Source organism: Candidatus Marithrix sp. Canyon 246 (genome assembly GCF_001723685.1).
Taxonomy (GTDB): Bacteria; Pseudomonadota; Gammaproteobacteria; order Beggiatoales; family Beggiatoaceae; genus Marithrix.
On the sequence record NZ_MCBX01000003.1, the window covers coordinates 1 to 57,671 of the forward strand.

General features: G+C 34.4%; 64 protein-coding genes (1 of these 64 running past the window's edge). 18 read left to right on the forward strand and 46 right to left on the reverse strand.

The features are described 5' to 3' along the window. Positions 1-221 precede the first annotated feature (221 nt). Genes rfbC through BHU68_RS02455 form a run of 4 tightly spaced genes read left to right on the forward strand, consistent with a single transcriptional unit; the run spans position 222 to position 3,639 of the window. Positions 222-755 (forward strand): dTDP-4-dehydrorhamnose 3,5-epimerase, encoded by a 534-nt coding sequence (rfbC, locus tag BHU68_RS02440; RefSeq protein ID WP_069471677.1) that lies wholly within the window; start codon positions 222-224, stop codon positions 753-755. Continuing rightward, complete coding sequence (gene rfbD, locus BHU68_RS02445) at positions 745-1,638, forward strand: dTDP-4-dehydrorhamnose reductase (protein ID WP_069471676.1); 894 nt, start codon at positions 745-747, stop codon at positions 1,636-1,638. Before rfbC ends, rfbD begins: the two co-directional genes overlap by 11 nt. Beyond that, positions 1,622-1,879, forward strand: coding sequence for a DUF4212 domain-containing protein (locus tag BHU68_RS02450; RefSeq protein WP_069471675.1), 258 nt, complete (start codon positions 1,622-1,624; stop codon positions 1,877-1,879). Before rfbD ends, BHU68_RS02450 begins: the two co-directional genes overlap by 17 nt. 2 nt (positions 1,880-1,881) lie before the next feature. After that, positions 1,882-3,639: a sodium:solute symporter family protein gene (locus tag BHU68_RS02455; RefSeq protein WP_069471674.1), complete on the forward strand. Its 1,758-nt coding sequence runs from the start codon at positions 1,882-1,884 to the stop codon at positions 3,637-3,639. 47 nt (positions 3,640-3,686) lie between these two features. On the opposite strand, the gene BHU68_RS02460 is transcribed toward BHU68_RS02455, so the two are convergent. The 9 genes from BHU68_RS02460 to BHU68_RS02500 all read right to left on the reverse strand — a co-directional run bounded on the left by BHU68_RS02460 (position 3,687) and on the right by BHU68_RS02500 (position 11,629). Continuing rightward, entirely contained in the window at positions 3,687-4,478 is a 792-nt protein-coding gene (locus BHU68_RS02460; protein WP_069471673.1) for a caspase family protein, read from the reverse strand. A gap of 64 nt (positions 4,479-4,542) precedes the next feature. Beyond that, the gene (locus BHU68_RS02465) at positions 4,543-6,084 is read right to left on the reverse strand and encodes a YeeE/YedE thiosulfate transporter family protein (RefSeq protein ID WP_069471672.1); all 1,542 of its coding nucleotides are present in this window, start codon (positions 6,082-6,084) and stop codon (positions 4,543-4,545) included. Beyond that, on the reverse strand, positions 6,081-7,160 hold the full coding sequence (gene pheA, locus BHU68_RS02470) for a prephenate dehydratase (RefSeq protein ID WP_069471671.1): 1,080 nt from the start codon (positions 7,158-7,160) through the stop codon (positions 6,081-6,083). Before pheA ends, BHU68_RS02465 begins: the two co-directional genes overlap by 4 nt. Before the next feature lie 11 nt (positions 7,161-7,171). Further along, the gene (rsmI, locus tag BHU68_RS02475; protein ID WP_102135604.1) at positions 7,172-8,005 is read right to left on the reverse strand and encodes a 16S rRNA (cytidine(1402)-2'-O)-methyltransferase; all 834 of its coding nucleotides are present in this window, start codon (positions 8,003-8,005) and stop codon (positions 7,172-7,174) included. A 302-nt stretch (positions 8,006-8,307) separates the two neighbouring features. Next, a complete protein-coding gene (locus BHU68_RS02480; protein ID WP_069471669.1) occupies positions 8,308-9,219 on the reverse strand; it encodes an MBL fold metallo-hydrolase in 912 nt (303 codons plus the stop codon). Next, a complete protein-coding gene (locus BHU68_RS02485; RefSeq protein WP_069471668.1) occupies positions 9,216-9,620 on the reverse strand; it encodes a response regulator in 405 nt (134 codons plus the stop codon). Before BHU68_RS02485 ends, BHU68_RS02480 begins: the two co-directional genes overlap by 4 nt. After that, the gene (locus tag BHU68_RS02490) at positions 9,610-10,113 is read right to left on the reverse strand and encodes an SPOR domain-containing protein (RefSeq protein WP_069471667.1); all 504 of its coding nucleotides are present in this window, start codon (positions 10,111-10,113) and stop codon (positions 9,610-9,612) included. Before BHU68_RS02490 ends, BHU68_RS02485 begins: the two co-directional genes overlap by 11 nt. After that, complete coding sequence (locus BHU68_RS02495) at positions 10,110-10,847, reverse strand: type III pantothenate kinase (protein ID WP_069471666.1); 738 nt, start codon at positions 10,845-10,847, stop codon at positions 10,110-10,112. Before BHU68_RS02495 ends, BHU68_RS02490 begins: the two co-directional genes overlap by 4 nt. Further along, positions 10,844-11,629 (reverse strand): biotin--[acetyl-CoA-carboxylase] ligase, encoded by a 786-nt coding sequence (locus BHU68_RS02500; RefSeq protein ID WP_069471665.1) that lies wholly within the window; start codon positions 11,627-11,629, stop codon positions 10,844-10,846. The genes BHU68_RS02495 and BHU68_RS02500 overlap by 4 nt, the downstream gene beginning before the upstream one ends. 644 nt (positions 11,630-12,273) lie before the next feature. On the opposite strand from BHU68_RS02500, the gene BHU68_RS17065 reads away from it, so the two are divergent. From BHU68_RS17065 to BHU68_RS02525, 4 genes are all read left to right on the forward strand, one after another. After that, positions 12,274-12,471, forward strand: coding sequence for a hypothetical protein (locus BHU68_RS17065; protein ID WP_171899506.1), 198 nt, complete (start codon positions 12,274-12,276; stop codon positions 12,469-12,471). A gap of 92 nt (positions 12,472-12,563) precedes the next feature. After that, positions 12,564-12,866, forward strand: a complete 303-nt coding sequence (locus BHU68_RS02510; RefSeq protein WP_069471663.1) for a hypothetical protein — start codon at positions 12,564-12,566, stop codon at positions 12,864-12,866. Positions 12,867-12,908: 42 nt separating this feature from the next. After that, positions 12,909-13,139 (forward strand): hypothetical protein, encoded by a 231-nt coding sequence (locus tag BHU68_RS02515; protein ID WP_069471662.1) that lies wholly within the window; start codon positions 12,909-12,911, stop codon positions 13,137-13,139. A gap of 383 nt (positions 13,140-13,522) precedes the next feature. Next, entirely contained in the window at positions 13,523-14,812 is a 1,290-nt protein-coding gene (locus tag BHU68_RS02525; protein ID WP_069471660.1) for an autotransporter domain-containing protein, read from the forward strand. Between the two features lies 1 nt (position 14,813). Here BHU68_RS02525 and BHU68_RS17070 read toward each other — a convergent pair whose 3' ends face one another. The 3 genes from BHU68_RS17070 to metF are packed head-to-tail and all read right to left on the reverse strand — an operon-like array spanning position 14,814 to position 17,277. Next, complete coding sequence (locus tag BHU68_RS17070; RefSeq protein ID WP_171899504.1) at positions 14,814-14,957, reverse strand: hypothetical protein; 144 nt, start codon at positions 14,955-14,957, stop codon at positions 14,814-14,816. Positions 14,958-14,999: 42 nt separating this feature from the next. Further along, positions 15,000-16,418: a sigma-54-dependent transcriptional regulator gene (locus BHU68_RS02530; protein WP_069471659.1), complete on the reverse strand. Its 1,419-nt coding sequence runs from the start codon at positions 16,416-16,418 to the stop codon at positions 15,000-15,002. Positions 16,419-16,431: 13 nt separating this feature from the next. After that, positions 16,432-17,277, reverse strand: coding sequence for a methylenetetrahydrofolate reductase [NAD(P)H] (gene metF, locus BHU68_RS02535; RefSeq protein ID WP_069471658.1), 846 nt, complete (start codon positions 17,275-17,277; stop codon positions 16,432-16,434). Positions 17,278-17,294: 17 nt separating this feature from the next. Here metF and BHU68_RS02540 point away from each other — a divergent pair, with 17 nt between their 5' ends. Genes BHU68_RS02540 through BHU68_RS02555 form a run of 4 tightly spaced genes read left to right on the forward strand, consistent with a single transcriptional unit; the run spans position 17,295 to position 19,902 of the window. Continuing rightward, the gene (locus BHU68_RS02540; protein WP_069471657.1) at positions 17,295-18,482 is read left to right on the forward strand and encodes an FHA domain-containing protein; all 1,188 of its coding nucleotides are present in this window, start codon (positions 17,295-17,297) and stop codon (positions 18,480-18,482) included. A gap of 22 nt (positions 18,483-18,504) precedes the next feature. Beyond that, positions 18,505-18,915 carry a HEPN domain-containing protein gene (locus BHU68_RS02545; protein WP_069471656.1) on the forward strand — a complete coding sequence of 137 codons (411 nt, stop codon included), beginning with the start codon at positions 18,505-18,507 and terminating at the stop codon, positions 18,913-18,915. Next, entirely contained in the window at positions 18,912-19,502 is a 591-nt protein-coding gene (locus tag BHU68_RS02550; protein ID WP_069471655.1) for a hypothetical protein, read from the forward strand. The genes BHU68_RS02545 and BHU68_RS02550 overlap by 4 nt, the downstream gene beginning before the upstream one ends. Next, positions 19,492-19,902, forward strand: coding sequence for a hypothetical protein (locus BHU68_RS02555; RefSeq protein WP_069471654.1), 411 nt, complete (start codon positions 19,492-19,494; stop codon positions 19,900-19,902). Before BHU68_RS02550 ends, BHU68_RS02555 begins: the two co-directional genes overlap by 11 nt. A gap of 67 nt (positions 19,903-19,969) precedes the next feature. Here BHU68_RS02555 and pelG read toward each other — a convergent pair whose 3' ends face one another. The 5 genes from pelG to BHU68_RS02575 form a co-directional block, all read right to left on the reverse strand. Next, entirely contained in the window at positions 19,970-21,328 is a 1,359-nt protein-coding gene (pelG, locus tag BHU68_RS02560; protein ID WP_069471653.1) for an exopolysaccharide Pel transporter PelG, read from the reverse strand. A gap of 10 nt (positions 21,329-21,338) precedes the next feature. Then, entirely contained in the window at positions 21,339-22,346 is a 1,008-nt protein-coding gene (galE, locus tag BHU68_RS02565; RefSeq protein WP_069471652.1) for a UDP-glucose 4-epimerase GalE, read from the reverse strand. Between the two features lie 58 nt (positions 22,347-22,404). After that, positions 22,405-23,637 carry an OmpA family protein gene (locus tag BHU68_RS02570; RefSeq protein WP_069471651.1) on the reverse strand — a complete coding sequence of 411 codons (1,233 nt, stop codon included), beginning with the start codon at positions 23,635-23,637 and terminating at the stop codon, positions 22,405-22,407. A gap of 184 nt (positions 23,638-23,821) precedes the next feature. Continuing rightward, positions 23,822-23,974, reverse strand: a complete 153-nt coding sequence (locus BHU68_RS17075; RefSeq protein ID WP_171899503.1) for an RICIN domain-containing protein — start codon at positions 23,972-23,974, stop codon at positions 23,822-23,824. Between the two features lie 169 nt (positions 23,975-24,143). Further along, on the reverse strand, positions 24,144-24,383 hold the full coding sequence (locus tag BHU68_RS02575; protein ID WP_069471650.1) for a hypothetical protein: 240 nt from the start codon (positions 24,381-24,383) through the stop codon (positions 24,144-24,146). Between the two features lie 100 nt (positions 24,384-24,483). Between BHU68_RS02575 and mfd the strand changes: the two genes are divergently transcribed. Continuing rightward, positions 24,484-27,696 carry a transcription-repair coupling factor gene (mfd, locus tag BHU68_RS02580; RefSeq protein WP_069471649.1) on the forward strand — a complete coding sequence of 1,071 codons (3,213 nt, stop codon included), beginning with the start codon at positions 24,484-24,486 and terminating at the stop codon, positions 27,694-27,696. A gap of 35 nt (positions 27,697-27,731) precedes the next feature. Here mfd and BHU68_RS02585 read toward each other — a convergent pair whose 3' ends face one another. After that, the gene (locus BHU68_RS02585) at positions 27,732-28,034 is read right to left on the reverse strand and encodes a BrnA antitoxin family protein (protein ID WP_069471648.1); all 303 of its coding nucleotides are present in this window, start codon (positions 28,032-28,034) and stop codon (positions 27,732-27,734) included. Then, a complete protein-coding gene (locus BHU68_RS02590) occupies positions 28,018-28,293 on the reverse strand; it encodes a BrnT family toxin (RefSeq protein WP_069471647.1) in 276 nt (91 codons plus the stop codon). Before BHU68_RS02590 ends, BHU68_RS02585 begins: the two co-directional genes overlap by 17 nt. Positions 28,294-28,373: 80 nt before the next feature. Here BHU68_RS02590 and BHU68_RS17825 point away from each other — a divergent pair, with 80 nt between their 5' ends. Continuing rightward, a complete protein-coding gene (locus tag BHU68_RS17825) occupies positions 28,374-28,490 on the forward strand; it encodes a hypothetical protein (protein WP_253181151.1) in 117 nt (38 codons plus the stop codon). Between the two features lie 131 nt (positions 28,491-28,621). Here BHU68_RS17825 and BHU68_RS02595 read toward each other — a convergent pair whose 3' ends face one another. The 14 genes from BHU68_RS02595 to BHU68_RS02650 all read right to left on the reverse strand — a co-directional run bounded on the left by BHU68_RS02595 (position 28,622) and on the right by BHU68_RS02650 (position 40,586). Further along, entirely contained in the window at positions 28,622-28,882 is a 261-nt protein-coding gene (locus tag BHU68_RS02595; RefSeq protein ID WP_069471646.1) for a hypothetical protein, read from the reverse strand. 151 nt (positions 28,883-29,033) lie between these two features. Next, a complete protein-coding gene (locus tag BHU68_RS02600; protein ID WP_069471645.1) occupies positions 29,034-29,327 on the reverse strand; it encodes a hypothetical protein in 294 nt (97 codons plus the stop codon). 154 nt (positions 29,328-29,481) lie between these two features. Next, a complete protein-coding gene (locus BHU68_RS17985) occupies positions 29,482-29,607 on the reverse strand; it encodes a hypothetical protein (RefSeq protein ID WP_256359174.1) in 126 nt (41 codons plus the stop codon). Continuing rightward, positions 29,608-30,120 carry a hypothetical protein gene (locus BHU68_RS02605; RefSeq protein ID WP_069471644.1) on the reverse strand — a complete coding sequence of 171 codons (513 nt, stop codon included), beginning with the start codon at positions 30,118-30,120 and terminating at the stop codon, positions 29,608-29,610. Continuing rightward, positions 30,104-31,153 carry an AAA family ATPase gene (locus tag BHU68_RS02610; RefSeq protein WP_069473082.1) on the reverse strand — a complete coding sequence of 350 codons (1,050 nt, stop codon included), beginning with the start codon at positions 31,151-31,153 and terminating at the stop codon, positions 30,104-30,106. The genes BHU68_RS02605 and BHU68_RS02610 overlap by 17 nt, the downstream gene beginning before the upstream one ends. A 19-nt stretch (positions 31,154-31,172) precedes the next feature. After that, on the reverse strand, positions 31,173-33,869 hold the full coding sequence (locus tag BHU68_RS02615; RefSeq protein WP_216092688.1) for a type ISP restriction/modification enzyme: 2,697 nt from the start codon (positions 33,867-33,869) through the stop codon (positions 31,173-31,175). A gap of 219 nt (positions 33,870-34,088) precedes the next feature. After that, entirely contained in the window at positions 34,089-34,250 is a 162-nt protein-coding gene (locus tag BHU68_RS17485; RefSeq protein WP_216092689.1) for a hypothetical protein, read from the reverse strand. Next, positions 34,243-34,710, reverse strand: a complete 468-nt coding sequence (locus BHU68_RS02620) for a type II toxin-antitoxin system VapC family toxin (RefSeq protein WP_069470585.1) — start codon at positions 34,708-34,710, stop codon at positions 34,243-34,245. The genes BHU68_RS17485 and BHU68_RS02620 overlap by 8 nt, the downstream gene beginning before the upstream one ends. Then, entirely contained in the window at positions 34,698-34,925 is a 228-nt protein-coding gene (locus tag BHU68_RS02625) for a DUF2281 domain-containing protein (protein WP_069470584.1), read from the reverse strand. Before BHU68_RS02625 ends, BHU68_RS02620 begins: the two co-directional genes overlap by 13 nt. A gap of 13 nt (positions 34,926-34,938) precedes the next feature. Then, complete coding sequence (purD, locus tag BHU68_RS02630) at positions 34,939-36,219, reverse strand: phosphoribosylamine--glycine ligase (protein WP_069470583.1); 1,281 nt, start codon at positions 36,217-36,219, stop codon at positions 34,939-34,941. A 138-nt stretch (positions 36,220-36,357) separates the two neighbouring features. Beyond that, positions 36,358-38,634: an efflux RND transporter permease subunit gene (locus BHU68_RS02635; RefSeq protein WP_069470582.1), complete on the reverse strand. Its 2,277-nt coding sequence runs from the start codon at positions 38,632-38,634 to the stop codon at positions 36,358-36,360. 1 nt (position 38,635) lies between these two features. Further along, positions 38,636-39,316: an MBL fold metallo-hydrolase gene (locus BHU68_RS02640; protein ID WP_069470581.1), complete on the reverse strand. Its 681-nt coding sequence runs from the start codon at positions 39,314-39,316 to the stop codon at positions 38,636-38,638. A gap of 3 nt (positions 39,317-39,319) precedes the next feature. Continuing rightward, positions 39,320-40,228, reverse strand: a complete 909-nt coding sequence (locus tag BHU68_RS02645) for a hypothetical protein (protein WP_069470580.1) — start codon at positions 40,226-40,228, stop codon at positions 39,320-39,322. 49 nt (positions 40,229-40,277) lie between these two features. After that, the gene (locus tag BHU68_RS02650) at positions 40,278-40,586 is read right to left on the reverse strand and encodes a hypothetical protein (RefSeq protein ID WP_069470579.1); all 309 of its coding nucleotides are present in this window, start codon (positions 40,584-40,586) and stop codon (positions 40,278-40,280) included. A 101-nt stretch (positions 40,587-40,687) separates the two neighbouring features. On the opposite strand from BHU68_RS02650, the gene bioA reads away from it, so the two are divergent. Next, entirely contained in the window at positions 40,688-41,926 is a 1,239-nt protein-coding gene (bioA, locus tag BHU68_RS02655; protein WP_069470578.1) for an adenosylmethionine--8-amino-7-oxononanoate transaminase, read from the forward strand. Here the strand turns inward: bioA and queF are convergent. The 9 genes from queF to BHU68_RS02700 are packed head-to-tail and all read right to left on the reverse strand — an operon-like array spanning position 41,904 to position 49,186. After that, a complete protein-coding gene (queF, locus tag BHU68_RS02660) occupies positions 41,904-42,272 on the reverse strand; it encodes a preQ(1) synthase (RefSeq protein ID WP_069470577.1) in 369 nt (122 codons plus the stop codon). The genes bioA and queF overlap by 23 nt on opposite strands. 44 nt (positions 42,273-42,316) lie before the next feature. Further along, complete coding sequence (gene hpf / locus BHU68_RS02665) at positions 42,317-42,643, reverse strand: ribosome hibernation-promoting factor, HPF/YfiA family (protein ID WP_069470576.1); 327 nt, start codon at positions 42,641-42,643, stop codon at positions 42,317-42,319. Positions 42,644-42,670: 27 nt separating this feature from the next. Then, a complete protein-coding gene (locus BHU68_RS02670; RefSeq protein WP_069470575.1) occupies positions 42,671-44,119 on the reverse strand; it encodes an RNA polymerase factor sigma-54 in 1,449 nt (482 codons plus the stop codon). 30 nt (positions 44,120-44,149) lie between these two features. Next, positions 44,150-44,875: an LPS export ABC transporter ATP-binding protein gene (gene lptB, locus BHU68_RS02675; protein WP_069470574.1), complete on the reverse strand. Its 726-nt coding sequence runs from the start codon at positions 44,873-44,875 to the stop codon at positions 44,150-44,152. Continuing rightward, a complete protein-coding gene (lptA, locus tag BHU68_RS02680) occupies positions 44,875-45,390 on the reverse strand; it encodes a lipopolysaccharide transport periplasmic protein LptA (RefSeq protein WP_069470573.1) in 516 nt (171 codons plus the stop codon). Before lptA ends, lptB begins: the two co-directional genes overlap by 1 nt. Further along, entirely contained in the window at positions 45,377-45,934 is a 558-nt protein-coding gene (gene lptC, locus BHU68_RS02685; RefSeq protein WP_069470572.1) for an LPS export ABC transporter periplasmic protein LptC, read from the reverse strand. The genes lptA and lptC overlap by 14 nt, the downstream gene beginning before the upstream one ends. Next, positions 45,934-46,464, reverse strand: a complete 531-nt coding sequence (gene kdsC, locus BHU68_RS02690) for a 3-deoxy-manno-octulosonate-8-phosphatase KdsC (protein WP_069470571.1) — start codon at positions 46,462-46,464, stop codon at positions 45,934-45,936. The genes lptC and kdsC overlap by 1 nt, the downstream gene beginning before the upstream one ends. A 3-nt stretch (positions 46,465-46,467) precedes the next feature. Further along, the gene (locus BHU68_RS02695; RefSeq protein ID WP_069470570.1) at positions 46,468-47,439 is read right to left on the reverse strand and encodes a KpsF/GutQ family sugar-phosphate isomerase; all 972 of its coding nucleotides are present in this window, start codon (positions 47,437-47,439) and stop codon (positions 46,468-46,470) included. 1 nt (position 47,440) lies between these two features. Further along, positions 47,441-49,186: a tetratricopeptide repeat protein gene (locus BHU68_RS02700; protein WP_069470569.1), complete on the reverse strand. Its 1,746-nt coding sequence runs from the start codon at positions 49,184-49,186 to the stop codon at positions 47,441-47,443. 90 nt (positions 49,187-49,276) lie between these two features. On the opposite strand from BHU68_RS02700, the gene guaB reads away from it, so the two are divergent. Next, positions 49,277-50,746 (forward strand): IMP dehydrogenase, encoded by a 1,470-nt coding sequence (gene guaB / locus BHU68_RS02705; RefSeq protein ID WP_069470568.1) that lies wholly within the window; start codon positions 49,277-49,279, stop codon positions 50,744-50,746. 26 nt (positions 50,747-50,772) lie between these two features. Here the strand turns inward: guaB and BHU68_RS02710 are convergent, their stop codons facing one another. From BHU68_RS02710 to BHU68_RS02725, 4 genes are read right to left on the reverse strand one after another with little or no spacing between them, the layout of a single operon-like run. Then, complete coding sequence (locus tag BHU68_RS02710) at positions 50,773-52,158, reverse strand: mannose-1-phosphate guanylyltransferase/mannose-6-phosphate isomerase (RefSeq protein WP_069470567.1); 1,386 nt, start codon at positions 52,156-52,158, stop codon at positions 50,773-50,775. Beyond that, positions 52,152-52,889 (reverse strand): 3-deoxy-manno-octulosonate cytidylyltransferase, encoded by a 738-nt coding sequence (gene kdsB / locus BHU68_RS02715; protein ID WP_171899486.1) that lies wholly within the window; start codon positions 52,887-52,889, stop codon positions 52,152-52,154. Before kdsB ends, BHU68_RS02710 begins: the two co-directional genes overlap by 7 nt. Beyond that, on the reverse strand, positions 52,886-53,545 hold the full coding sequence (murU, locus tag BHU68_RS02720; RefSeq protein WP_069470566.1) for an N-acetylmuramate alpha-1-phosphate uridylyltransferase MurU: 660 nt from the start codon (positions 53,543-53,545) through the stop codon (positions 52,886-52,888). The genes kdsB and murU overlap by 4 nt, the downstream gene beginning before the upstream one ends. A gap of 10 nt (positions 53,546-53,555) precedes the next feature. Beyond that, the gene (locus BHU68_RS02725; protein ID WP_069470565.1) at positions 53,556-54,527 is read right to left on the reverse strand and encodes an aminoglycoside phosphotransferase family protein; all 972 of its coding nucleotides are present in this window, start codon (positions 54,525-54,527) and stop codon (positions 53,556-53,558) included. A gap of 157 nt (positions 54,528-54,684) precedes the next feature. Between BHU68_RS02725 and rpoH the strand changes: the two genes are divergently transcribed. Beyond that, positions 54,685-55,542: an RNA polymerase sigma factor RpoH gene (gene rpoH, locus BHU68_RS02730; protein ID WP_069470564.1), complete on the forward strand. Its 858-nt coding sequence runs from the start codon at positions 54,685-54,687 to the stop codon at positions 55,540-55,542. 1 nt (position 55,543) lies between these two features. Then, positions 55,544-57,671, forward strand: the 5' portion of a protein-coding gene (locus BHU68_RS02735; protein WP_069470563.1) for a heavy metal translocating P-type ATPase. It continues 215 nt past the right edge of the window; 2,128 of the gene's 2,343 nt are visible here — the first part of the coding sequence; its start codon is at positions 55,544-55,546; its stop codon lies off the right edge, out of view.

Here is a 57,671-nt window from a genome sequence, read left to right on the forward strand (position 1 = left end):
GGAGTAGTAACTTTGATGTTGGGCTTTCTATTGTCAGCCCAACCTACACATATGAAATTACATAAAACCCATCAACCGGTAAATTTGGGGCTGAGCTGTTGGATGTTAATAAACCAGTTAAAGAATTAGTAGAACTTGGTGTTAGATAAATTTTAGCATATAGTTGGTATTTTTGGCATTTTTATTGTTATTATTGTAGTTATCACAATAAGGATAACTAAATGAAAGTAACAGAAACAAAGATAGCCGGTGTTTTAATTATCGAACCCAAAGTATTTGGTGATTCGCGCGGATTTTTTTTAGAAACTTTTAATGCTGATCGTTATGCAGAATATGGAATAGAATCTAATTTTGTACAAGATAATTATTCTCGTTCCACTAAAGGGGTTTTACGCGGTTTACATTTTCAAAAAAACCATCCACAAGGTAAATTAGTCTCTGTAACTAGTGGAATTGTATTTGATGTAGCGGTGGATATTCGTCAACATTCGTCAACATTTGGACAATGGGTTGGTATTAATTTATCTGCTGATGATCATAAACAGTTCTATATTCCACCCGGATTAGCACATGGATTTTGTGTGTTATCTGAATCTGCCGATTTTCAATATAAATGTACTGATTATTATCATCCAGAAGATGAAGCTAGTATTCGTTGGAATGATCCAGATATTGGTATTGAATGGAATATTTCTGAACCCATACTTTCTAAAAAAGATGCTAATGCCCCGTTTTTAAAAGATTATGCAAAATAAAATATTATTAATTGGTGCCAATGGGCAAGTTGCTTGGGAATTATTACCTTGTTTACAGACGCTTGGAGATGTAGTAGTTGCAAGCAGAAACAGTACTAATTATATTGATTTAGCTAAAGCTGATTCGATTCGTGCCATAATTCGTAAACTGCAACCAAATATTATTGTCAATGCTGCCGCTTATACTGCGGTTGATCAAGCAGAACAAGAAACAGAATTAGCAGCGGCTATTAATGGTACAGCTCCGGGAATTTTAGCTGAAGAAGCTAAGCGCATCCAAGCATTATTAATACATTATTCAACCGATTACGTTTTTAACGGCAACAATACTACAGCTTATACAGAAACTGATCCCGTTGATCCTTTAGGTGTTTATGGAACCACTAAGCTTGCTGGAGAACAGGCAATTCAAGCAGTAGCTGGTAAATATTTGATATTTCGCACTGCTTGGGTATATGGTTTACACGGTAAGAATTTCTTATTAACTATGCAGCGTCTTGCCAAACAGCGCGATGAATTAAAAATAGTTGCGGATCAAATAGGTGCGCCAACTTGGAGTCGCTTAATTGCTGAAGCCACTGCACAAGTTATCGCACAAATAAAATCACCTTTATATGAAATTGAAACCATATCAGGAATTTACAATTTAACTTGTGGCGGCACAACTAATTGGTATGAATTTGCTAAAGCAATTTTAGCATCAAGCAATACTAATCTGTTACCAATTAACACTGCTGATTATCCAACTCCAGCTAAACGCCCAGCCTATTCAGTATTATCTAATCAAAAATTAATAAACACTTTTGGTATCCAACTTCCTGATTGGAATCAATCATTATCAGTGTGTTTAAATGGAGAAATATTAAATGACTCAAAAGAATAAGCAAGCCTATTGGAAAGAGAACCTCAGACTAATTGCGATTTGTCTTGCGATCTGGTTCATTGTTTCTTATGGATTCGGCATCTTATTGGTTGAACCGCTAAATACCATTTCAATTGGCGGTTATAAACTCGGCTTTTGGTTTGCACAGCAGGGTTCCATTATCGTCTTCCTTTTCATCATTGTATTTTATACGGTCATGATGAATAAACTAGATCGTAAATACAAAATAAAGGAAGGATAAATATGGATTTACAATTTTTAACTTATAGTATTGTAGGGCTAAGCTTTGCACTTTATATTGGTATCGCAATTTGGGCACGCGCTTCTAACACCAGTGAATTTTATATAGCAGGTGGTAATGTTCATCCGGTTGCTAACGGTATGGCAACTGCGGCGGATTGGATGTCAGCGGCTTCTTTTATCTCTATGGCGGGGCTGATTGCCTTTAATGGTTACGGGGCTTCGGTATTTTTAATGGGCTGGACGGGAGGTTATGTACTGCTAGCTCTGTTAATTGCGCCTTATATGCGTAAATTTGGTAAATATACTGTACCAGAATTTATCGGTGAACGTTTTTATTCTAAAACTGCACGTATTGTCGCGGTTATTTGTTTGATTTTTGCTTCTATTACCTATGTAATCGGACAAATGAAAGGTATTGGTGTGGCTTTTTCACGATTCTTAGAAACCAGCTACGAAATGGGCTTGTTTATCGGAATGGGAATTGTGTTTATTTATGCAGTATTAGGTGGAATGAAAGGTATAACTTACACACAGATTGCACAATACGTTATTCTGATATTTGCTTACACGATGACTGCGATATTCATTTCTCTACAATTGACGGGCAATCCTATTCCTCAATTAGGTTTGGGTAGTGCAATGGCTGATGGAACTTATTTACTCGATAAACTAGATCAAGTCATTGTTGATCTAGGGTTTATGCAATACACGACCCAAACTATGGGTAATACACTGAATATGTTCATGTTTACCTTGTCACTTATGATAGGTACAGCAGGTTTGCCACATGTAATTATCCGTTTCTTCACTGTACCTACAGTAGCTGATGCCCGCGCTACCGCAGGTTGGGCGTTGCTATTTATTGCGGTATTATACACAACCGCCCCTGCTGTTGGTGCAATGGCGCGTTTGAATCTTATGAATACGATTCAAACAGGCGAAGTTGGTACTGAAGACGGTAACTTGGTTTATGAAGAACGCCCTCAATGGTTCAAAAACTGGGAAATAACGGGTCTTCTAAAATTTGAAGATAAAAACGATGATGGTCGTATTCAATATTATAATGATCAAAATGAAGAGTTTGCGGCAAAAGCTGAAGCTGAATATGGTTGGAAAGGCAACGAAATGGTGAAAGTTGATCGTGACATCATCGTACTTGCCAATCCTGAAATAGCAAACTTACCAAATTGGGTTATCGCATTGATTGTAGCTGGTGGTTTAGCAGCAGCCTTGTCAACAGCGGCAGGTTTATTATTAGCCATTGCTTCGGCGATTTCGCATGACTTGTTACGGGGTGTTTTTACGCCAAATATGTCTGAAAAATCGGAATTAATGGCTGGACGTTTAGCTATGGGAGGTGCAATTGCGGTAGCAGGTTATCTAGGTTTACATCCACCCGGCTTTGCAGCAGGAACGGTAGCAATTGCCTTTGGTTTAGCAGCATCTTCTATATTTCCAGCTTTAATGATGGGTATTTTTATGAAAAACATCAATCGCACGGCTGCGATTACTGGAATGATTGCTGGTTTGACTATTACCTTATTGTACGTATTTCAGCATAAAGGCTTGTTTTTCATACCGGGAACAGCATTCTTAGGCGATATGGAAGCTAATTGGTTCTTAGGAATTTCACCGAATGCCTTTGGTTCTGTAGGGGCGATTGTCAACTTTGCAGTGGCTATTTTGGTATCTAAGATTACAGCTCCCACACCAGATCATATTAAGCGTATGGTTGATGATATTCGCGTGCCAAGCTAACTAAAAAGACCTGTCAGGTTTTAAAAACCTGACAGGTCTGATAGTTTTTATCTAATCTCAATCTTATATTGAGGTTGTTGTATCACATTTTCGGGTAACTTAAAAGTTGCAGTAGCATATTTCATAATAGTATGCCAGTTTGCTGGACGGAATGATGAAAGTTGTCTCTTCAAGCTATTTAAAAATTGATTGGTAAACAAACCACCAGATTTAGAATCACTCCAAGATAATTGTCCCGGTTCAGCTCCAGAAGCAACAATATAACCTCTAGTTTTCAGAAACAGATTTTGATAATTTGATTTTGAAGGAGTCCCCCTATCAGTTGGTGGGAAAATGTTAGAATCAGGAAAATCATTACAAGTATCTGCTATTGCTAAAAAAAAGCGTGGATTTTTTTGCTTCAGCTTACTAACAACAAAATTTAATTCAAGATTTTCATCATTTAATATCATAGATGGCCATTGAGTACCTGTCTGAGGATTTTTACCATGACCAGCATAATAAAAAATAACCGTATCATTTCTCCTTACTGGAAGATTATTTATGATTGTTCTTACGTTTTGATTATTTAAATCACTTCCTATAACTGAATGCTTTGCTAATACCATTCCTGTATTAATGGCAATATCTTGTACTAAGTTATTAATATGCTTAAAATCTACTTTAGTACTTTTGCCAATCTTGTTATCATTAATATCAGCAAGTATAACAGCATGAAGTGTTGGAAGTATTGCAGGCAGTATTATCCTATTTCTTTGAGGTATAGTAGCTGTGTTACTAACACATGATAATAAAAATAATGAATTGAATAATAAGATTAAAATGTTTTTTGTTTTCATAATGTTAAACTAGTGTAACTGACAGACCTGACAGGTTTTTAAAACCTGTCAGGTCTAAAAATTGTTAAGCAGGAACCGGTAGGGGAACATTTACACCATTAGCTGTACCACCTTCTTTTTGAGCCTTTGCATCTAACTCATTTTGAACTTCTTCAGTGTTTTTATGTATTAGCGATTTAGTATCTGCGCCAGTGTTTTTAACACCCAATTTAATCATCCAAATTAAACCAGCAAGCAATACTACCCACCAAAGTAACAGCACCAATTTTTGCCCAATAATGCTATCAGGAAATATCAACTCATATATCTTATAAGTTTCAATCATCAGCGTTGATTGCAAAAATTCTTTATGTGCTTCATAATTCAAAGTAAATGGTAAATAACCAACTGCAAATCCGATAAATCCAACCAAAGTATTTACATAACCCATTCCTAGACGCATATATGATCGAATTTCACAACCAATCAACATGACTGCACCTAAACCAAGAAGTGTACCACCAATAAGATTACCAGCAGTGGTTTGAAACTTTATATGCCCTGAAAAAGCTGGTGCTACATCAAACACTATCCATGCAAACACAATAAAAACCAACATTACCACCCAATGAGCCATGATTCCAATCATAGGTAAATAACTGCGCATTAATGTACGAGTTATACGAGGCACTCCCATTTTCGCATATACAGAATCATTATTTTTCATAACCTTACCTGATTCCAATGCTACTAAAGCGCATTCAGTGCCAAAGCCACTTTTAGCTAAAGCTATACCGCCGATAATTCCAGCAGATAAAGTAATAATAAAATAAATCCAACCTTTATGATCAATGGATTTACCAAAAGCTGCCAATTCTCCATTTTTTAAATGTTGTAAACTTTCTGGATTAAATAATCCGCCGTAGATAGCAACAGCTAAAAACCAAAATAGAAATACCACACCAATCCAATACAGAGGATTACTAGTTCCAGTCTTATTAGACTTATATGTCATTGACTCACCGGGATCATTACCACACACATAAGAGCGAGTTTCTTGATGTTTAAAGTAAGAAGCAACACCAAGACGACTTAATACATAAAAACCAATAGCACCACCTACAGCCATAAAAAATACAGTAATAAATGAATGAATATTCATTAAAGGAATACCACCCATTAAATGATTAAGGGTACAGCCACCAGCAAGGCGGGTTCCATAACTAAATATCATACCTCCAAGAAAAGCAATAAGCAAAACTTTGGGTGGATAATATACCCAAGAGCGGCTTTCTTTTTCCATACGTGCAACTAGCCAACCACCAACAATCATTCCAACAATTGCCCAACCAACACCGGGAACAAAAGCACCACCAGTAGCAGCTATGGAATCTATTGCCTTACCATAAAGCTCAAAATCAGGTATATTAAATAAATGATAAAAGCTTACTTCCATAGCACGAAACATTTTTCCTAGATCAGTAGTTACAGTAATTGGCTTTAATATAGCGGTTTTATCAGCCATTACTTTTTCAATCCATAGCCCAATCATATATATAATTTGAGCAACACCAAAAACTACACCAGCCCAAAAAAATGACCACTGCTTACTAAAAATATTTTTCATAATTTATTTAATATATAACGTGGATAAGAACCTAATACCATCATAAAAGAACTATGCTCTTTTAAATGTCTGAGTGATTTTATCACTAATTCATCTTCAATATGCCCTTCAATATCTATAAAAAATATATATTCCCATAAAGCTTGTCGCGAAGGGCGAGATTCAATTCTAGTCATACTGACATTATTATCAGCAAACGCCTGTAATAAGCTATACAAAGCACCGGGCTTATTATCTGTAGAAATTAATAATGAAGTTTTATCATTGCCTGTTGCTGGTACTTCTTGTGGTCCTAATACCACAAATCTAGTTGTGTTATTATCAATATCTTCAATACATGAAGCTACAACTTGTAATTGATAAATATCTGCCGCTGATTTGCCAGCAATCGCAGCGGCATCAGACTCATTTGCCGCTAATCTAGCTGCTTCAGCATTACTATTCACAGCAATACATTCAATTGAGGCGAAATTTTTAGCTAACCAATTACGACATTGGGCTAAACTTTGCTTATGAGCATAAATACGTTTAATTTCACTACTATTTGACAAAAAACAGTGATGAATAGCTAATTCAATTTCACCACAAATTTTTAATGATGTACCTCTAATAAAATTATCTAAACTTTGATTAACTGCACCCTCAGTAGAATTTTCTATTGGTACCACACCATATTGGGCAGTACCAGCTTCAACAGCGCGAAATACATCATCAATAGTGTGTTGTGCAACCGTTGCTACTTTGGAACCAAAATGCTTCTCTACAGCAGCTTGTGAATAAGTGCCTTCTGGACCTAAATATGCGATAGATAAAGGTTTTTGCAATGCCAAACAACTTGACATGATCTGCTGAAACAAACCAGTTAAAGTCTCATCAGACAATGGACCCTTATTGCGAGCAATTACATTTGTTAAAACTTCTGCTTCACGCTCAGGTCTATAAAAAATAGGGTTATCTTCTTCAGCATACTTAGCTGCTGCTACCTGTTTAGCTAAATGGGCACGCTCTGTTATCAGAGCTTGGATTTGTTCATCTAAATTATCAATTTTTGAACGAATTTTTTGTAAATCAAGCATTATCTATTCTATTATGAAATTCCAAAATTATAAATCACGTTTTTACTAACACCAGTAATTTCGCTAGTTAATTTAGCGGCTTTTTTTAATGGTAATTCTTGGCGTAAGATATTAAAAACACGTTCAGTTTCAGGGGTTAAAATTTTATTATTTATTGGCGATGCACCAGCAACCACTATTACAAATTCACCTTTTTGACGTTCTACTTTTGCTTGTAACCAATTTAACAATCCAATGAAATTATCTCTATAAATAGTTTCAAACTGTTTAGTTAATTCTTTTGCTAATACAGCTTGACGCTGTTCGCCAAAAATATCAGCCATATCAGTAATAGAATCAATAATACGATGTGGTGCTTCATAAAAAACTAAAGTTCTTGATTCATCTACTAAATTTTCTAAACTGTGCTTACGAGCAGTAGTTTTGGCTGGTAAAAAACCTTCAAATAAAAAACTATTAGCCGGAAAACCTGAAACTGATAATGCACTTATAATAGCACTAGCTCCGGGAATTGGAACTACTGTAATATTTTCAACATGAGCTTGTTGTAAAAAATAATAACCCGGATCGCTAATTAGCGGCGTACCTGCATCACTAATTACCGCGATATTTTCACCATTTTTTACACGTATTAATAATTTTTCAGTAACTTGCCGCTCATTATGTTCATGTAAAGAATGTAAGCTGGTTCTAATACCAAAATGGTTTAGTAAATGACGACTATGGCGAGTATCTTCAGCAACAATTAAATCAACTTGATCTAAAATTGTTCGCGCTCTAGGGGTTAAATCTTGCAAATTACCAATTGGTGTAGCAACTACATAAATAATACCAGTATTAATAATTAATCCTTTGTGATAAAATCAAAATTTGTGAACTATGGTAAGAAGTAATATGTTTATTTATCTATTATCTGCTTGTTCTACTCCAACAACAAATCAGTTTGGAATTTTAGGAAAGGCAATTAAAAATGGTTTTATTGCAGCCGCTAATGATCTGCTTCAAAGATAAATGATGTATTACCAATTCTGGGTTTCGAGTAATAAAAGAAATATATTGTGAAGCAAAAGCACAATAAGTTTTTTATCCATTTTCCGGTTAAGGGGTATTGCATTTTTTAAGATATTCACTATTGAAAAAAATATAATTATAAACTATCAATATCAACAATCAAACCTTCTCGCGCCATGTTCGATACTATTGGTGAATTATGTTGACGAAGAATATTTATTGTATCAAGATGAATTTCTTCTGCTTTATCATCATCATAATTTGGATCTAAGTGAAATAAATATAAATTTTTTACATTTGCTTCCATTGCAAAATGCACTGTATCAACATAACAAGAATGTCCCCAGCCTTTTTTTATTTTATAATCTTCGGGTGTATATTGTGCGTCATGAATTAACAAATCAGCATTTTTTACATGCTCTAAAGCTATTTGTCTTTCTTCTGCTTTTATAGTGTTCATAATTTCTGATTCAGAAGCATTAAATTCATTTTGACGCGCATCTATTGCTTGATCCAAAAATCCCAGTTCATGATCAGATACATATACAATGGTTTTATCATGTACTGTAATACGATAGCCTAAAGTTATACCCGGATGATGAACATTAAAAGTTTCTACTTTAAATGGTCCAAATTCAAATTCAGCTTTATGAGCTATTAAGTAATTAATATCTGCTAGCCATGTTTCAACTTCTATTGGAAAATATGGGTCTATCATTTGTCCAGAAATACGTTTTTTTATTTCTTCTTGACTATTACCCGGACCATAAATATTAAGTTTCCATCCCGGTATAAATACTGGTACAAAAAACGGTAAACCTGAAATATGATCCCAATGATAATGAGTTAAAAGAATGGTAACATCTTTTATTTTATCTTGTTTTATTAATGAATTACCTAGCGGTATAATACCTGTTCCTCCATCCAAAATTAAAATATGATCATCAACTCTTAACTCAACACAAACCGTATTTCCGCCAATACGCATGTGACTACCAAATGGTGCTGGATAAGAACCCCGCACTCCCCAAAATTTCAAATAATTCAAACTGTTGCCGCCTTTAAAGTTGGTTTGCTTGTTATATATTTACGTAATAATTTATTAATTTCATTAAAACGCAAAGGTTTAATAATAAAATCTATGACACCAAGTTGCTTTGCAATTGAACGATCTTGAAAGTAATCCTTTGATGTCATAATGATAACTGGTGTCATCTTATGATCCGGTAAATCACGTAATTTTTTTAATAATGTAAATCCATCCATGCCGGGCATTATAATATCTAAAATTATTAAATCAGGTTTATGTTTTTTTAAGTAAGTAAAAGCTTCGGCAGATAAATTAAATGAAGTTACATTTACTGGTAATTTATCCGTACTAGCTTTATATAATAATATTGAACTAGGGCTGTCATCTATGACTACAATTTTTAAGTGATTATTTTTCATAGCATAATACATGTTTTATATTTTTTAATGATTCTTCGCTAGGTAGTTTTACAGTAAGCCAATAATTAGTTTTATAACGTTCTTGTTGTTTAAAATTATGAAAACCTTTTGCTTTTAATTCTTTAATACGTCTGTTTATATATTTAGTTTGACTAAAAAAACCTAAAGATATTGCATATTTAAATTTACCAGTTGTAATTATCATAAAATGATCAATACCTTTTTGTTTCAGTTTATATTTAGCTCTTATAGCAGCTTTTCTATTCTTAAAAGGTGGTAAATAAATCCATGTTGAAATTAGCTGTTGTGTTTGTTCTATCTTAACTTTTTGATTGTTAAACTGGTTTTCTATCTGTTTTAGCTGGTTTAAATCTTTATAAGGTCCTATTTTAAAACAAGTTGTTGTTTGTGTTTCAGCTGAAATTTTGTGGTTTTTTGGATATATAAAAAATATTAAATTAACTAAAATTAACAGTAAAGCTAAACTTCTCATAATCTATGATTTATAATTACACGCAATCCTTGTAAAACTAGATCAGGGATGTATGTATATGGTCTGGTTAATAAAGACGTTAAAGCTGGAGCATTGCCACCAGTAATTATTAGTTTTATCGGTTGCAAATTGGAGATTACATATTCTATTAAACCGATTACTGCATATAAGCTACCTAGATTTATAGCTCTATGCGTATCATATGCCAATAACATATTTTTGTTAGTTGAAACTATTTCAGCATTCAATTGTTTTAAAGCATAAGTATTATCTAATAATGACTCTTGCATAGTGTTTATGCCCGGTATAATCAATCCTCCTTGATGCTTGCCATTGACTGATAATACGTCGATTGTGATAGCGGTTCCACAATCAACAATACAGATTGGATCAGATTTAAATATATCATAAGCGGCAATTAAGACTAACCAGCGATCAACACCTAATTGTTCAGGTTTATGATAAGCATTGATGACCCCGCATTCCTTGTATGTACTACCAATAAAGTGTATTTGACATTTCCAGTTTTTAGTTATCCATTCAGTAATAATGGGTCCAGCGACATTAGAAATCCAAACGCTTTCAACAGGAATTTCCATTTGTAGCCATATAGATGTCAATATTGTCTTAAAATTGTCATGCTTATATAATTGGGATTGTTGAGCTGTAATTTGGTCTGATTTTAGAATAGCCCATTTTATGGCACTATTACCTATATCTATTAATAATTTCATAAACGTAAACTGACTTCACCACATACATATTTGTGTTTACCAACTTGTAAAGCACCTTGTTCATCAATGCCATTGGCTTTGGCGGTGATTAATTTATATTCTCCGTCTGCAATAGGTATTTTAACAGTTACTATTTTGCCATAACTAAGATCAAAGCGATGCCAATCTTGTTTATATGGTTCTAATCCTGTTTTTGGATAAGTCATTAAGGTTTGTAAACAGTGATCAATTAAGGCTGCGGCTAAATCATTGCGTGATACATTCTGCCCTAATATAGTCTCTAAATCTATCCAAGCTTGATCAATAGATTTAATTTTAGGCATGTTGACATTTAAACCAATACCGATTACTACTTCACAACGCGAAGAAATAAAACGACTTTCCAATAACAAACCTGCTAATTTATGAGCTTGCCATAACAGATCATTAGGCCATTTAATTGCGACATCAGTAGCTCCAAAACTATGTAATACACGCACTATTGTCACAGTTAAAGCTATATTTAATCCAGTTAAAGAGAAATTGAGTTTAGCATATGAATGCTTAATAGATAAATAAATTCCACCAGCGTAATGAGAAATCCACTGCCTACCTAAACGTCCACGCCCTGCGGTTTGATATTCTGCTAAACAAGCAATTGGATAATCTGCTTGATTTAAGACATAAGTATTAGTAGAATCAATGGTATCAATTACTTTTAAATATAATAAGTCTTGTTGAGATTGTTTGGACAGTTGAGATATGATTTTATTATGATTTAGAATATGGGTCGGAAATTGCATATATTTTCAAAAATTGATTATTTTAGTAAGTAGGATATTATCTCATGTTTAAGACCTCAATTCATAAAAGTGCTGCTTTGATATTTGCAGCAATTAGCTCTATTTCATTCCAAACCACTGCCCTTGCCGGGAACAACGCCACAGTAGTACAGAACGGACGTGTTAATAATAGTCACATAATCCAGCGTGGTTATCGCAATAATGCTAGACTGAATCAGAGAGGTTGTGATAATAATGGCCGAATCGGTCAATCTGGCAGCTACAACAATGCAGGGGTTAATCAGAGCAGCAGAAGATGCAGAAGTAGAAGTAGAAGAACAAGATGTTATTAACTCGATGACCAAGTTTTTTCTTGACTTTTAAATCCATATATGATATTTATATGGTGTTGAAAAAAATTGTCTATAGATAAAAATTGGTTGTAAAATTGCATATTTTCCAAAAAATGATTATTCGAGGCACTACATATTTCGATTAATCATAGTACCCATAATTCAAATTCATTTAAATAGTAAATAGGATATTATATCATGTTTAAGACCTCAATTCATAAAAGTGCTGCTTTGATATTTGCAATTAGCTCTATCTCTTTCCAAACCAGTGTCTTTGCAGGGAACAACGCAACTGTAGTACAGGGTGGAGGTGTGAATACTAGTCACATCTACCAAGATGGTTATTACAATCGTGGCACCAATGTTCAGTTTGGTCATGACAACTATTCTAGTCTGGATCAGACTGGTGTGCATAATAATGCCGAAGTCGGACAAGATGGCACATACAATGATGCTAGGGTACGTCAGAGAGAAGTAAGCAGATGCAGAAGAAGACCACATTGTTATTAAGATAACATTTAAGCGCGGCGACTGGTTTTTACCATGCCGTCTTTAGGACCAATGAAATTTCACTAGACTTTAGTTTTTAATAAGGATACAAGATGAAAAGATTAGTTATTTTAATAACGGTAAGCAGTACTCTTCTCGCATACAATGTACACGCTCAACAAAATTATCAGTTTAAAGATGGACGTTTTCCTACAGTAAGTATTGACGCAGACGTGCAGGCTGATAAGACTAACGAGAAGTCTATTAGACAGGATTCCGACATCAATATCTTCGGTGGTATACAAGCCGGATCAAGGAATTCCTATAACATACAGCAAAGCGGTGAAGTTAATTCTACCCGGATACGTCAACGTCAGTCTTCTCAAGCTCGTAGAGATAGATATAGAGATAGATAAGCAACTATATTTTGCTTAGGTTTATAAGGAGGAATGTATAAGATGAAAAGGTTTATTATTCTAGTCGTTGCAACTAGCACTCTTGTTGCTTGCAATAGTCAACAGTCAAGCGAAACAGAAAGCAGCACAGAAGTTTACCAAAATCGTAACTCAACTGCAACTATCACTCAGGATGGTGTTGAGTCCGAAACCATAGTTGAGCGCGATGCTAACAGTCAAACCATTATTCGGCAAAGCGGTGGTAACAGCACCGTGATTAAACAGTCAAACTAGTAAGATGAAAGGGTTTGTTATTCTAGTTGCTGCGGCTAGCAATATTGTTTTCGCAACAGAAACCTACCGTCATGGTAACTCAAGCGCAACGATCACTCAGGACGGTCCGTTGTCCGAATTCTGGATTGAACGCGACTTTGACAGTCAAACCATTATTCGGCGTAGCCGTGGTAACAGTGCCGTTATTAGACAGTCAAGAAGAAGAAGAAGAAGAAGGTACACCACTCCTCCACCGGATACTAGGAGCAGATGTATGGAATTAGATGTTTCAGAAGAGTTCCGTAGATTATTCTTGGACAGATTCAATCAAAAATATTGTAAGTGAATTGGATAGAAAAGTGCATGTTATAAACTCATTAATTTAAACAAATAAAATTAAAAAAATGAGTAAGTTATTTATATATTGCATTTTATGGTTCTCTTGCACTGCGTGGGGAGAAAATCAAGCCATCAATCAATCAGAACAAAACAATGTTTTTGGCGTGATTCAATTAGGCCCTTTTGCGGCTGTAGATCTTATTCAAAAAGGTGATTATAACCGGACTGCTGTTGTTCAATTTGGTATAAATCCTGTAGGAACAATCACGCAGCAAGGTAATTATAATCGCGCAGTCGTATTTCAAATCTCAGATACATCTACTCTCAACATCTTCCAAGATGGCGTTTTCAATATTACGTCTATATCTCAAAATTCTGCTTCGCCGGTAGGCAACTTGTCACAATCTTCATTGAATACTCTTGTCAACAATTTCCTCTTCGCACCAGAGACGCTTGCATCGCAAACTGAGTTGACACAGATTAAAACACTTAGTTTCAACACTAGTCTTCTTTCTCGCTTGGATCATCCTTTATCTAAACGATTCACTGTATTTGGAGGTCGCAATCTTGCAGAAGGACAGCATTCCGATAGATTAGGTGCTATTGGCTTTGATTACAATATAACCACAAGCATGATAGGTGGTGAAATGCAGCTAGCACCCAATCTGCGTTTAGGTCTTGCCTTGCAACGTTCCAAAACTGATGGTGATGTAAACTATGGTCTGGCAAATATTGATATCCATTCAACTCAGTTTAGTATTTTCGGCTCTGTCAACATAGAACAACTGTTCATGGACTTTGCTGCTGCATATGGAAATAATGACTATAAAATTAATCGACCGGGATTCGATTCTCCTGTAAGCTCGAACCATGAAGGTTATGATGTTTCCTTGTCAACTCGTGCTGGATACCTATTTAAACATAAATTTTTGAAGTTCGGTCCAGTATTTGAATTGAATTACATTAAAACCAATATAGATAACTATCAGGAACTAGGCAATGTTCTGCTCACACAAATTGTGGATGAACAAATCAATGAATTCTTGATAGGTGAAGTAGGAGTTCAACTACGCTATGGATCCCATAATTTTTCTACATTCACTAATTTGACTTTAGAACACGATTTCACAATAGAAGAATTTAGGGTGATCGACAGCTCCTACTCGATGTCACCTGACAAGAAGGTTTTTATACCCGTTTCTGATTTTAAGCACAGAAACTCGGTTCGATTGCAAAGCGGGCTTGATGTGGAAATAGATTTTGGATTAGAACTATCATTCTTAGTAGATTTTCGGTTTAACAACGATGATACAGATGCTTGGATGGTGGGGGCTAATGTGAATTATCCTTTTTAATTTATAGGCAATTTTTAATGCTGCCGCACAGTTTACGATTAAAAGTATAAGCTAGTATTTGTTTAAATTGTTTATCATCAAAGGCACTGAAAAGATGAGATTTACGCATCTCTACTTGAATATTAATATCTGGAATATTTTTCATTATTTAGCAAAAACCATCTATAAATATAGATGGTTTTAAAATTTAACGACTATTTGCAACAGAATTGCCGCTTTTACTCAAACGTTGCATTTTGCTATACAAAGTTGTGCGATTAATTCCTAAAATACGAGCCGCTTGACTTAAATTACTTTGGCTTATTTTTAGTGCTGCATTGATATAACGGCGTTCCCATTCTAATAAAATTTCATCTAATGAAAATCCACCTTTATTTAATTGATTTAGAATTGTTTGTTCAGAATCACCATCATATAATGTATCATTACTAGGTGCCTGTTCTAATTCATTGTCTAATTGTGCTTTGGTGACTAATTGATTAGGATATTTGACGCCTAAACGAATTACAATATTGCGTAACTCACGAATATTACCCGGAAAACCGTAATTTTTCCAAGTTTCTCTTGCATCTGTATCTAATTGAAATAAAGTTCCCATATCAGAATAAAATTTCTGAAAATGTTTTAATAACAAGAAACTATCTTCTTCACGATCACATAAAGGTGGAACTTTAACTGTTAATACACTCAGACGGTGATACAAATCGCCACGAAATTGCCCTTTTTTAGCTTCTTCGCGTAAATTACGATTAGTTGAAGCAATAATTCGCGCATTAGATTTTCTTACTTGAGTTTCACCTAAACGATAATATTCACCATTTTCTAATACACGTAATAATTTAGATTGTAATTGTAAGGGCATTTCCCCAATTTCATCTAATATTAAACTACCATTAGTCGCTTCTTCAAAAAAACCTGAACGCGCTGAATTAGCACCAGTAAATGCACCTTTAGCATGTCCAAATAATTGTGCTTCTAATAACTCAGATGTAAAAGCCGCACAGTTTACGATTAAACAAGCCTCATTAGCACGTTGACTTTGCTTATGCAGACATTGTGCTATTAACTCTTTACCTGTACCAGAATCACCTTCAACTAATACTGAAAATGGTGAATTAGCAAATTGTTGCATTTGTGAACGCAAGGTTTGAATTGCCATGCTGTCACCAATAAGACCACAATCTTTTTGATTTTCTTGAGGTTTATGTTGTTCAGCACCTAAAATCATCAACTGATGATTTAGTCGCGTTTTCAGCAAATCTATATCACAAGGTTTAGGAATAAAATCGACTGCACCTAATGTCAAAGCATGTCGAACATTATCTTGTGTATCTTGCCCTGATAAAATCAGAATTTTAATTAATGGATTAAAATTTAATAATTCTGACACTAAGGCAAAGCCTTCTTCAGGGCTATGTGGATTAGGTGGTAATCCTAAATCAATTAAAGCGACATTAGGTAATACAGGTAAAGTATAAAGCAAACGCTTTACTTCCTCACGAGTAGCAACTAATTCAACATTAAAATTATCTTGTAATACAAAGGCAAGAGATTCACCAATCAGTGGATCATCATCGACTAGTAATAAACTTGGCAATTGAGCCATTATCTGGTTCCTTTTATAAACTCAAACGTTTTATGACTTCTAAGGTATAATCTGCTTTATTTAAAGTGTAAAAATGCAAACCGGGCGCACCCTCTGCTAATAAACGTTCACATAATCTTGTGATGACATCTAAGCCAAAATCTTGTAATGATTTTGTATCATCTCGTAAATCTTCAAGACGCTTACGTAGCCAGCGTGGAACTTCTGCTCCGCAAATATCAGAAAATCTAATTAATTGTTCATAATTAGTAATTGGCATGATTCCGGGTATAATAGGAATATCAACACCGCGTTGAGTGCAATTATTAATTAAATTAAAATAAGCATCAGGATTATAAAAATATTGTGTAATCGCACTATCAGCTCCAGCTTGTACTTTTTGTACAAAAAAATCTAAATCTGCTTTCACACTACGCGATTGTGGATGAAATTCTGGATAAGCGGCAACTTCTATATGAAAATACGAGCCAGTTTTAGCACGAATAAATTCCACTAATTCATTAGCATGTTGAAACTCACCAATACTACCAGCCCAACCAGAAGGTGCATCTCCTCGTAATGCGACAATTTGTCGAATACCATTTGCTTGATAACCTTCTAATAATTTCAGTATATTGTCATGGGTACTACCAATACATGATAAATGTGGTGCAGCGTCAAAGTCAGATTGTTGTTGAATTTCTTTAACTGTCTCAAAGGTTTTTTCTTGAGTTGAACCACCCGCGCCAAAAGTGACTGAAAAAAAAGCAGGTTTTAAGACTTCTAATTGTTTGCGCGTCTCACGCAATTTTACCATACCTTTATCAGTGCGCGGTGGAAAAAATTCACAACTTATTGTTAAATTTGATTGTATGCTCATAAAATACCTTTCTATATATGTATGATAAAAAAAATAAATTTATAAATCTAAGTGGCGATTTTGAAATTATAATTGGAAGTGCTAAGGCTTGTCATATTTGTTTTACCGCAATTGAAGTACCAGAAATTGCTAAAAAACATGCCGTGTTAAAACGTGTCAGAGATCGTTTATTTATTCAAGACCTTGGTTCAGATGCTGGTACATTGCTTGATGGTATTAGTTTATTGCCAAAAATTTGGGAAGAAATTATACAAACTGGTCATAATAAAATTAGTTTAGGACAAACTCAGATTGGTATCAATCCAAATTTATTTCGAGGACGTGAGCGCGTTGGCATAGAAACTACTGCCTTATATTATGAATTGGCTGGTCGTATGCTTTGTAATGGTATTTATTTACGAGCTAAGCCGGGTACAATGACTGCAATTATGGGACCAGCAGGTTGTGGTAAAAGTACCTTATTGGATTTAGTTAGCGGTTATCGTCGTCCAAATAGCGGTCAAGTATTTGTAACTCGCGATGAAGAGCAAATTAATATACATGAAGATTATTCTCAAATAAGAGCATGGTTAGGTTTTTTGCCACAAGATGATATGATGATTCCTGAATTAACTGTATATCAGAGTTTAAGTTATTGTTTAAAATTACAATTTATGGGATTGAATGCTAAAATCCGCGACCATATTATTTGTAATACTTGTTCTCAGTTAGGTTTTGAAAAACCGCGATTACATAAATTTTTAAATACAGTCATAGGTTCAGCCGAATCAGGAATTCGCGGCTTAAGTGGTGGCGAAAGAAAAAGGGCGAATTTGGCACATGAATTAATATCAATGCCATTAATTTTATTACTGGATGAACCTACTTCTGGATTATCATCTGTGGATGCAGAAAAAATTATAAGCTTATTAAAAAACTTAACACGACAAGATCAATTAAGCACAATTATCACAATACATCAGCCTAGTCGTGATACTTTTGAAAGTTTTGATAATTTATTATTAATGAATCACGATGGAACAGTGGCTTATTATGGAGCATGTCAAGATGCTACACATTTTTTTGAAAAAATAACTGGCACTTCGATTGTGGGTTGTAATCCTGCTGAATATTTATTGACTATATTGGATAATCCTACTTATAACAAAAAAATTACTGATTCATTTCAGGCTGATCAATTTAAAAATTATCCGAAATTCCCTTAATAACTAATAATATTTTTTAAATATGCCTAACTCTATAAATGCTAGCGACTTAAAAATACTTGCTAAAGCAAGATTAGATGACGCTATTATTCTTTATAAGCAACAAAGATATGAAGGCGCAATCTATTTATGTGGTTACGCAGTTGAACTTGCTCTTAAATATAAAATATGCCAAAAATTAGGTTGGAATAAATATCTGCCAGCTAGATTTGACAATGATAGAACTTTTTATACGCACAAACTCGAAGATCTGAAATTTTTATCAGGAATGCAAGATATTTTTGATGATCAGAACACACCATTATGGGCTTATTGGTCAACAATGACTAGCTGGAATGAACAATTACGCTATAATATAGCCCATAAATCAAAGAACGATGCAAGAGCATCATTACGTGCTTCAATACGATTGTATAAGGAGTTAATTAAATGAAGAATGAATTAACTAAACTAATAACAAAGTTAAAACAAGAAATATCTAGCAAATATCCTATAAATCTTTTAATGTTAATTGAAAAGGAAAGCTATTCAAATTTTAGATTGTTGATTTCATCAGATACGCTCAAGAGCGATTTAGCAACGGTTAGCATGATTGCTAAAGAAATCTCGAAAATATTAACCAAAGATGAGCTTAAAATATTGGCTGGTGTAGATATTGTGGAATCTAACAGTAATTTTTTTATAGAACTGCAAAATTATTTAGAAAATAATGGCAATCCCATAGAATTTTATAATATAGAGTTTGATGATTTAAAAATCAATCGTGCTTTGGTTATCATTTCTCCAGTTGATAATTCAAGAAATTACGTTAGGCAAGCTGAATTAAAAGAGTTAGAACAATTATTGCAAAATAATATCAGACAACAATTACTACTGATGTTCATAGTCATAGAATTAAAGCAATCGCTAAAAGAAAATTTATCCACTCTTAGTTCTGAACAACAGTTGCAAGTTTATCATAAATCGTTACAAAATAAACGTGAAACGATATATCACAAAGGTTCTATCAATGGAAAATAAAATTTTACAAAGCTTAAAAACTGAACTTTCATCAAGCAACTTAGAAGAACTATTAACTAACCTATTAAAAGAAACCGATATAGAAAAACAATACAATCGCAATGATTCTCAAAAATTAATAGAAGTTTATCAAAAATTACTAGAACATCACGAATTTAAAGTGGGTGATTTAGTGAAATGGAAACAAGGATTAACAAATAAAATACTTCCTGAGATTAACCAACCAGCTATTGTAATTAAATTATTGAAAGAACCATTAATAGATAGACTTGATGAAGAAGCAGGAAGTCGTTATTACCGCGAACCATTAGATATTATTTTAGGATTGTTTGATGATAAGGATGAATTTTTAATGTTTTACTATGATAAAAGACGATTTGAACCTTATTATAATATATAAACGTCTTATAAAGCATTAACTCGTAGGTTGGGCTGACGATAAGAAGCCCAACTAAACATGTTTTAATCTAAAAATTATCCGAAATCCCCTTAATAACAACATTTTCCCAATGCCCCAACAGGCTATCTATATAATAAGACGATATAAGGAAGCTCATCATAGAAGCTATAAAAAATGCAAGCCCATCGTATGGTAATTCTAATTGAATAATTAGTATGCTAAAGCCGCCGCTAAAGATAAAAAACCAAATACATAACCAAGTTAATAACTTATATTGGTTCATATATTGTAAAATTAGTAAATTTAATAGAAATATTCCTAAAAATAATGTTGACATTAGCAATAGATAAAACGAATACTCATTTTGCCAAGGCAGACGAATCATTCCTACTGAAATACTAAATAATATCATTAAAATAATCGCACCATATACCAAAACTAGACTATAAAAGATTTTACGATAGCCAAGAATTAAATTATATTTACCTTCATCCAAACGGGAAAATGGAAAATTATAAAATAGTGCATCCGTAAATTGCGCATATGGAACTTTGATTAATTCTTGTAATCGTCGCATAGTCAGAAATTGACTGAATGAAAAAATCGTAAAGGCAACGAAAAATGGATAATCATAATCAGAATAGCGAAATAAAGGATCTAATTGGTAACTAGTTTGTGGCATAAACCAATAGACTATTTTATCAATCCACAGCGCCAGATTAAAAAATATAAAGAATGACATTTTTGATAATGCGCCCGGATTTCTGCCTAGAAATGTAAAAGATATATTTACTTTACCGCGATAAAAACCCTTAACTATATATCCATACTGAATAAATGCAATTGCACCAAAACCTAACATCAGCGCGATAAATATACCTTCTAAACCAAATACTCTCATGGTTATCAGGTTTAGAGCAAAGGAAAAAATTACGCCCAATGAAAAAGTAATAAAAGCCACTCGCCCTAATTTTAAAATTGCCATTACATTATTAGTAATCCAAACTGCACTTAAACTAACAGTCATTGCGGCAAAAATTACCGCAAAACCAATGCTTTTATGAGAAAAAGACACACATAATAAAAAAGTTAGGATAAAAATTATCGGCAAACTAAATAATAATGCCCCGCTGAGATTAGCTAATACAGGGCGATAATTATCCACAAAGATTTGATCGGAAAGATAGCCAGCTAACAATCCATTGATTGGCGCACTATAAAACATGGACAAAAATATGGTATAAGTCAAAGGCACATAAAATTGTATTAAAATGTCTTGTTGTTGCAAGCCTACCAGCCAACCAATGACAATCAAAAAGATAACAGTCAGCCACCATGAACCTACACTTTCTGCTATCTTAATGCTTTCATCAATGATATATTCAGTGATGGTTTTGCGCTTTTCGGTTTTACGCTTTTGAAACATATTTTAGTGTTTAATATCCGTTAGGATTGTCAGACTGCCAACGCCAAGCGTCATTACACATTTCTTCAATTCCTCTTGTTGCTTCCCAACCAATGTCTTGCTTGGCTTTAGCAGGGTTGGCATAACAAATCGCAATATCGCCTGAACGACGAGCTACAATTTTATAAGCAACTGTTTTATCAGAAGCTTTTTCAAAAGCCTTTACCATATCCAATACACTATAACCATTACCAGTACCAAGGTTATAAATTACCACACCCGGATTAGTAGTTAATTTTTCTAAGGCTTTAACATGCCCTAAAGCCAAATCAACCACATGGATATAATCGCGAACACCAGTACCATCAGGAGTTGGATAATCATCACCAAAGACAGATAAACTTTCCAATTTACCAATAGCAACTTGAGACACATAAGGCATTAAATTATTAGGAATATCATTTGGATCCTCTCCAATACGCCCACTAACATGCGCTCCAACTGGATTAAAATAACGTAATAAAGCTACATTCCAAGAATTATCAGATACATGTATATCACTTAATATATCTTCAACAAATAGTTTACTTCTACCATAAGGATTAGTAGCAGACAATGGAAAATCTTCAGTAATTGGTACAGTTGCAGGATCACCATAAACTGTAGCAGAGGAACTAAATACTATATTTTTGACACCATTTGCTGCCATGACTTCACATAACACCAAAGTACCATTAATATTATTATCATAATAACTCAATGGAATACTGACAGATTCACCTACCGCTTTTAGCCCAGCGAAATGAACTACAGAATCAATAGCAGCATCCTTAAAAACAGCATCTAATGCCGCTTTATCTCGTAAATCTACCTTATGAAAACTTAAACTTTTACCGGTTAATTCTTGAACTCGACGTAAAGATTCTTCCTTACTATTTGACAGATTATCGACAACGACAACCTCATGCCCTTCATTGAGTAATTCGATACAAGTATGACTACCAATATAACCTGCGCCACCAGTTACTAATATTTTCATGGAATAATTTTCTTTTGTTGTTAAGTAATAATTGAGTATATCAAAATGTGTTCCAATTTTATTTAGAAGAAGCTAATTTCACACAATCCTCGATTTTATTTTTTCTAGTTCGATTATCACTAATCGGGCAACTTGCTAATTTAAATCCAACTCTACGATCAATCGCATCTTGAGCATCATCAGTGCCTGAACCTACAAGATTTTCTGCCCAAGCCTTACCATAAGTTATTGAATGAATGTTTGAAAAATTAGCTTGTAATTTTTGTTGAATTGCTACAGCACGATCTAAAGATAACTGACAATTATATGGTAATTTTCCAGTATGACTACTGTGCCCAACAATGTCTAAACAAAGATTCTTCTGCTCAAAATATTTACCAATTTGACGTAACCATAAGGGATATTCGGCTGCCAATGTGTCATCAAAACTAGTTTTGCTGACTGAAAAAATAAACTTTACATTTAAAATACCATTTTTTTCAAAATTGAAGCTAACTATTTTTTCAAAAACTGTTTCCGCAGCATTTAAATCTTTTAAAATAATATTGGTTCTATATAAACCAATATAGGCTTTTATCATGCTCATTTGATCAAAAGATTGCTGCTCAGTGGCGATAGTAAATAAATCTAATGCTGTATCATAATCTTTATTGCCATAAGCCTCTTCAGCCTTATTTATTATAGCTTGTATTTCTAATACATTATTATAGTTTGCTGGTACTTTTGCATTAACTTTTATTGTCACTACATCTTCTGTGATACTTTGAATATTGGGGAGAACTATAGGGCTATCTATTATTGGAGTATAATCCAATGTTTGATTGGAAATCCAAACATCAGATTTCGCAATAACTTTACCCTTATTTTTCTCTATCACAGATGATATAATATGATAGTAATTCCCATTTGTTTTATATGGTTCATACATAATAACACCATGTATCACATAATCAGCTTGATATATATTCTTTGGAGTTAAACGCTCAATGCTGAATTGATTACCAAAAACCTTCTGCGTTTCCGCAACAAAAATCTTTTCAATTTGTTGACTTACCTTGAGAACTTCATGACTTTTGATATCCATAAAGGGATCAATGACAATATTTTTTTTACTAAAATTGTCTAATAAGCTTTGTTTGCTTTTTACTTGCATCATCAAATTATTGGCTAAAATAGGAATAGCAGCATTAAAACTAAGGGGTAAATCAGAAACTGGAGCCACTGGTGCTGGTGAGCAGGAAACTAACAGCAATAGTATGGCTAATGTTTTTAAATCATATTTGTTGCGCATAGTTTTAAACTTGTGATAAAATTTTAATTTTAGATTATATTTAAAAAAATTTCAACAACATGATAAACTCCTTAAATTCCCCATTAACCTATAAATAAGGGTGGTTTGCTTGCGGTAGGTGATTGTTTTGATTTGTTATGAATGGGTAGTCGTGAGCCTTGGAATTTGTTCCAAGGCTGATAGTTTAAAACTTAAACCTTTTCCATTGAGCACTGAACCAGCCCGCTTCTATTTCGCCAACAGCAGGGGAACCATATTCAATGTGAATGTATTCTGATTGTTTCCATTTATTACGGATATTAATATATCCATTTTCAGCATCTTCAAAATACCACATTGCACTATACCAATGACTTTCAATATCGCTAAGTTGAAGATTTCCATACTCATTATGTAAGCATTTATTTGTATCGCTACTTTGACAGATATTAAAATAACCATCGCTTTTGTCAATTATCTTCCAGCTATTATTTCCATCAACAGTTAATTTAACAGATGATTTCCACCTATTTTAAAGTTAAGCCATTTGTACTCCAGCCACCATAAGCATTCCAATAATAATAGAACTCATTACCAGTGATGTTTTTATCAATGGCAATATTTGTTATTGCCTCCACTTTAGCATCGCTAAAATCCCAACCTTGAGTTTGTGAATTGCCCCAACCTATAACAACAAGATTATCAGTTAATGTAAAAGGTGATGTGGTAATTACACCTTTATATAAAAATACACAAAAGCTTTGCAATTTATGAATCGGTGCATGATGCTATCACTGATACATCCTACATCATGTAAAAACTTCTAAACTTATGATATAATGTAAATATTTGCTAAAATTCAACCACATGATAAACCCCTTAAACCCCCCACTAAGCTACAAACCCCAACAACATCAAACTTGGAACAATCTATCTGGCAGCAGTCTAGGTTTGATTTTAAGCCAAGTGGCTCAGAATGCGCCTTTTATTGTTATTACTCCTGATTTGCTATCAGCGCAAAGTTTAATGGATGAGATTCAGTTTTATGCACCTACTGATAAGTTGCAGTTTCCTGATTGGGAAACTTTGCCTTATGATTTTTTTTCGCCTCATCAGGATATTATTTCTGAGCGTTTAGCTACTTTATATAAGTTGCCAACTATTGAACGTGGTGTTCTGTGTGTGCCTGTTAATACTTTAATGCAGCGTCTTGCTCCTGTGGATTATATCATTAATAACAGTAGTTTACTTGCCGTTGGTGATTATTTTGATTTACAATTAGAAAATAATGGCTATTCTTGTGTTGAGCAGGTGATGGAGCATGGTGAGTTTGCGCTTCGTGCTAATTTGGTTGATTTATTTGCTATGGGCAATCGTGAGCCTTGCAGAATTGAGTTGCTTGATGATAATACTATAAATAGTATTCGTTATTTTGATCCTGAAACTCAGCGTTCTAAGTTTGAAGTTGATCAGATTAATATATTACCAGCGCGTGAATTGCCTTTAGATAATCGCGATAATTTGATGACTTTATTTGATTATTTACCTAGTAATTGTGTTATTTTTACATTAGCTGGAGTGTTAGAAAAGGCTGAACAATTTTGGCAAGAAGTTAATCAGCGTTATGAGCAGTTAGATGTAGAATCATTAGCTCCTAGTAAATTGTTTTTGCAAGCTAATCAAGTTTTTGCAGCAATTAAACCTTTTGCACATATTTCTATCACTGAATCAGAAACTCGCAAATTACCAGTTGATACTCATAGTAAAAAACCTTTAGCCGCTTTAGAAAAATTCTTAACTGAATTTGATGGGCGAGTTTTAATAGCAGCAGAAACTAATGGGCGACGTGAAAGTTTATTAAATCTATTTAATAAATATAAATTAAAACCAAGCTTGGTAGAGAATTGGTCAGAATTTTTAGCTAGTGATGCAAACTTTTGTTTAACAGTGGCGCCGCTAGAAAGAGGTTTAATTTTATCTGCTATTGCGGTAATTAGTGAAACTCAATTATTTGGTAAACTAATTTATCAGCGTCGGCGTAAAACAAAAAATGATACTGATGCGATTGTTCGTAATCTTACAGAACTGACTATCGCTGCCCCTGTTGTGCATGAAGAACATGGTGTTGGGCGTTATCAAGGATTAGTGACTTTAAATGTTGCTAATATTGAAGCCGAATTTTTACAATTAGAATATGCAAATCAAGATAAATTATACGTACCCATATCTTCTTTACACTTAATTAACCGATTTACCGGAATTGATCCTGAGCGTGCGCCATTACATAAGTTAGGCACAGAAAAATGGTCAAAAGCTAAACAAAAAGCAACAGAAAAAGCTAGCGATGTAGCGGCTGAATTATTAGATATTTATGCAAAACGCGCTGCTCAAAAAGGACAAAGTTTTGAAATAAATAAACAAGATTATCAAGAGTTTGCCGATTCATTTGCATTTGAAGAAACTCCTGATCAACAAACCGCTATTGATGCAGTTATTAAAGATATGTCATCTGCCACGCCAATGGATAGATTGATATGTGGAGATGTTGGTTTTGGAAAAACAGAAGTTGCAATGCGTGCCACTTTTGTAGCAGTAATGGATGGGCAACAAGTGGCGATTTTAGTACCAACAACGCTATTAGCACAACAACATTATCAAAATTTTCAAGATCGTTTTGCCGACTTACCAATCAATATTGCACAATTATCACGCTTTGTTTCCAAGAAGCAACAAACTGAAACTTTAGAAGCCATCTCAAAAGGCGAAGTAGAAATAATAATTGGCACTCATAAGCTATTACAAAAAAGCCTTAAATACCATAACTTAGGCTTAATAATTATTGATGAAGAACACCGTTTTGGAGTTAAACAAAAAGAACAATTTAAATCATTACGAGCGCAAATAGACGTTCTCGCAATGACAGCAACACCAATTCCACGCTCATTAAATATGGCATTATCGCATATACGAGACTTATCAATAATTAGCACTGCACCAACCCGCCGCTTAGCAATTAAAAATTTTATAAAGCAATGGGATAATTCGACAATAATTGAAGCCATTTTACGTGAATTAAAACGCGGTGGACAAATATATTTTCTGCATAATGACATTGAAACAATTGAAAAAATGGCAGAGGATGTAGAAAATTTAGTACCACAAGCCAAGGTAAAAGTTGGGCATGGCAAAATGGGTGAACGTCAGCTTGAACAAGTAATGCAAGATTTTTATCATCGCCGCTTTAACATCTTAGTCTGTACAACAATTATTGAAACAGGTATTGATGTACCGAATGCAAATACGATAATTATAAACCGCGCAGACAAACTAGGCTTAGCCCAATTATACCAACTACGTGGAAGAGTAGGGCGTTCCCATCATCGAGCATATGCCTATTTAATTATACCTAAAAAAATGACAAAAGATGCCCAAAAACGCATAGATGCAATCGGCAGCATAAAAGAATTAGGAATGGGCTTTACCTTAGCAACTCATGATTTAGAAATTCGTGGAGCTGGAGAATTATTAGGTAGCGAACAAAGTGGACATATGCAAGAAATTGGCTATACTTTATATGCAGAACTATTAGAACGCGCGATAAAATCCCTAAAATCAGAAGAGATCCCAAAAACCAGCACTGAAATAAACCTATACCACTCAACTCTATTACCAAACGACTACATTCCCGACGTACATATTCGCCTAATAATGTACAAACGCATAGCCAACGCCCCAACATTAGAATCCTTAGATGACATACAAATAGAACTAATAGATCGCTTCGGCTTACTACCAGAACAAAGCAAGGCATTGATAAATATAACAGAACTAAAAATAAAAGCCATGCCATTAGGAATCACAAAAATTGACTTTAGTTCCAGTGGCGGCTACATAATATTTGATGAAAACACCAAAGTTGAACCACACAAAATTGTGCAACTCATTCAAGAAAACCCTTATAAATATAAATTTGGAGGAGAGAATAAGTTGCTATTGGATATGGAAATTGAATCGTTTGAGGAGCGGTGTGAATTGTTGGATAATATTTATGAAAAAATCCTTGTAGGGTCAGTTTGTTGACTAAGCACTTGTGTGCTTAGGCATTATATAAAACTCTAGGTTTTATGACTTATTTTGTAAGCAATTTGACTAATAAAATCTGAATCTTGTAATAGTACCTTCTTAATTTTTTCCATATCAACTAAACTAGGTACTAATTTTTGTTGTATAGCTTGGCGAAGTGTTTGATTAATTTTAGTATCTAGTTGTTCGCTATCTGCCTTGAAATAGTCAACCAAATCGTCATCTAAAGTAATAGTTATTTTTACTTGAGCCTGCTCTGGAGATTGCCCTTCTAAGCGAGGCAATATACCACGTCGCTTAACTTTTAGTGTTTTTAAATCATATTCCTCGCGCATAATCTTGTGCCTCTCTGCGTGTTGCAGCTCTTGCTGAAATAATACGAATTCTATCGTTCCTAAATGTATAAACTACAAGCAGAAGCCGTGCTTGATTAGAATGACCTAATAAAATTTCTCTATCTTCATCTTCACTGTGATCAATATCATAAAACACCACTTGTTTGGGATCATAAAAGCTTGTTAAAGCTTCACGGAAACTGACTCCATGTTTACGCATATTAAGCCTAGCTTTGTCTTCATTCCATTCAAATTGCATTTAGTTTTAGTATGTCAAAATTAGTTCAAGTTTTTAATTATAATATCATAAATAGTCATACGTGAAATGATTTGTTTGTTATGGGTTGTCGTCAGCCTTGTCGAATTGAGTTGTTTGATGATAATACTATAAATAGTATTCGTTATTTTGATCCTGAATCTCAGCGTTCTAAGCTTTTATTTGCCGCTGTTTTTTGAGCATACTCAGACTTTATTTGATTTTTTACCTGAAAAGCATTTGAAGAAACTGCTGATCAACAAGTTGCCATTTTAGTACCAACTACGCTATTAGCACAACAATTTTCAAGATCGTTTTGCCGATTTACCAATCAATATTGCACAATTATCACGCTTTGTTTCCAAGAAGCGATAATTGCAGGAAATAAAACCGTTGTCACTGAATAATGTTCCAACGCCATAATTGAAATCAGATTACGTGCTACCATAATCACAAAAAACGTCAATTGTTCCTCAAAAGGGTTTAGATATGCCTTCCTGAAACTGGGAACAAATCCTAACACATCCACTGTTGTTAATATCACTACTGCCCATAATGGATCGGAAGTAAGATACCATAAGGGCAAAAACATCCAATCTATTCTAGTGATTGTAGTATTCGATTTTTTTATATATGCTAAGAAGGCAACATATATGGTAAAAACGCTATAAAGGTAAGTGCAATTGCAATTGCAGTTAGAAGTTCTTTATTGGATATCTGGATATAATGATCTTTCTGGTTCATCAATCAGAATTATGGTATCTTCTGTGTTGAGTTGAAATAGTGGCGTTATGGTTAAAATGAATTGCTTGGTTTATATCAGCTTCCCAAATACCCTTATTATTTTGTTTAAAACTTGCTCTCAAAATAATCTTACAAACATTCAATAAACTAGCTTTTCCGGTACCACTTTGCCCTAGAAAGCAAATTTTTTCTAAAGCTTGCCCCTCTTTTTGATGCCCTTTGGGGTAAGTTAAATCTAATTTGAGGTTTTTGAATTGATTATAATCTTTAATGTTTATTTTAGTGATTTTCATCTGTGTATGCGTCTTCTATAAATAACTAACAAGATAAAAAGGGTTTAGATATGCCTTCCTGAAGCTTGGAGTAAATCCTGCCCATAATGGATCGGAAGTAATATATCATAAGGGTAAAGAGATCATTGCCAAGAGAAAAAACACCCAATCTATTCTAGTGATCGTAGTATTCTATTTTTTTATATATGGTAATCACACCAGAAACACCTATTGCCCATGCACCAACTCCGCCATTAGCCGCAAGCGGTGCTATAAAAACAATAAATGTGGTGGAACCCACCTATTTGGCTACTTTTTCAATCGCTTTTAAATCAGAGTATATGCTCCGTATTAAACTTTCAAATTTTCCAATATATTTGATCAATTCTTCGACTGTGAACTGTTTGTACATTTCTTTAACTTCATGGATAACTTGTTTTCTTTGTTCCAATAGTAAGTAATCTTTAGGGTTGTCAATCACTGGATTTATAAGAAGTTGATAATCTTCTTGTTTTTTTAGCTTTTTATCTTTACACTTTGCTCCATAAGCTTCGCTATTACCAGAAACTAGCAAATTATTCCAATCAAATCTCATATCTGGAAATAGACTTTGTTTTCTAAAATGATCAATATGGCTATCTTCGGGTTCGATATGGATTTCTGTATAGGCGCATTGATAATTTTGCTCTTCCATCAGAATATGCATACGTAATTCATAGCCAATAGATAAGCTGACATAGTTCCATTTAGTAGGTAAATTTTGCCGAATAAAGTCTTGGTATAATTGAGGTTCTTGTTTAGAGATTTGCTTCACTTTTAATTTTCCTTTTCGCAATCTCCATTCGGGTTAAGCTCAAATCCATATCATCATAACCAATGGTTTCCATTAGCTCATTCTCAAGGTGCTTAAATTCTTCCGTGGTATATTGATCTGAAAAGATCATTTTACGAAGATGGTCTAGTTTTCTTTCTACCAATGGAGTACGCAAGCCTTGAAGCCGGAATATTTCCAGTAAAACTCGGTCAACACGCCAACCATATGAACCCGTAAAGCTGTCAATGGCACGTATTTTATGGTTTTGTTTGACTAAAACACGTATTTGTTCCTTATGAATTGAAGCTACTATATGGGGGGAGTGAGTTGCTAGGATAATTTGGTTGTTATTCTTATTGGCAAATTCTTGGTATATGTGAGCAATCTGACTTTGCCAATTTGGATGCAAAGAACTTTCTGGTTCATCAATTAAAATAATATGGTCTTTGACATCACTAAGATATAAGGAAAAAGCTTTGGTAATAAGTTCTTGTTCTCCATTAGATAGATCATCTATCGTAATGTTATCGCTGCGCTCATTTTTAAATAAAACTTGTCTTCGTTTATCAATTCCTTTAAATTCTATTTGTAAATTAAAGTCAGGAAAGATGGATTGTAAGATTTCTTGAGTGGCAAAATATGCTTCGCTGCTTTTTTGGTCTTGTTCATAAATTAGATGATCTATAAATTGAATAATTATTTCTTTGGCACTTTGGTTCTCAGTTACTCCGGCTTGATAAAATAAAATGTTTTGCAATTTTGGAAACGAAACATTGTCACTGATAAAATTTGTATCAATATTCAGTGTTTTATTGTAATGGTTTTCTTGATATTCAATTTGAATAAAACTATTGTTTAAGATAGTTTTTTTATGAAATATTGGGTAGATAAAATCTTTAAGTAGTGTCGTTTTTCCACTACCGTTAATTCCAGCTATAGCAACCAGACTTTGTGCTTTCCCATTATTGGTGAAGTCAAGATTAAAGTCTTGAAATACTTTGTAATTATCAATATGCAATTTTCTAATTTTCATGGCGTGTCTTGGTAAAATACTACAAATTAGCCCCAAAGTCACTAGGCAAGTCTTCAACCACTTTAATCGTCTCCAAGCTCACTGTGATAATCTTTTTCACCATTTCCAGAATATAAGTCTCATCATCTTCACGGTTGGGATCATTGACGATGCCGCTTCTTTTATCGACTTTGACGCGATATTGTTCGATCACCCAATTGAGAGCGGAGCGATTACCAAGCTTATAATCAAAGACTTCTTTAGGGATACCATCCAATGTGAGAAAATCATTATAGATTAATTTTTTCTTGTCTTTAGAAAGGCGCATTTTTTCTACTCGCAGATTGAAAGGCACTTTGGGATTTTCAATCACTTTGAGTGAGTAGGGTGTAGCGTCTTCATAGTTGAGGTGTAAATCAGCTAATTTTTCGCCTGATTTTGAAAATGACCAAAAATCGGGTGCCATTGGTAAGCGGGGCAATTCGCGCTTGAGGTTGGCGGCGTATTTTTCACGATAGGCGGGGTGATGGAGTAGTCCATAAGCGTAGTGAAAAATAGCCCATTTGGTGATGGTGTTGTCTTTGTAGTGGTTTTGATAGTGAGTTAGTGCCCAGTCGGTTATGTTTTCGGTGCGGTTGGTGCCGTCTTCGTTGTAGGTGTAGAAAGGAAAGGATTGAGAATCACCTGTAAAATGCAAATCAGGAATGAGATTAACCATTAAACAATGAAATGACTTATTATTGCCAACAGCACTAACACAAATCACCCGATTTTCATTTTCAGTGTCAGGTGTGGGGAAAATAGATGGGAAGACATAAACTCTATTGTTCATTGTCCTATCAAAAAATAGGTATGAACGAGTAAAAGGTCGATAAAGAGATTGTCTTATTTTTTCATCATAAAATTCTGCCATTTTTCCGGCTTTAAGACAGATTTTTAAATCACCACTCCACTTAATCTTGCTTTCATCACTTTCCACAAAATCATCAACTTGAGTTTGCTTATCTGCTTGTTGTGTCCATTTAAAAACCTGTTCATTATAAGTTTCAATCATACGCTGCATGTTATCAGCTAATTCGGATTGATTGAAATTGTATGCCCAAGCATCACGGTTAGTTTTTACACCGCCACTATAAGTCTTAAAAATAACCCCTTCCGTAATCCCCTTTTCAGCTTTAGCAGATTTACTCCCTAACGGCAAAAACTCCTCAAATTCTGAATGCAAGCCCTCAGTTAGCCAAGTGTGTTTTTTATCAGGTGTAATTATTTGCCACTCGACTTGAGCGAGGTGTTGTTTTTCATCTAAATAAGCATATTTAGCCTCTTTACGCCAATCTTCACCAACACGAGCATAAAAAATATCAGTGTTTTTGCTGTCCTTTCTCTTAACCAGCAAATTGATACTGACACCGACTTGAATACCAAAAACATTATGCGTGGTGCCTGATAGCTTGGGATTTTTTCTAACATTACCGCCTAAATCCAACACATATATTTTAGAAAAATCCTCCCCTAAATGCTTACGCATCCCATCAAAAGCAACATTATCCAAAAAGCCATTATTAGTCACAAAAGCAACAATACCCTCATCCCCAATCCGATCCGATGCCCACCGAATCGCCTTCACATAAGGATCAGATAAAGCATTTCTTAAAGTCGCCTTAGACTCCTTACTATAAGTATTCTTAACCCGTCCATCAATCACCTTATACTTACGATTTTTATTATTGTCATTCTCATTAATCTGCCCCGCATTATAAGGTGGATTCCCAATAATAACGAAAAAATTAGTTTGTTGTTGCTTTTTGACTCGCTCAGTATTCTCTGGAACAAACATATCAGATTGCATACCCTCAGCCAACTCAAAGGTATCCGCCAAACAAATCCCCTCAAATGGCTGATATTTTTTGTCCATCAAATCCAAATACTCATGCTCAATATTCATATTTGCGATATAATACGGCAACAGCATCACTTCATTACAGTGCAACTCTTTAGTATATTTTTCTTTTAAAGCTAAACGACTTTGAGCCGCAATTTCGCGCATAATCCGCACAATAAAATTACCAGTTCCCACAAACGGATCAAGAAAATGCACACCCTCACTGGCTAAAGACTTGCCAAATTCCTTTTGTAAAATCTCATCAACCGACTTCACCATAAAATCCACAATCGGTTGCGGCGTATAAACAATCCCATGCGTATCTGCTACCTTAACCGAAAAACCTTGAAAGAATCGCTCATAAACCGTATTCAAAAAATGCTGCTTATAATCATACTCATCAATTGTCGCAGCAACATCCTCTAAAGCTTTATAAAAATACTTGAGATCATCAAAAAAAGTATCGCGGTTGAAAGAGTGCGCCGTCAGCTTATCAATCACATTCTCAATCTCACGGGCAATAATATTGCGCTTGGCAAAATCAGGATGATTGAAAATACGGCGAAAAACGCGCTCAGTGAGTAGATGCTGGATCAACATCTCCTCAATAGCCGCGTCGGTTAGATTAGGATTAATCGCTTGATGGCATTGCTCAGCAAAATTGTTAAAAGCCGCTTTAAAGTCTTTATCGTCAACACGCGCTTGCTGAATTAAGCCTAATAGTTTTTTTGATAATTCTGGCACCCGACTTTTAAACTCATCCGCAGCCAAATCCCACTGCTCATATTCAGGGCGTTTGAAATTAAAAAAGGCGGCTAAAATTTTGACCAAATTAGTTGGTTCAACTAAAGACAAATCTAAAACTTCGCGCCCATTCTGATATAAAATGGCGCGATTAGGTGCCTGAAAAATAATATTATCATCAGGATAATTATCCTGATAAAGCTTTTTTTGAACTTCTTTACTTAAATCATCTTTAGAATCTTTAGCTTCCCAATAGCCGCGAGGAATATTGGTATTGTCAAATAAAACGCCATCTAAACGAATGCGCTTTTTGCCCCTATTTAAGGTGTTTTATTGAGTTAATACCCATTGAGATTGTTTAGCAATCGCCTCTAAAAGATGTTGAAAAGCTATTTTGACTGTGCCTTCATGGGCTTGCCCTAAACGCTCAAATTCTTTGAGTTCTTTATAGTAGGCTTGGAGGTGTTTTTGTTTTGGGGTTATTTTAAACATGTTGCTGTTTTGAAGTTAAAAAATTGTCCAGCATCAACATTTGCAATCCCGGCAAAACAGGTGGTAAACGAATATCATTTGTTAATAATGCTGTTGCATTCGATTGTAAGGCTGTTGCTATTTGGATGGCATCAGGCGTGCGTAATGAATATTGGCTCCGTAATTGTGCTGCTTTTTCAGCTATATCAATAGAAACTTCTACTGTTATTAAACCATTAATATTAAGTAAAATCTCTCGATATTGTTGAGCTAATTTCGTTTCTCCATCACGTAAAGGCTTTACTAACACCTCTGATAAAGTAATAACAGAGGTAACAACTTTTATTTTACCTTGATCAAGTTGTTCAAAAAATGGAGTGACAATAGGCAAATAGATAGGGTGTTCTTCGATAAAATAAATCAGTGGAGCCGTATTTAATGCAACCAGTTGCCCGGGTTCTAATGCTTTTACCCATTCCATGAATCACGCTCCGCATTGATATAGTCTTTTACAGAGATATTTTGCCAAACATGTTTACCTAAGCCACGCAGTTCTAAAATACTACGGTGTGTTTGTGATGCAGCTAATTTTTTATCATTTTTAAAAATTAGATATTCGATAAAATCAAGAACTTCTGATTTTTGTTGAGAAGGTAATCTTTCTAAATTGTGGTAAATATTATTTACAATATCCATAATTAATTCCTCATTAAGCTCGTGCCAATGCCCGATACCCTATATCTGTACGACAATAAACCCTATCCCAACTAATTTGTTCAACAATTGCATAGGCATTTGTTTGTGCTTCTGCGACAGTGTCTCCAAGCGCACAGGCACATAATACGCGCCCTCCAGCAGTGACAATTTCCCCATCTTGTTCTGCTGTGCCTGCATGAAATACTTTTCCATCTAATTGTGCCGCTTCATTTAATCCATTAATAGTATCGCCTTTTTTATATTGTGCCGGATAACCACTAGCGGCTAAAACTACCCCTAAAGCAGCGCGTGAATCCCATTCTGCTGTAACTTGATCAAGGCGTTTTTCTAAGCTAGCCATACATAATTCAACTAAATCTGAGCGTAAACGCATCATTATCGGTTGGGTTTCTGGATCGCCAAAGCGGCAATTGTATTCTAAAACTTTTGGAATTCCTTGTTGATCAATCATAACTCCAGCATATAAGAAGCCTGTATATGGATTTCCTTCAGCAGCCATTCCGCGCACTGTTGGTTCAATAACTTCTGCCATTATACGAGCATGAATTTCAGGAGTCACAACTGGTGCTGGTGAATAGGCTCCCATGCCGCCAGTATTTGGACCCTTATCACCATTGTCACGAGCTTTATGATCTTGGGAAGTAGCTAAAGCTAAAATATGTTCTCCATCAACCATACAGATAAAACTAGCTTCTTCTCCCTGTAAAAATTCTTCAATAACCACCCGATGTCCAGCATCACCAAAAGCATTAGCGGCTAACATATCTTCAACAGCAGCAATAGCATCCTCTTCGCTGTCTGCTAAAATAACACCTTTACCAGCAGCTAAACCATCAGCTTTCACCACAATAGGCGCACCAACTTGCTTAATATAAGCAATAGCTGGTTCTATCTCAGTAAAATATTCATAACTTCCAGTAGGAATATTATGCCTAGCTAAAAAATCCTTAGTAAAAGCTTTAGAACCTTCTAATTGAGCAGCCGCTTGAGTTGGACCAAATATAGCTAATCCAAAGCTTTGAAATTTATCAACAATTCCTGCCACCAAAGGAACTTCTGGACCAACTATAGTTAAAGCAATAGCATTATCTTGAGCAAAATTAACTAAAGCATCAAGATCATCAACCTGAATTGCTACATTTTCTAATTTTGCCTCAAGTGCAGTGCCAGCATTACCCGGAGCAAGAAAAATTTTATCAACCTTTTTAGACTGAGCAGCTTTCCATGCTAAAGCATGTTCACGCCCACCACTACCTATAATTAGAACTTTCATATTAATTTGATTAAAATAATAGTTTTGTAGTTTTGTAGGGTGGGTAGAGCGATAGCGAAACCCACCATTTTATTTAGCGATCGATTTGGTGGGTTTCGCTATCGCTCTACCCACCCTACGAAAATGATAATATATGCTTCAGCATTTATCGCGATCAAGTTTCATCAACAATGGCGGTAATAACAAGAAATCTGTTATCAAAGCAAACATTATAACAATAGCTGTTAATATGCCCATAGCTGAATTAATATGGAAATGAGAAAAAATTAGAATTGAAAAGCCAGCTATTAATACGATGGCTGTTACTGAAATAGCAGTTCCTACTGTTACAAAAGCATAACGCACTGCATCTTCTGCATTCTTGCCTAGTTTTTTACGTGCATGTAAATATTTAGTTAAAAAATGAATTGTTGCATCAACTACAATTCCTAATGTCATAGCGGCAACCACTGAAACAGCAAGGCTAATTTGTCCAACTAATAAACCCCATAATCCAAAAGCCATAATTGCTGGCATCAAGTTAGGAATCAGACTAATTAAACCTAGTTTTAATGAACGTAAGGCAAATATTAATATTAAAGAAATCAACAATAAAGCCACTCCAGTACCGATTAACATACTATTAATATTACGTTGACCAATATGAGCAAATATCAGACTAGTGCCTGTCGCTACAGATTTGATTGTTGTTTGCCCTTGCAACCACTGTTTGGCACCAAGTTCTAAAGCCAATAATTCTTTGCTAGATAAACTATCTAAAACAACTGTAATACGAGTAGCAGATTTATCTACATTTAAACGATCATTTAAATCTAAGCCATAAGGTAAAGACATTTCATAGAATAATAAATATTGAGCAGTTAATTCACGAGCTTCTGGTAATTTATACCAATTAGGATCATCGCCGTGCATATTTTTATTCAGACGCTTTATGACTTCGGTGATACTATAAACATAACGCACTTCAGCTTGTTGTCGAAACCAATTAACAAATTCATCTAGTTTAAGCAAAAATTTTGGATCATTAATCCCACCAACTTCGCCAGATTCAATTGAATAATCTAAATAATCTGCACCAGATAAATTATCAATAATAAAATCTGTTGATTGACGAAATTGAATTGATTCATCAAAATATTCAAGATAATTATCATTTAATTCATTCTTAGGAATCAATATAATTAAGCCTAGCATTAAAGCTGTTATGCTCCACAACAATATCTTACGCCGCTGTATCACAAATTCACTTAAATGGCTCATAATTGGAACTTGCCGCTGTTTAGGAATTTTAGTAGGTAAAATCATTAACAACACTGGTAACAATGTGATTGTTAAAATAAAAGCAATAGTAACGCCTATAGCAGCAAGATTACCTAAATCATTAAATGGCGGTGAATCACTAAAATTCATCGACAAAAAACCAATTGCAGTAGTAAAACTAGTCAGAAAAATAGCTTGAAAATTCAGACGAAAACTTTCTATTAAAGCGGCGCGTTTAGTCATGCCTTCACGCAAACTAGCAAAAAAGTTTGCCATAATATGCACCGAATCAGCTATGGCTAAAATCATAATAATATTAGGCAAGGGCGCAGTAGGTGGCGACATATTAATACCTAACCAACCAGCTAAACCAAGAGTGGCAATAATTGAAAAGATGATAATTATAGTAGTACTTACTACGCCGCTAATAGTACCTAATAACAAACCCAAAGTTATAAGCAACACAACAAACATTATCGGTACTAATTTTTGCATATCTGCGGCTGATATTTCTCCAAAGGCATTATCCATCATAGCTCCGCCAGTGAGGTAAATATCTATATTAGGATGTTCATCACGCATTTTTGCCGCTAAGTCACGGGCAAATTTAACAACATTAGGTATTGCGCTACTTTGATCTTGATCCGGTAATTGTAAAATTACATTAATACCAGTAACATGAGCCGTTGGTGAAATTAAATGATTGACTAATAAAGGCTCATTAATAGCAATTTGTTTAATTTCTTGTATTTGAGAAGCAGTTAATTGTTCAGCCTCAGATATTAAATCTTCAACGATAATATCATCTTCAACAGCCCGTGAATATTGAAAATTGGCAATAGAATCAACACGGCTAGAATAAGGCATTTGCCAAGCCATTTCAGTCATCTGTTCCAACATTGCCAAGATTTCTACTGTAAAGACTTTACCGTCTTTCGGTGCAATTGCAAATAATACATTATCGCTTTTAGTATAAGTATCTTGTAATTTTTCAAAAGCCAGCAATTGAGGATTATCTTCACTAAAAAACATACGATAATCGGATTTAAACTGTAGAAACTGGATTCCGCTAGCAGCCCAAGTAACAACTACTAAAATTAGAAAAATTAATCCATAACGCCAGCGGCTTAGCCAATTAATATAAGTATCAATCATGTTATAAAATTATAGGAGAATAAGGAGTATCGCGTTCAAGATCATGTTGATGCATACGATAATCTATAAATTTATCCAAATCATTAATCTGCATAAATGGATTGCCTTCTAACTGTTCAGCCATTGTAGAAGTACATTTGTGAGCATAATTATGCCCGGGATGAATAATAGTTTCAGGATTTAACTCGGAACCGAGTTTTTTTAAGGAATTATACATTTGTTCGGGATTACCGCCGTTGAAATCACAACGCCCACAGCCGAACAAAAATAAAGTATCACCAGTAATTAAGTTACCATCAAGATGGTAACAAGCAGAACCCGGAGTATGTCCGGGTGTATGCAATATTTCAATACTGGTTTTACCAATTTCTAGCCTATCCCCACCATAATGTATAGTAGGCTGATCTAAATCATGATCCCAAAATTGAGCTTCAGATTTCAACAAATGAATTTCTGCATCATAAGTTTGTAACAACTCATTTAAGCCATTAATATGGTCATAATGGCTATGTGTGAGTAATACATCTGTTATTTCAATATCTTGTTTTTCAGCTAATTTTACTAATTTTGCTACTTCCCAAGCAGGATCAACTACAGCGGCTCTATTTGAACTAAGATCATGAATCAAATAGACAAAATTTTCCATTGGTCCCAATTCTAGAGATTGAATTGCAAAAGTCATAATTTATACAGATGGTAATAAGTCATCAGCAAATACTACGGTACCTAGTAATAAACTACTAGCTATTTTTCTATTTGTTTCAGTTACTTGTTTATTACCAAATAGAATTTTAGAAGCATATCCATGTATTTTGCGTTTTATCAACTTCGCATCTGTTTTTAAATTAATTTCACCAATACTAATATAATAGTTCTTAGTATGTTTAGGATGGATTACAATTGCACGAGATACAGCTAATGATTTAATAAAGGAATTAATATTAACTGCAATATTAACTGCATTATGTTGACTTGTGGTTTTGCCTACTACAAAAACATAATTTTTAAGATTAGGATTTCTACCAATAGCCCCTAACAGCAATTGAGCAAAAGTAGCTTTTTCTATATCATCAGGTACTATATCTAATACCTTAACACCATTTACAATAGTAGATTTACTCACCTGAGCATCTGTAGATCTTACTCGGCTGAAAGTTGGTGTTAAATTTTTTAATTTAGAACTATGATCATTATCAGTTGCTGATTCTGTACCTAAAGGAGAAAAATTAGATGGTTGGATTTTCTCTCCAAACTGCTGAATACTAGTTGTTGGATCAACACCTTCACCTAAATTTGGTGGGCTTAGTAGAGCAAGTAATAATGAGGGTGCAACTAAACCAGAAATAAAAGCATTTTTTCTGACTTTTTCTTTCTTTCCCTCAGAATCAGTAAAAAATATTGCTACCATAATACCTAAAAGTAAATAAGCAATATAGGTTAAATATCGTGCTAATATTTCTGCTTCGCTAAGTGAACTAGTAAGAAAAAAATCTGCCTCTATCAGCTTTAAAATTACTAATGATAAGCCACCGGAAGCACCAATAATAGCCTTTTCATTCCATGCAATTGGGTTTAAGTTAGAATCTTGGGACATGTTATCTCCTTAAAAAAAATTCCCCTATGGGGAATTATGAAATTATTATTTATAATATTTGGGTTTCATCTATTTTTAGAGAAATCCCTTTTCCATCTTTAATATAATAACCAGCTGAAAACATAAGTACGACAAATAATAAAAGACTTATCCAAGTAGGTAGCCATAAAAATAGCGCAATAACTACTGCAAAATATCCACCTATATATAAAATCGGTGTACCAATACCTTGAATAAAATCATAAACTGGCTTAAAAATTTCTGGATTTGTTTCATATAAAGCTTGATTAAAAAAAGCTAATATTAATAATAAAGCACCAATTAATAAAAACATCATCGGTTTGCTATTGTCTTCCATAAGGAGTCCTTAAATATATAAATGAATTTAAAATTATTGTTTTTTTACCTACAACAATAATATGGAATTATACCACATAAATCTAAAGTTATCACTATAACATGAATTTAACAACATTTGATAAACAACATATCTGGCATCCTTATGCCGCAATGGGTACTCCAGTCTATCCGGTCGTTTCCGCTAACGGTGTATATATAAAGTTAGCAAATGGACAAGAATTAATAGATGGAATGGCATCATGGTGGTCAGTAATTCACGGTTATAATCACCCAATACTTAACGCTGCTATTCATAAGCAAGTAGATTCAATGGCACATGTTATGTTTGGTGGTTTAACCCATCAGCCAGCAGTAGATCTTGCTCGCTTGTTAATAGAAATCACACCTAACAACTTAGAAAATGTATTCTTTTCTGATTCTGGTTCCGTAGCAGTTGAAGTTGCTATAAAAATGGCAATACAATATTGCTATGCTGTTGGAAATCCAAAAAAACAAAAATTACTAACAATTCGTAATGGTTATCATGGTGATACCTTTGGTGCTATGGCTGTTTGTGATCCTGTTAATGGAATGCATAATATCTTTTCTCATGTTTTAGCTCAACATTATTTTGCTGAAAATAATATTAACAGTTTTCAAAAGTTATTAGAACAACATCACAATGAAATAGCCGCAGTTATTTTAGAGCCTTTATTACAAGGTGCTGGTGGAATGCGCATTTATAGTGCAGAATTTTTACGCAGTGTACGTAGTCTTTGCGATGAATATAAGGTATTATTAATTTTAGATGAAATTGCAACTGGATTTGGTAGAACTGGTACTTTATTCGCTTGTGAACGCGCTGATATTAGCCCTGATATTTTATGTGTTGGCAAAGCATTAACCGGTGGTTATATGAGTTTAGCAGCCACTTTAACCAGCAAGCAAGTTAGTGAAGTTATTTGTTCACATCCACCGGGGGTGTTTATGCATGGTCCAACTTTTATGGCAAACCCACTCGCATGTTCAGTAGCAGCCGCTAGTATAAATTTACTATTAGAAAGTCCGTGGCAACAAACTATATCTAACATTGAACAACAATTAATTGATTCATTATCTGCTTGTGCCGCTTTACCTCAAGTTGCTGATGTACGTATTTTAGGAGCTGTGGGTATTGTGGAATTACAAGATTCTATAGATGTTGCAACAATGCAACAAGCTTTTGTTGATAAAGGAGTTTGGATACGCCCATTTAGAAATTTAATCTATATAATGCCACCATATATCATTACTCCACAACAACTATCTCAACTTACACAAGCTATATTTGAGGTTATTAAGGCAACTGAACCGGCGTAGGGGCTATCCAACCCGCTGCTATATGTTCGGCTACCACTGTAGTATAAATACCACCTCGAACATTAAATTCAGCGCGTAAACGCATAAAACGTGGCGCACAAACAGCAACTAACTCATTAAGAATTTGATTAGTAACAGCCTCATGAAATGTACCTTCATTACGAAATGACCAAATATAATTTTTTAGAGCTTTTAATTCTATACAGAGTTTGTCTGGTACATAATCTATAAATAGAGTTGCAAAATCAGGTTGCCCGGTTTTTGGACATAAACAGGTGAATTCTGGAATACGAATATGAATTGTATAATCGCGTTCTGAATTACGATTATTAAATGTTTCAAGCATATGTTTAATAAATGGCGAATTATTAATTCGCCATTATAAGATGATTAATCAATCATTTGAGCTTTAATTCCGCCACTAGCTTGATTATGGTCTTTAGTTTTTTCCTTATGTTTTTTGATTTGTCTATCTAATTTATCTGCCAAAGCATCAATTGCAGCGTACATATTTTCATGTTCTGCATTTGCAAATAAATTTGCACCACTAACATGTAAAGTAGCTTCTGCTTTTTGGCGTAGTTTTTCTACACTCAGAATAACATGCATATTAGTAACATTATCAAAGTGACGTTCTAAACGTTCCATCTTAGTAGAAACATAATCACGTAATGCGGTAGTAATATCAATATGATGACCACTCAGATTAAGTTGCATTTTATTGCTCCTTGTTTTTAGTTAAATCTATGCCAAACGTTTTCGTTCGTTAGAAGGGGGAATAACCATAGCTTCACGATATTTAGCAACGGTTCTTCTTGCTACTCTAATACCTCTGTCTGATAATACACCTGCAATTTTGCTATCGCTCAGAGGTTTAGTCGGTACTTCTACAGCAATTAGCTTTTTTATCATAGCACGAATCGCTGTAGATGAACATTCACCACCATTAGATGTATTAACATGACTAGAAAAGAAGTATTTTAATTCAAAAATGCCACGATGGGTATGAAGATATTTTTGGGTTGTCACCCTAGAAATGGTCGATTCATGCATACCTAATTCACTGGCAATATCATGTAATACCAGCGGTTTCATCGCTTCATCGCCATATTCAAGAAAACCTACTTGACGCTTTACAATACATTTTGCGACTTTTAATAAGGTTTCATGACGACTGTTTAAACTTTTAATAAACCAACGCGCTTCTTGTAAATGACTTTTTAGATTATTATTATCAGCACTTTTATTGGTTTTTGAAACTAGACTTGCATAATATGAATTGACACGAATTTTTGGTGCTAGATCAGAATTTAAGTCTACTTTCCATTGACCTTTTACTTTTTTTACGAATACATCAGGGATTATATAAGTGGTTTTAGGACTTTCAATTTCAGAACCGGGGCGAGGCTTTAAGGTTTGTATTAAGTCAACAACTTCTCGTAAATTTTCACGATTTAGCTTCATACGTTTAGTTAATTGTGCATAATCATGCGCCCCTAATAATGCCAAATGTTCTGTGATTAGCAGTTGAGCTTCTTTTAACCAAGGTGTATCAAGATCTAAGGTTTTTAATTGTAATAATAAAGATTCTTTTATATCTCTTGCGCCTATTCCAATAGGATCAAATTGCTGCACTCGATGAAGCACTGCTTCTATTTCATCAATCTCAACTTCTTCTTCATCTTCATCTTCATCTGTATCTCCTAGGCTTTCTTTTATATCTTCTAAAGAAGAACATAAAAAACCATCGCCATCTATTGCATCAATAATAGCTGTGGCGATTGCGCGATCTAAATCAGTAAAAGGAGTTAAATCTAATTGCCAAGATAGATGATCATATAAAGTTGGTGCAGCACTTTCTTGATTAATTAAAAAATCTTTATCATTTGCATTATTATTACTGGGTATATCATATGATCCGCTGGCGCCATCATAGATATCTTCCCATTCAATATCCGTACTTAATTCATCGGGAATATCGGTAGCTTCCTGTTCTTCAGAATCTTCTTCTTTTTTGTCTTCATTTTCAATCTCATAATCATCAGCAGTTTCCAGCATAATATTAGAATCTAATACTTGTTGAATTTCCATTTGTAATTCTAAATTAGATAATTGCAATAGACGAATCGCCTGTTGCAATTGAGGAGTCATAGTAATTTGCTGACCAAGACGTATTTGAAGACTTTGTTTCATAATAATTATTATTCTACAGTAAACCTACCGTTACAATTTAAATTCTTCTCCCAAATAAACTTTTCTCACCTGTTCATTATTAAGGATATTTTCTGGTGTACCTTCTGCAATTAATGTGCCTTCATTAACAATATAGGCGCGATCACATATATCCAAGGTTTCACGAACATTATGATCGGTAATTAAAATACCAATATCTAATTTAGATAAGTGCTTTATAATTCGTTGAATATCTAATACTGAAATTGGATCAACTCCAGCAAAAGGTTCATCTAATAACATAAAACGTGGTTCAGAAGCTAAAGCGCGTGCTATTTCGACTCGTCGTCTTTCACCACCTGATAGACTCATGCCTAAATTCTTTTTTAAGTGTGAAATATTTAATTCATTTAATAATGAATCTAAGCGTTCCAAAGCTTGTTTTTTGGTTAAATGTTTTTGCACTTCCAGAATTGCCATTATATTATCAGCAACTGTCAGTTTACGAAACACTGATGGTTCTTGTGGTAAATAACCTAGACCCATTTGGGCTCTTTTATGCATAGGTTGACGACTAATATCTTGTTTATCTAATAAAATAGTACCACTATCAGATATAACTAAACCAACAATCATATAAAAACTAGTGGTTTTACCAGCTCCATTTGGCCCTAGTAATCCAACTACTTCACCACTATTGACTTTTAAACTCACGTCTTTAACTACCAGACGAGATTTATATTGTTTTGCCAAATGTTGTGCTGATAATATGCTCATTACTTAGATTTTTTTTCAGGAGTAAAAGTCATTGTGATTCTGCCCCTTTTGCCTTTACCTTTATCGGCTCTAATAATTCCACGTTGAGTATCATAAGTAATTCTTGGTGCATTAGAAATATAATTATCTATGCCGTTGAGATTTTTTCTTAATTCTGCTTGTTTTCTCAAGTATATAATATTCTTAATGGCATTATATTCCATTTCCAATGCTTTGGCTTTTATAATTTCGCCATTATCAAGACGCTGTTGAAAACGAGATGGATTGCCTGTTGTGATTATAGTCTCAAGGTTTCGTTTTTTAGAATATTTAATATTCATAATATCAGAATTAATACGAATAGATCCTTGAATGACAATCACATCACCTTCATAATTCGCAATACCTTTGATATTATCAATGGTAGCTTTGTCTGCTTCAATTTGAATGGGTTGATCACGATCTGTTGAAAGTGCTAATGAGTTGACTGAGAATAGAAAGGATAAAGGAATGAGTAGTAATCTATGGTGTAACATAATAACCCCGTACTTTTGACAATAAATGAATTTTTTCTATAGGCATAAATACCTGCATTCCAACACTATGAGTTGTAGTCGTATTACTTATAATTGTAGATGCTTTTGCGGTTTCAGCATATTCTTTATTTAAGATAACCCATAAATCTTTAGATATAATTTTGAGCTGTTTTGTTGGATTAGGATGCAGTTTATGTAAATTAGCATTACCTAATAACCAGACCTCATTATTATTAGGTGAAATTTCACCTCGTTGTGAACGTACAGTCCATGTTGGTTTATCTTGTTTATAAAAGATCAAATATGGTTTTGTCAACTTAGTATTTATAGTTGGATAATGTGTCATTGTTTCTGCAAGTAGTTTATTTTTCAATCTACCTTGCTCATTTAATTGGACGCTAGTAAAATTTTTTAATGTGTAATCTGATAAATTAGGGTTAATCGTTGGATTTACCGAAAAGTCCTGTTCTAAACTATACATTAACCAAGTACTAGCCATAGCGAAAACGATTAAAACTAACCAGCCAGCCCAATTATTTATCATTACTTACTAATACCAAATTTACTTAATTCAGTTTCAAATGTCCCTTGCGCTTGCATGATTAATTCACATACTTCTCGTGCCGCACCACGTCCACCTATAGCTTGTGTTTGCCAATGAGAATGTTTTATGGTTAAAGCATGTGCATCACCAACTGCAATGGCTAATCCTACTTCTAACATTACTGGTATGTCAATTAGATCATCACCAACATAAGCTACTTGTTGTGGTTCTAGTTTTAATTTTGTAGCTAATTGCTTAAACGCGGCTAATTTATCCAATTGTCCTTGATAAACATGTTCTATGCCCAAGTTATCCATACGGTGTTTCACAACAGGCGAACTTCTTGCAGTTATTATAGCAATAATCACACCTGTTGATTGTAACATTTTCATACCTAAACCATCACGGGCATAAAATGCTTTATATTCTTGTCCTTCTGCATCAAAAAAAAGACTGCCATCAGTTAATACACCATCAACATCAAATATTACTAAGCGAATCTTAGCCGCTTTTTCAGATATAGTTTCCACAATTTAAACTACACCTGCTCGTAAAATATCATGCATATGCAATACACCAATTAAAGATTGTTGATCATCTACTACTAGTAGGGCTGTAATTTTTTTATTTTCCATTATATTCAGTGCCTCAACTGCTAAACAATCTGCTGTTATTGTTTCACAGTCTTTAGTCATTACAGAACTAATGTTTGTAGTATGAATATCATGTTTATTTTCAAGTGTTCTACGTAAATCACCGTCTGTAAATATACCTACTATATGTTTGTCATTATCAACAATTGCAGTTAAGCCTAAGCTTTTGCTTGTCATTTCTATTAAAGCATCGCTTAAACTATTGCTAGTAGTTATCATAGGTATTTTATCATTAACGTGCATAATATCACGAGTCAACAATAAAAGACGACGACCCAAGCTTCCAGCAGGATGAGAACGAGCAAAGTCTTCAGCACTAAATCCCCTTGCTTGTAATAAGGCAATCGCTAGGGCATCACCCATAACTAAAGATGCTGTAGTGCTAGCAGTAGGTGCTAATCCCAAAGGACAAGCCTCTTTTTCTACACTGACATCCAGATTTATAGTGGCTATTGTAGCTAAATTTGAAGATGGATTACCTGTGATACTAATCAAAGGGATATTCAAGCGTTTTATTAATGGTAAAATTGTTAAAATTTCATCTGTTTCACCAGAATTTGATAAGGCTAACACGACATCTTTAGCGGTAATCATTCCTAAATCGCCATGACTAGCTTCACCGGGATGTACAAAAAAAGCTGGAGTTCCAGTACTAGCTAAAGTTGCTGCGATTTTATTAGCAATATGTCCAGATTTACCCATACCAATAACGACAATACGTCCTTCACATTTCAGCATACATTCACAAGCATGTATAAATGTGTCATTAATTTTATGGGTAAGTGCTGCAATTGCTTTGGCTTCAGTATCTATAACTGCTAAGCCTAAAGTAAGAAATTCATTGTTTAACATTTTAATTAGAAAGAAAACGACGCATTACCTTTTGTAACTCTTTATCTTTGGGAAAATTTTGTAAAGCATTTTGCCATATAATTTTAGCTTCTTTTTGTTCACCATTTTGCCATAAAGCCTCGCCTAAATGTGCTGCAATTTCTGCATCAGCTTTTTTAGTGTAAGCTTTACGTAAATAAGCAATTGCTTCAACATACCTACCCATTTTATATAAAATCCATCCCATACTGTCTAATATATAATAATCATTAGGCTTTAATGAAAAGGCTTTTTGAATTAATTTATATGCTTCTGCATAACGTTGACTATTTTCAGCTAAACTATAACCTAATGCGTTAATTGCTGTTACATTGTCAGGATCTATGACTAATATACGTCGTAATTCTTGCTCTAATTTGGTTAAATTTCCCATTTTTTCATATAACAATGCTCGTAAATATAATATTTCAGTATTATCTGGATCTAATTTAATAGCTTTATTATAAGTATCCAATGCTTTATCATATAGTTTCGCATTAAACAGAAGCTCTGCTTCTAATTGCAATAAACGAATCGCATTTTTTGGATGATTTTCTGCCACTGTTTGAAGGTGATTAATTGCTTGTTCTAATTTACCTAATTTTTTTAGGATTAAAGCTATTTTTGTTTGAGCATTAATATAATTTGGTCCACCTTGAATTTGTTTATACCACTTAATTGCATTCTGAAAATCTTTTTCTCTTTGAGCAATTTGACCCAAGTAGTAGTTAGCACTATCTGCGCGTTCCACTTTGCTAGTTAATTTAGTAAAATATAGTTTAGCCGCACTATTATTATTCGTTTGTAAAGATAAAATTCCTAATGCGTATAAAATATCTGCCTGATTAGGATATTTTAATAATAATCTTTTAAATTCTTTTATGGATTCTTGGTAATTTCCATTATCAGCAAGCATACGCGCAAACATTAAACGCCATTCTTGTTTATCAGGGAATTTTTCTAAGGTTGTTCTTAGCCAATTTATGGCTGCTGTAATTTTATGTTGTTTTTCTAATATATAGGCATATAATGGTACAGCTTGTTCATGGTCAGGTACAATTTTCAACAGTTTCTTTAATACTGCTAAAGCTGGTGTTAATTTATTTGCATTAATCAATACACGAGCATAAATAAATAAAACAGTAGGATGATTGGGTTTATTTTTGACTAATCTCTGTAAAAATTTTAAGGCTCTTCCTTGTTTCTGTTGTTCTAACATACCTTCTAAGATGGTATTTAATTTTTCTGGGTTATCCTTTAAAATATTCAGTATAATATCTAAATGTTTTAAAGCTTCATCAGGACGTTTTTGATTTAAAAACAATTTACCTAAAATTTGATGAACATTAGGATTATTTGGAGTCAGACTTACCCAGAGACGAGCTGCATTCATTGCTAGATCATCTTGTTTTGCAAGGAATGCGATTTCTGTAGCACTTTCTGCTAATTTAGCATTTTTAGTTTTCTGAGCAACATCAAGAAAATATTGAGCCGCCAAAAGATTATTACCACGAAGTCTGGCAATTTCAGCAACCAAGATTTTATAAATTGCTTCTTCATGTTGCGAAACTAAATAGTGATCTTCTAAATATGGAATCACTTTGTTTTGCTTGGTATATGGTGCTGGCACCTCTTGAGCTACAGCACCGCCATATCGCAATTGACTGCTACACCCCATTAATATATTTGCGACTATAATCAGCCATATTTTATTTAAAATCGATTTCATTTTCACTTTTTAGCTCCAATTAATTAAGTATTTAATTAATTATTATAAATTATTTTTTAGTTATTACCAGTTATAATTACGGGATTTATTATGCGTCTTGTTCAAGAAGCCCTCACCTTTGATGATGTTTTGCTTTTACCTGCTTACTCTAATGTTTTACCAAAACAAGTAGAACTTCAAACACAATTAACCCGCGATATTAAGTTAAATATACCCTTAATATCAGCAGCAATGGATACTGTTACTGAAGCACGCCTTGCAATTTGCATAGCACAAGAGGGCGGTATTGGTATTATTCATAAGAATATGACCATTGAAGAACAAGCACGTCAAGTACATTTAGTGAAAAAATTCGAGAGTGGTGTTATTAAAGATCCATTTACTGTCACGCCTGATACCACAATTAAAGATGTTTTAGCTTTAACTCGCGCTCATAATATTTCTGGTGTACCTGTGGTAGAAAAGGATACTCTTGTAGGTATTGTTACTAATCGTGATTTGCGTTTTGACACACATTATGATAGCCCAGTAACCAGTGTTATGACCCCAAAAGAAAATTTAGTGACAGTACAAGAAGGAACAAGTAGTGATGAAGTTGCACATTTACTACATAAACATCGTATTGAAAAAGTACTGATAGTTAATGATGATTTTCAATTGCGGGGTATGATTACGGTAAAAGATATTCAAAAAGCTACTGAAAAACCTAATGCCTGTAAGGATGAACAAGAGCGTTTAAGAGTTGGAGCAGCAGTAAGCACTGGGGCTGATAGTAAGGCTAGAGTTACGGCTTTAGTTGAGGCTGGTGTGGATGTGATTGTGGTTGATACCGCACATGGGCATTCACAAAGTGTATTGGATCAAGTACGTTGGGTGAAGGATAATTATCCTGATGTACAAGTGATTGGAGGAAATATTGCTACTGCTGAGGCGGCTATAGCTTTACGTGATGCAGGTGTTGATGCTGTGAAAGTCGGTATTGGTCCGGGTTCTATTTGTACTACACGTATTGTGGCTGGAGTTGGGGTTCCACAAATTACTGCTATTGGCAATGTGGTACAAGCTTTAAGAAAATCAGGAATACCGGTTATAGCTGATGGTGGTATTCGTTATTCTGGTGATATTGCCAAAGCTATTGTAGCTGGGGCGCATTCGGTGATGTTAGGTGGTTTATTTGCTGGTACTGAGGAAGCTCCGGGTGAAGTTGAATTATATCAAGGACGTGCATATAAATCATATCGTGGAATGGGTTCTTTAGGTGCAATGTCGCAATCTGAAGGGTCTAAAGATAGATATTTTCAGGATCATGTTGAAACAGAAGCTAAATTTGTACCTGAAGGTATAGAAGGGCGTGTACCTCATCGAGGTAATTTAATTGATGTAATTCATCAGTTATTAGGCGGAGTACGTTCTAGTATGGGTTATACTGGTTGCCATACTTTAGAGGATATGCGTAGTAAACCACAATTTGTACGTGTTAGTTCTGCTGGAATGCGTGAAAGTCATGTTCATGATGTGTCAATTACTAAAGAAGCACCTAATTATCGTATGGAATCTTAATAAAAACCCCCCTAGGGGGAGTTCTATTATTCTACTCGCCCATAAGTATCATGATAACGGGTAATATCATCTTCACCTAAATAACTTCCTGATTGTACTTCAATCAGTTCTAAAGGTATTTTACCCGGATTTTCTAAGCGATGTTTTATGCCTAAAGGTATATAGGTTGATTGATTTTCGCTTAGAATAAAGTTTTCATCACCTTTAGTTATTCGCGCTGTACCTTTAACTACTATCCAATGTTCTGATCGGTGGTAGTGCTTTTGTAATGATAAACTTGCGCCGGGATTGACTGTTATGCGTTTAACCTGAAAGCGTTCTTCAGCATCAATACCTTCATAACTTCCCCACGGGCGATAGACTTGACGATGTAATTCTACTTCTGAGCGATTTTGCTGTTTTAGACGATTAACTATTTTTTTAACATCTTGAACATGATCTTTATGAGCAACTAAGACTGCATCAGCAGTTTCTACTATTGTTAAGTCTTTTATTCCTATAGCAGCAAGCAGACGATTTTCTGCACGTAAATAGCAATTTTGTGCATTTTCTGTTAATACATCGCCTAATATTACGTTATTATTGTCATCTTGTTCACTTACTTGCCATAAGGATGACCATGCTCCAACATCATTCCAGCCTGCATCTAAAGGTATTACTGCCGCTTGTTGAGTTTTTTCCATTACCGCATAATCTATGGATATACTAGGCGACTGTTCAAATGTTGTTTGATCTAAACGTAAAAAATCTTGATCTTGTTTTGCATTAGCTATAGTTTCGCGGCAAGCTGCTAAAATATCAGGTGCAAATTTTTCTAATTCACTGATATATTGTGATGCTTTAAATAGAAACATGCCGCTATTCCAATAATATTCTTTAGAATCAACATATTGTTTGGCAGTTTCTAAATCAGGCTTTTCAACAAAGCGTTCAACTGATATTCCTTGGGCTTTAATATAACCATAGCCAGTTTCTGGACTTTTAGGAACTATGCCAAATGTTACCAAATTATTTTGTTCGGCTAAGCTTACGCCCTCTATCACTGCTTCAGAAAATTTATTGGTTTCAGAAATAAAATGATCAGCAGGTAATACTAATAATAAGGCATCTGCTGGAGCCATTAAGGCAGCAATTGCAACTGCGGGTGCGGTATTACGTCCAATTGGTTCTAAAACAATATGCTCTGCATGAACATCAATATTACGTAACTGTTCAGCGACTAAAAATCTATGAGTTTCATTACAAATGATCATAGGATCAGCCTGATTTGGCAAATCTTGTAAGCGCGTTATAGTATTTTGCAATAAAGTTTGTTCATTGACTAAGGGTAATAATTGTTTAGGATAATGTTCACGTGACAAGGGCCATAAGCGGCTACCTACGCCGCCAGAAAGAATTACAGGAATTAGCATATTATTTTTTTACGTACCATTGATAAATCAGAATCTGTATCTACAGATAGAGGTGGATTCTTAGTGGTAATAGTCAAAATGCTTTTGCCGGCTTGTAAAAAACGTAATTGTTCTAGTTTTTCCATATTTTCTAAATCACTATCAGGAAGTAAATGATAATTTTCAAGAACTTGTCTTTTATAAGCATAAATACCCACATGTCCCCAAAACTGATGATGATTTAACCAATTTTCTGGTTCCAGATCACGCACATAAGGAATTGGGCTGCGGGAGAAGTACAAGGCATAACCATCATGCCGGCGAGTCACTTTAACTAAATTTGGATCAAATAATTTGTGATTGTCATTAATCAAACAAATAGGCGTTACAATATCAGGTAATGGCTTGGTATTTTCAAATACCTCAACTAATTGATTAATTAATGTTGGCTCAATTAGCGGCTGATCAGCTTGTACATTAATGATAATATCTGCCGCTAATTTGTCTAATATACTTACAATACGTTCAGTTCCTGACACGCAATCGCTATCAGTCATCCAGACATTACCACCCCAACTCTGTACAAGTTGCATAACCTGTTCAGAATCAGTAGCAATATGTACTTCATCAACTGCCTGCAAGCAACGATTGTAAACATGCCATAACATCGAGTGCCCAGCAATATCAAGTAAAACCTTATTTGGTAAGCGCGTAGAAGCTAAACGTGCAGGAATTACTACGATAGTTTTCATGACAATAATCTTTGATTTAACTCTTCTAAACGTTGTGGAGTACCAATATCCAACCATTCACCTTGATAATGTTCTCCAGTAACTTTGCCCATTTCCATAGCTTTAATTAATAAAGGCACCAAAGAAAAACGCCCGGCTGTACAATTAGCAAATAAATCTGGATGATAAACACCTATTCCACTAAAGGTTAAACGCGGTGTAGCTTCAGAATCAACCTTGTTATCTTTAAGATGAAAATCACCTTTTAAATTATGTTCAGGATTATTAATCAAAATTAAATGAGCTAATCCAGTTAATGAGCTAGGTATTTGATTAAAATGATAATCACACCAAACATCTCCATTTACCACTAAAAAAGGAGAATTTCCTAATAAGGGTATTGCATTAAAAATGCCACCACCAGTTTCCAAGGCGGTTCCTTCTGGGGAATAATATAATTGCGCCCCATACTGTTCACCAGTTCCTAATGTACGCTCAATCTGTTCACCTAAATAAGCATGGTTAATCACAATCTCAGTAAAACCTGCGGCTACTAAATTTTGAATATGATATTCAATTAGACACTTTCCAGCTATTTTTAATAAAGGTTTAGGGCAAGTATCCGTTAATGGGCGCATACGTTCACCACGCCCCGCCGCAAGTATCATTGCTCGCATTTAAATCCTCCTATGTGTTTATAGCTTTACTTAATTTATGTAAAGCGGCAAGTTCTGGGTATTCAGCAGTTATATTAACAATATAATTAATAGTTCTGGGAATATCTTTTAAATAACCAGACTTTCCATCACGATGATAAAGACGAGCAAAAATACCACTAGCTTTTAAGTGTCGCTGCACACCCATCCAATGAAACCAACGTAAAAAATCTTTTTCATCAACATTATTTAGTAGCCCATTTTGTTGTAATCGTGTATAATGTTGGCTTGCCCAAGTTGTAATTTGATCCTTAGACCATGTTATGTAACAATCTTTTAATAAAGATACTAAATCATAAGTAATAGGACCTTTTACAGCGTCTTGAAAGTCTAAAATTCCGGGACTTTTTGAGTTGCAAATCATTAAGTTACGTGAATGATAATCACGATGAACAAAAACTTGGGGTTGAGATAGAGCGCAATCACTTAATAAATCTAAACAATTTTCTAAATCCTTACGCTCAGTGTCTGATAAAGTGAGATTTAAATGTTTATCCAATAACCAATCTATGAATAAATTCATTTCCTTATGTAATAATTGACGATCATATAAGGGTAAGTCATCACTATTAGCATGAACTTGCATATGGGCTAAAGCTTCTAAAGCATTTCCATATAATTGATCAACTCGTTGTTCATTTAAAGCTGGTAAATATAATTCAGAACCTAAATCAGTTAATAATAAAAACCCTTGATCAAGATCACTGGCAATAATATGAGGAACATTTAAGCCAATGGTTTTTAAACGTTCGGCAATATTAAGAAAGGGGCGACAATCTTCTTTAGAAGGCGGCGCATCCATTACTATATGCGGCACATCATCTATAATGATACGAAAATAACGACGAAAACTAGCATCGTTAGTTATAGCTACAATTTGAGGATTATCAATCTTCAATTCAGATGCTAACCATTTGGTTAAATTATCTACACGCTCAGACATTATTTAAAAACCTAAACTTTTAATAAGCCGTATATTATATACAAATTTTGTTGTTTTAGCAGTAGTCAAACATTACTTGACTAATTTCAGTTTATAATGTATAATGCTTATCAAATATATATTAATATATGATAATATACTTAAATAAAGGAGACTTATGTCCGCACTCACATTAAATATGAAACTTGCAGTGCCGGGTACTAATATCGAAGCTTATGCGCAATCTATAAAAGCTATTCCTATGCTAACGGTTGAACAAGAACGTGAATTAGGTAAATGCTTGCGTAATGATAATGATCTTGAATCTGCGCGTGTGCTTGTAATGTCACATTTACGATTTGTAATGCACATCGCTCATAGTTATCGTGGATATGGATTGCCACAATCAGATTTAATTCAAGAAGGCAATATTGGGTTGATGAAAGCGGTTAAACGTTTTGATCCTAATGTTGGTGTACGTTTAGTATCTTTTGCTGTACATTGGATACGAGCAGAAATTCATGAATATATATTACGCAATTGGCGTATTGTAAAGGTTGCTACAACTAAATCACAACGTAAATTGTTTTTCAATTTACGTGGTGCAAAAAAACGTATTGGATGGTTTAATTACGCTGAAATTCTACGTGTTGCAGAAGATTTAGGTGTTAGTGCTAAAGATGTACGTGAAATGGAAACACGTCTTAGCACTCATGATTTAGCTTTTGATGCCCCTAGTGATACTGATGAAGAATCAGACATAATTTGCCCTGCTGGTTATTTAGAAGATAATCGTTATAATCCAGCTGAGATTGCAGAAGTAGATGACTGGATAGCATTTGGGCATGGGCGATTATATGATGCGATTGGAAAATTAGATCTTCGCAGTCAAGATATTTTAAAACAACGTTGGTTAAGTGAAGACAAATCCACTTTACAACAATTAGCTGTAATTTATAAGGTTTCAGCGGAACGTATTCGTCAAATTGAAAATAATGCAATGAAAAAACTTAAAAAGAGTATTTCTTTAGCATAGTATGTCTGATAATATCTGCTATCATTGCGGTTTGCCTGTTCCTCATAATTTAGATGTATATGTGCATATAAATGGTGAGGATCAAGCTATGTGTTGTCATGGTTGTCAAGCTGTGGCACAAGCTATTGTTGATTCTGGGCTGCAAGATTTTTATAAACATCGTACTGAGAATGCTCCTACGGGGCAAGATTTGATTCCTGATGTTCTGGTTTATGATAATCCTAAAATTCAAAAACGCTTTGTACGTTCTGAAGGGGAACATGTACGTGAAGCTGCTTTGATTTTAGAAGGTATTACTTGTGCCGCTTGTATTTGGTTGAATGAGCGTCATTTACTTAGTTTAGATGGTGTTATTAATGTACAAGTCAATTATTCTACTCATCGCGCTCAAGTGCGTTGGGATAATTCGCGTATTCAGTTAAGTGAAATTCTACAAGCTATTAGTGCTATCGGCTATATAGCTCATCCCTATGATCCTGCTCAGCAACAAGAAATTTTAGAACGTGAACGTAAGCAACAGTTATTTCGCATCGGGATTGCTGGAGTTTTAGCTGCACAAATTATGATGTTTTCGATAGGTTTATATTTTAATGATATTGAGGCTGAATTTAAAAGTTTATTTTCTTGGATCAATCTGGTATTAACAATCCCCCTTATTGCCTATGCGGCACAACCGTTTTATAAAAATGCTTGGCGCGATGTTAGTCATAAGCAAGTTGGAATGGATGTTCCTATTGTTGTGGCTATTAGTTTGGCGTTTCTTGGTAGTGTTTATGCGGTTTTAAGTGGTGATGGAGATGTTTATTTTGATTCTATTGCGATGTTTGTGTTTTTGTTGCTTACGGCTCGCTATTTTGAGTTTATTGCTCGACAACGTAGTGCTAGTGCCGCTGAAAGTTTAGTGCATTTGGTGCCTACTATGGCAACTCGTTTACGTGATAGGCAAGAAGAATCTGTATTAGTGGCTGATTTGGAAATTGGTGATATAGTGCTAATTCGCCCGGGTGAAAATGTGCCGGCTGATGGGGTTATTGTTGAAGGTAAATCTAGTATTGATGAATCTTTGTTGACTGGGGAAAGTTATCCAGTAGTAAAAAATACTGGGGAAGAGATCATTGCTGGCAGTGTTAATATTGATAATCCATTAAAAATACAAGTGCATAAAGTCGGCACAGAAACAGTATTATCACATATTTTACGTTTATTAGAACGCGCTCAAACAGAAAAACCTGCTATCACTAAATTGGCTGATCAAGTTGCTTCATGGTTTGTATTAGGGGTGCTGATTTTAGCGTTGTTGGTGACTATTTATTATGCAGAATTAGCAATTACACTTTCAGTATTAGTAGTTACTTGCCCATGCGCCTTATCATTGGCTACACCTACAGCTATAACTGCTGCCACTAGCAGTTTAACGAAAATCGGTTTATTGACAACTAGAGCTTATGCTTTAGAAACTTTAGCGCAAGCAACACATTTTGTGTTTGATAAAACTGGTACTTTAACTGAAGGGCATTTACGTTTATTAAGTTGTGATACTGAATATTTGAAATATGCCGCTGCATTAGAACAAAATTCTGAACATCCAATTGCAAAAGCTATAATAGCCGCTGCACCAGAATTGAGTCTTTATGCAAACAATGTTTGTAATTATCCCGGTGCTGGAATACAGGGAGATATTGATAATAGAACTTATTTTTTAGGTACAGCGGCGTTTATTAAACAAAAAACTGGAATTTCTTATAAAGAAGAAACTGTTAATACTTTGGTATTATTAGCAGATAAGGATAAAATTTATACTGCTTTTACATTTGAGGATACAATACGCGACGGTGCCAAAGAATTAGTAGAATCATTAAAACTACAAGGCAAATCAGTAAGTATTTTAAGTGGCGACAATGAACAAGCTGTTAGAAAAATTGCGAATGCTGTAAATATTGAAGATATAAAAGCAGCATTAACACCAGAACAAAAATTGCAACAAGTAAAAAACTTACAAGACAAAGGAGCAATTGTTGCAATGATAGGAGATGGAGTAAATGACGCTCCTGTATTAGCACAAGCTCAGGTGTCAATTGCAATGGGTAGCGGCACTCAAATAGCACGTGCCAGTGCTGATATGATTTTAC

What these genes read in the sequence shown, in the direction of transcription:
- BHU68_RS02465 (WP_069471672.1), bottom strand. Translation starts at nt 6,084, where the DNA reads ATGAAAAATATTTTTAGTAAGCAGTGGTCATTTTTTTGGGCTGGTGTA.
- BHU68_RS02670 (WP_069470575.1), bottom strand. Translation starts at nt 44,119, where the DNA reads ATGAAACAAAGTCTTCAAATACGTCTTGGTCAGCAAATTACTATGACT.
- rpoH (WP_069470564.1), top strand. Translation starts at nt 54,685, where the DNA reads ATGTCCGCACTCACATTAAATATGAAACTTGCAGTGCCGGGTACTAAT.
- BHU68_RS02530 (WP_069471659.1), bottom strand. Translation starts at nt 16,418, where the DNA reads ATGGCTCAATTGCCAAGTTTATTACTAGTCGATGATGATCCACTGATT.
- BHU68_RS02525 (WP_069471660.1), top strand. Translation starts at nt 13,523, where the DNA reads ATGAGTAAGTTATTTATATATTGCATTTTATGGTTCTCTTGCACTGCG.
- pheA (WP_069471671.1), bottom strand. Translation starts at nt 7,160, where the DNA reads ATGCTTGATTTACAAAAAATTCGTTCAAAAATTGATAATTTAGATGAA.
- BHU68_RS17485 (WP_216092689.1), bottom strand. Translation starts at nt 34,250, where the DNA reads ATGTTTAAAATAACCCCAAAACAAAAACACCTCCAAGCCTACTATAAA.
- galE (WP_069471652.1), bottom strand. Translation starts at nt 22,346, where the DNA reads ATGAAAATATTAGTAACTGGTGGCGCAGGTTATATTGGTAGTCATACT.
- BHU68_RS02700 (WP_069470569.1), bottom strand. Translation starts at nt 49,186, where the DNA reads ATGAAATCGATTTTAAATAAAATATGGCTGATTATAGTCGCAAATATA.
- purD (WP_069470583.1), bottom strand. Translation starts at nt 36,219, where the DNA reads ATGAAAGTTCTAATTATAGGTAGTGGTGGGCGTGAACATGCTTTAGCA.
- BHU68_RS17825 (WP_253181151.1), top strand. Translation starts at nt 28,374, where the DNA reads ATGGGTTGTCGTCAGCCTTGTCGAATTGAGTTGTTTGATGATAATACT.
- BHU68_RS02610 (WP_069473082.1), bottom strand. Translation starts at nt 31,153, where the DNA reads ATGAAAATTAGAAAATTGCATATTGATAATTACAAAGTATTTCAAGAC.
- metF (WP_069471658.1), bottom strand. Translation starts at nt 17,277, where the DNA reads ATGAGCATACAATCAAATTTAACAATAAGTTGTGAATTTTTTCCACCG.
- kdsB (WP_171899486.1), bottom strand. Translation starts at nt 52,889, where the DNA reads ATGAAAACTATCGTAGTAATTCCTGCACGTTTAGCTTCTACGCGCTTA.
- BHU68_RS02550 (WP_069471655.1), top strand. Translation starts at nt 18,912, where the DNA reads ATGAAGAATGAATTAACTAAACTAATAACAAAGTTAAAACAAGAAATA.
- lptB (WP_069470574.1), bottom strand. Translation starts at nt 44,875, where the DNA reads ATGAGCATATTATCAGCACAACATTTGGCAAAACAATATAAATCTCGT.
- BHU68_RS02645 (WP_069470580.1), bottom strand. Translation starts at nt 40,228, where the DNA reads ATGTCCCAAGATTCTAACTTAAACCCAATTGCATGGAATGAAAAGGCT.
- hpf (WP_069470576.1), bottom strand. Translation starts at nt 42,643, where the DNA reads ATGCAACTTAATCTGAGTGGTCATCATATTGATATTACTACCGCATTA.
- BHU68_RS02500 (WP_069471665.1), bottom strand. Translation starts at nt 11,629, where the DNA reads ATGCAATTTCCGACCCATATTCTAAATCATAATAAAATCATATCTCAA.
- BHU68_RS02490 (WP_069471667.1), bottom strand. Translation starts at nt 10,113, where the DNA reads ATGAGAAGTTTAGCTTTACTGTTAATTTTAGTTAATTTAATATTTTTT.
- queF (WP_069470577.1), bottom strand. Translation starts at nt 42,272, where the DNA reads ATGCTTGAAACATTTAATAATCGTAATTCAGAACGCGATTATACAATT.
- pelG (WP_069471653.1), bottom strand. Translation starts at nt 21,328, where the DNA reads ATGTTTCAAAAGCGTAAAACCGAAAAGCGCAAAACCATCACTGAATAT.
- BHU68_RS02455 (WP_069471674.1), top strand. Translation starts at nt 1,882, where the DNA reads ATGGATTTACAATTTTTAACTTATAGTATTGTAGGGCTAAGCTTTGCA.
- BHU68_RS02570 (WP_069471651.1), bottom strand. Translation starts at nt 23,637, where the DNA reads ATGCGCAACAAATATGATTTAAAAACATTAGCCATACTATTGCTGTTA.
- BHU68_RS17070 (WP_171899504.1), bottom strand. Translation starts at nt 14,957, where the DNA reads ATGAAAAATATTCCAGATATTAATATTCAAGTAGAGATGCGTAAATCT.
- BHU68_RS02495 (WP_069471666.1), bottom strand. Translation starts at nt 10,847, where the DNA reads ATGAAATTATTAATAGATATAGGTAATAGTGCCATAAAATGGGCTATT.
- BHU68_RS02710 (WP_069470567.1), bottom strand. Translation starts at nt 52,158, where the DNA reads ATGCTAATTCCTGTAATTCTTTCTGGCGGCGTAGGTAGCCGCTTATGG.
- BHU68_RS17075 (WP_171899503.1), bottom strand. Translation starts at nt 23,974, where the DNA reads ATGTGGTATTTTGAAGATGCTGAAAATGGATATATTAATATCCGTAAT.
- BHU68_RS02635 (WP_069470582.1), bottom strand. Translation starts at nt 38,634, where the DNA reads ATGATTGATACTTATATTAATTGGCTAAGCCGCTGGCGTTATGGATTA.
- BHU68_RS02515 (WP_069471662.1), top strand. Translation starts at nt 12,909, where the DNA reads ATGAAAAGGTTTATTATTCTAGTCGTTGCAACTAGCACTCTTGTTGCT.
- BHU68_RS02590 (WP_069471647.1), bottom strand. Translation starts at nt 28,293, where the DNA reads ATGCAATTTGAATGGAATGAAGACAAAGCTAGGCTTAATATGCGTAAA.
- BHU68_RS02450 (WP_069471675.1), top strand. Translation starts at nt 1,622, where the DNA reads ATGACTCAAAAGAATAAGCAAGCCTATTGGAAAGAGAACCTCAGACTA.
- BHU68_RS02620 (WP_069470585.1), bottom strand. Translation starts at nt 34,710, where the DNA reads ATGGAATGGGTAAAAGCATTAGAACCCGGGCAACTGGTTGCATTAAAT.
- bioA (WP_069470578.1), top strand. Translation starts at nt 40,688, where the DNA reads ATGAATTTAACAACATTTGATAAACAACATATCTGGCATCCTTATGCC.
- rfbC (WP_069471677.1), top strand. Translation starts at nt 222, where the DNA reads ATGAAAGTAACAGAAACAAAGATAGCCGGTGTTTTAATTATCGAACCC.
- BHU68_RS02695 (WP_069470570.1), bottom strand. Translation starts at nt 47,439, where the DNA reads ATGTTAAACAATGAATTTCTTACTTTAGGCTTAGCAGTTATAGATACT.
- BHU68_RS02510 (WP_069471663.1), top strand. Translation starts at nt 12,564, where the DNA reads ATGAAAAGATTAGTTATTTTAATAACGGTAAGCAGTACTCTTCTCGCA.
- BHU68_RS02485 (WP_069471668.1), bottom strand. Translation starts at nt 9,620, where the DNA reads ATGAAAAATAATCACTTAAAAATTGTAGTCATAGATGACAGCCCTAGT.
- BHU68_RS02460 (WP_069471673.1), bottom strand. Translation starts at nt 4,478, where the DNA reads ATGAAAACAAAAAACATTTTAATCTTATTATTCAATTCATTATTTTTA.
- BHU68_RS02725 (WP_069470565.1), bottom strand. Translation starts at nt 54,527, where the DNA reads ATGTCTGAGCGTGTAGATAATTTAACCAAATGGTTAGCATCTGAATTG.
- BHU68_RS02555 (WP_069471654.1), top strand. Translation starts at nt 19,492, where the DNA reads ATGGAAAATAAAATTTTACAAAGCTTAAAAACTGAACTTTCATCAAGC.
- BHU68_RS02600 (WP_069471645.1), bottom strand. Translation starts at nt 29,327, where the DNA reads ATGAAAATCACTAAAATAAACATTAAAGATTATAATCAATTCAAAAAC.
- murU (WP_069470566.1), bottom strand. Translation starts at nt 53,545, where the DNA reads ATGCGAGCAATGATACTTGCGGCGGGGCGTGGTGAACGTATGCGCCCA.
- guaB (WP_069470568.1), top strand. Translation starts at nt 49,277, where the DNA reads ATGCGTCTTGTTCAAGAAGCCCTCACCTTTGATGATGTTTTGCTTTTA.
- lptC (WP_069470572.1), bottom strand. Translation starts at nt 45,934, where the DNA reads ATGATAAATAATTGGGCTGGCTGGTTAGTTTTAATCGTTTTCGCTATG.
- lptA (WP_069470573.1), bottom strand. Translation starts at nt 45,390, where the DNA reads ATGTTACACCATAGATTACTACTCATTCCTTTATCCTTTCTATTCTCA.
- BHU68_RS02650 (WP_069470579.1), bottom strand. Translation starts at nt 40,586, where the DNA reads ATGGAAGACAATAGCAAACCGATGATGTTTTTATTAATTGGTGCTTTA.
- rfbD (WP_069471676.1), top strand. Translation starts at nt 745, where the DNA reads ATGCAAAATAAAATATTATTAATTGGTGCCAATGGGCAAGTTGCTTGG.
- BHU68_RS02540 (WP_069471657.1), top strand. Translation starts at nt 17,295, where the DNA reads ATGTATGATAAAAAAAATAAATTTATAAATCTAAGTGGCGATTTTGAA.
- mfd (WP_069471649.1), top strand. Translation starts at nt 24,484, where the DNA reads ATGATAAACCCCTTAAACCCCCCACTAAGCTACAAACCCCAACAACAT.
- BHU68_RS02625 (WP_069470584.1), bottom strand. Translation starts at nt 34,925, where the DNA reads ATGGATATTGTAAATAATATTTACCACAATTTAGAAAGATTACCTTCT.
- BHU68_RS02545 (WP_069471656.1), top strand. Translation starts at nt 18,505, where the DNA reads ATGCCTAACTCTATAAATGCTAGCGACTTAAAAATACTTGCTAAAGCA.
- BHU68_RS02585 (WP_069471648.1), bottom strand. Translation starts at nt 28,034, where the DNA reads ATGCGCGAGGAATATGATTTAAAAACACTAAAAGTTAAGCGACGTGGT.
- BHU68_RS02595 (WP_069471646.1), bottom strand. Translation starts at nt 28,882, where the DNA reads ATGTTTTTGCCCTTATGGTATCTTACTTCCGATCCATTATGGGCAGTA.
- BHU68_RS02640 (WP_069470581.1), bottom strand. Translation starts at nt 39,316, where the DNA reads ATGACTTTTGCAATTCAATCTCTAGAATTGGGACCAATGGAAAATTTT.